General features: G+C 67.4%; 63 protein-coding genes and 4 tRNA genes (1 of these 67 only partly in view). 33 read left to right on the forward strand and 34 right to left on the reverse strand.

Annotated features, from left to right (window positions below):
• The 4 genes from ACXDF8_RS07990 to ACXDF8_RS08005 all read left to right on the forward strand — a co-directional run.
• On the forward strand, window positions 1-113 hold a 113-nt coding region (locus ACXDF8_RS07990), incomplete at its 5' end, for an ATP-binding protein (protein ID WP_457222061.1).
• 155 nt (window positions 114-268) lie between these two features.
• A complete protein-coding gene (locus tag ACXDF8_RS07995; protein WP_457222722.1) occupies window positions 269-664 on the forward strand; it encodes a hypothetical protein in 396 nt (131 codons plus the stop codon).
• Window positions 665-672: 8 nt separating this feature from the next.
• Entirely contained in the window at window positions 673-909 is a 237-nt protein-coding gene (locus ACXDF8_RS08000; protein ID WP_457222723.1) for a helix-turn-helix transcriptional regulator, read from the forward strand.
• A complete protein-coding gene (locus ACXDF8_RS08005) occupies window positions 909-2,054 on the forward strand; it encodes a tyrosine-type recombinase/integrase (protein WP_457222724.1) in 1,146 nt (381 codons plus the stop codon). Before ACXDF8_RS08000 ends, ACXDF8_RS08005 begins: the two co-directional genes overlap by 1 nt.
• A gap of 47 nt (window positions 2,055-2,101) precedes the next feature.
• On the opposite strand, the gene ACXDF8_RS08010 is transcribed toward ACXDF8_RS08005, so the two are convergent.
• The 3 genes from ACXDF8_RS08010 to ACXDF8_RS08020 form a co-directional block, all read right to left on the reverse strand.
• Window positions 2,102-2,178: transfer RNA gene (locus ACXDF8_RS08010), tRNA-Phe, on the reverse strand.
• Between the two features lie 49 nt (window positions 2,179-2,227).
• A tRNA-Asp gene (locus ACXDF8_RS08015) sits at window positions 2,228-2,301 on the reverse strand.
• Between the two features lie 30 nt (window positions 2,302-2,331).
• Window positions 2,332-2,404 (reverse strand) — tRNA-Glu (locus ACXDF8_RS08020).
• A gap of 120 nt (window positions 2,405-2,524) precedes the next feature.
• On the opposite strand from ACXDF8_RS08020, the gene ACXDF8_RS08025 reads away from it, so the two are divergent.
• The 4 genes from ACXDF8_RS08025 (at window position 2,525) to ACXDF8_RS08040 (ending at window position 5,232) form a co-directional block, all read left to right on the forward strand.
• A tRNA-Lys gene (locus ACXDF8_RS08025) sits at window positions 2,525-2,597 on the forward strand.
• Window positions 2,598-2,681: 84 nt separating this feature from the next.
• The gene (locus ACXDF8_RS08030; RefSeq protein WP_457222725.1) at window positions 2,682-3,344 is read left to right on the forward strand and encodes a GAF domain-containing protein; all 663 of its coding nucleotides are present in this window, start codon (window positions 2,682-2,684) and stop codon (window positions 3,342-3,344) included.
• 130 nt (window positions 3,345-3,474) lie between these two features.
• Complete coding sequence (locus tag ACXDF8_RS08035; RefSeq protein ID WP_457222726.1) at window positions 3,475-4,959, forward strand: sugar transferase; 1,485 nt, start codon at window positions 3,475-3,477, stop codon at window positions 4,957-4,959.
• 114 nt (window positions 4,960-5,073) lie between these two features.
• Window positions 5,074-5,232 (forward strand): hypothetical protein, encoded by a 159-nt coding sequence (locus ACXDF8_RS08040; RefSeq protein WP_457222727.1) that lies wholly within the window; start codon window positions 5,074-5,076, stop codon window positions 5,230-5,232.
• A 10-nt stretch (window positions 5,233-5,242) separates the two neighbouring features.
• On the opposite strand, the gene ACXDF8_RS08045 is transcribed toward ACXDF8_RS08040, so the two are convergent.
• Entirely contained in the window at window positions 5,243-6,277 is a 1,035-nt protein-coding gene (locus tag ACXDF8_RS08045; protein WP_457222728.1) for an oxygenase MpaB family protein, read from the reverse strand.
• A 69-nt stretch (window positions 6,278-6,346) separates the two neighbouring features.
• On the opposite strand from ACXDF8_RS08045, the gene ACXDF8_RS08050 reads away from it, so the two are divergent.
• Window positions 6,347-6,943 carry a TetR/AcrR family transcriptional regulator gene (locus ACXDF8_RS08050; RefSeq protein WP_457222729.1) on the forward strand — a complete coding sequence of 199 codons (597 nt, stop codon included), beginning with the start codon at window positions 6,347-6,349 and terminating at the stop codon, window positions 6,941-6,943.
• Here ACXDF8_RS08050 and ACXDF8_RS08055 read toward each other — a convergent pair.
• Window positions 6,925-7,395, reverse strand: coding sequence for a hypothetical protein (locus ACXDF8_RS08055; RefSeq protein ID WP_457222730.1), 471 nt, complete (start codon window positions 7,393-7,395; stop codon window positions 6,925-6,927). The genes ACXDF8_RS08050 and ACXDF8_RS08055 overlap by 19 nt on opposite strands.
• A gap of 159 nt (window positions 7,396-7,554) precedes the next feature.
• Window positions 7,555-8,049, reverse strand: a complete 495-nt coding sequence (locus ACXDF8_RS08060) for a hypothetical protein (RefSeq protein WP_457222731.1) — start codon at window positions 8,047-8,049, stop codon at window positions 7,555-7,557.
• 188 nt (window positions 8,050-8,237) lie between these two features.
• Here ACXDF8_RS08060 and ACXDF8_RS08065 point away from each other — a divergent pair, with 188 nt between their 5' ends.
• From ACXDF8_RS08065 to phoU, 4 genes are all read left to right on the forward strand, one after another.
• Window positions 8,238-9,233, forward strand: coding sequence for an acyl-ACP desaturase (locus ACXDF8_RS08065; protein WP_457222732.1), 996 nt, complete (start codon window positions 8,238-8,240; stop codon window positions 9,231-9,233).
• A gap of 26 nt (window positions 9,234-9,259) precedes the next feature.
• Complete coding sequence (gene dusB / locus ACXDF8_RS08070; RefSeq protein WP_457223042.1) at window positions 9,260-10,393, forward strand: tRNA dihydrouridine synthase DusB; 1,134 nt, start codon at window positions 9,260-9,262, stop codon at window positions 10,391-10,393.
• Between the two features lie 236 nt (window positions 10,394-10,629).
• Window positions 10,630-12,657 (forward strand): LCP family protein, encoded by a 2,028-nt coding sequence (locus ACXDF8_RS08075; protein WP_457222733.1) that lies wholly within the window; start codon window positions 10,630-10,632, stop codon window positions 12,655-12,657.
• Between the two features lie 94 nt (window positions 12,658-12,751).
• Complete coding sequence (gene phoU / locus ACXDF8_RS08080) at window positions 12,752-13,417, forward strand: phosphate signaling complex protein PhoU (protein WP_457222734.1); 666 nt, start codon at window positions 12,752-12,754, stop codon at window positions 13,415-13,417.
• Window positions 13,418-13,503: 86 nt separating this feature from the next.
• Here the strand turns inward: phoU and pstB are convergent, their stop codons facing one another.
• The 6 genes from pstB to ACXDF8_RS08110 all read right to left on the reverse strand — a co-directional run bounded on the left by pstB (window position 13,504) and on the right by ACXDF8_RS08110 (window position 19,313).
• Window positions 13,504-14,280: a phosphate ABC transporter ATP-binding protein PstB gene (gene pstB, locus ACXDF8_RS08085; RefSeq protein WP_457222735.1), complete on the reverse strand. Its 777-nt coding sequence runs from the start codon at window positions 14,278-14,280 to the stop codon at window positions 13,504-13,506.
• A 9-nt stretch (window positions 14,281-14,289) separates the two neighbouring features.
• Entirely contained in the window at window positions 14,290-15,204 is a 915-nt protein-coding gene (pstA, locus tag ACXDF8_RS08090) for a phosphate ABC transporter permease PstA (RefSeq protein WP_457222736.1), read from the reverse strand.
• Window positions 15,201-16,256: a phosphate ABC transporter permease subunit PstC gene (pstC, locus tag ACXDF8_RS08095; protein WP_457222737.1), complete on the reverse strand. Its 1,056-nt coding sequence runs from the start codon at window positions 16,254-16,256 to the stop codon at window positions 15,201-15,203. Before pstC ends, pstA begins: the two co-directional genes overlap by 4 nt.
• Before the next feature lie 33 nt (window positions 16,257-16,289).
• On the reverse strand, window positions 16,290-17,423 hold the full coding sequence (gene pstS / locus ACXDF8_RS08100) for a phosphate ABC transporter substrate-binding protein PstS (protein ID WP_457222738.1): 1,134 nt from the start codon (window positions 17,421-17,423) through the stop codon (window positions 16,290-16,292).
• Window positions 17,424-17,574: 151 nt separating this feature from the next.
• A complete protein-coding gene (mshD, locus tag ACXDF8_RS08105; protein WP_457222739.1) occupies window positions 17,575-18,510 on the reverse strand; it encodes a mycothiol synthase in 936 nt (311 codons plus the stop codon).
• Between the two features lie 5 nt (window positions 18,511-18,515).
• Complete coding sequence (locus tag ACXDF8_RS08110; protein ID WP_457223043.1) at window positions 18,516-19,313, reverse strand: winged helix-turn-helix transcriptional regulator; 798 nt, start codon at window positions 19,311-19,313, stop codon at window positions 18,516-18,518.
• Window positions 19,314-19,511: 198 nt separating this feature from the next.
• Between ACXDF8_RS08110 and lmeA the strand changes: the two genes are divergently transcribed.
• The 8 genes from lmeA to ACXDF8_RS08150 all read left to right on the forward strand — a co-directional run bounded on the left by lmeA (window position 19,512) and on the right by ACXDF8_RS08150 (window position 23,720).
• A complete protein-coding gene (gene lmeA / locus ACXDF8_RS08115) occupies window positions 19,512-20,315 on the forward strand; it encodes a mannan chain length control protein LmeA (RefSeq protein WP_457222740.1) in 804 nt (267 codons plus the stop codon).
• On the forward strand, window positions 20,312-20,734 hold the full coding sequence (locus ACXDF8_RS08120) for a TlpA family protein disulfide reductase (protein ID WP_457222741.1): 423 nt from the start codon (window positions 20,312-20,314) through the stop codon (window positions 20,732-20,734). The genes lmeA and ACXDF8_RS08120 overlap by 4 nt, the downstream gene beginning before the upstream one ends.
• A gap of 20 nt (window positions 20,735-20,754) precedes the next feature.
• Window positions 20,755-20,853: an Ms5788A family Cys-rich leader peptide gene (locus ACXDF8_RS08125; RefSeq protein WP_457222742.1), complete on the forward strand. Its 99-nt coding sequence runs from the start codon at window positions 20,755-20,757 to the stop codon at window positions 20,851-20,853.
• 91 nt (window positions 20,854-20,944) lie between these two features.
• On the forward strand, window positions 20,945-21,421 hold the full coding sequence (locus tag ACXDF8_RS08130; protein ID WP_457222743.1) for a DUF4395 domain-containing protein: 477 nt from the start codon (window positions 20,945-20,947) through the stop codon (window positions 21,419-21,421).
• Between the two features lie 34 nt (window positions 21,422-21,455).
• Window positions 21,456-22,289 carry a sulfurtransferase gene (locus ACXDF8_RS08135; RefSeq protein ID WP_457222744.1) on the forward strand — a complete coding sequence of 278 codons (834 nt, stop codon included), beginning with the start codon at window positions 21,456-21,458 and terminating at the stop codon, window positions 22,287-22,289.
• 2 nt (window positions 22,290-22,291) lie between these two features.
• Entirely contained in the window at window positions 22,292-22,594 is a 303-nt protein-coding gene (locus ACXDF8_RS08140; protein ID WP_457222745.1) for a DUF1416 domain-containing protein, read from the forward strand.
• A 197-nt stretch (window positions 22,595-22,791) separates the two neighbouring features.
• Complete coding sequence (locus ACXDF8_RS08145) at window positions 22,792-23,439, forward strand: heme-binding beta-barrel domain-containing protein (RefSeq protein WP_457222746.1); 648 nt, start codon at window positions 22,792-22,794, stop codon at window positions 23,437-23,439.
• Window positions 23,436-23,720 carry a hypothetical protein gene (locus ACXDF8_RS08150; RefSeq protein WP_457222747.1) on the forward strand — a complete coding sequence of 95 codons (285 nt, stop codon included), beginning with the start codon at window positions 23,436-23,438 and terminating at the stop codon, window positions 23,718-23,720. The genes ACXDF8_RS08145 and ACXDF8_RS08150 overlap by 4 nt, the downstream gene beginning before the upstream one ends.
• Window positions 23,721-23,732: 12 nt before the next feature.
• Here ACXDF8_RS08150 and ACXDF8_RS08155 read toward each other — a convergent pair whose 3' ends face one another.
• Genes ACXDF8_RS08155 through ACXDF8_RS08165 form a run of 3 tightly spaced genes read right to left on the reverse strand, consistent with a single transcriptional unit; the run spans window position 23,733 to window position 26,160 of the window.
• Window positions 23,733-24,494, reverse strand: coding sequence for an amino acid ABC transporter ATP-binding protein (locus ACXDF8_RS08155; protein ID WP_457222748.1), 762 nt, complete (start codon window positions 24,492-24,494; stop codon window positions 23,733-23,735).
• Window positions 24,491-25,318 (reverse strand): amino acid ABC transporter permease, encoded by an 828-nt coding sequence (locus tag ACXDF8_RS08160; RefSeq protein WP_457222749.1) that lies wholly within the window; start codon window positions 25,316-25,318, stop codon window positions 24,491-24,493. The genes ACXDF8_RS08155 and ACXDF8_RS08160 overlap by 4 nt, the downstream gene beginning before the upstream one ends.
• Window positions 25,315-26,160 carry an ABC transporter substrate-binding protein gene (locus ACXDF8_RS08165; RefSeq protein ID WP_457222750.1) on the reverse strand — a complete coding sequence of 282 codons (846 nt, stop codon included), beginning with the start codon at window positions 26,158-26,160 and terminating at the stop codon, window positions 25,315-25,317. Before ACXDF8_RS08165 ends, ACXDF8_RS08160 begins: the two co-directional genes overlap by 4 nt.
• Before the next feature lie 192 nt (window positions 26,161-26,352).
• On the opposite strand from ACXDF8_RS08165, the gene ACXDF8_RS08170 reads away from it, so the two are divergent.
• Window positions 26,353-26,730 (forward strand): hypothetical protein, encoded by a 378-nt coding sequence (locus ACXDF8_RS08170; protein WP_457222751.1) that lies wholly within the window; start codon window positions 26,353-26,355, stop codon window positions 26,728-26,730.
• Window positions 26,731-26,990: 260 nt separating this feature from the next.
• On the opposite strand, the gene ACXDF8_RS08175 is transcribed toward ACXDF8_RS08170, so the two are convergent.
• Entirely contained in the window at window positions 26,991-27,860 is an 870-nt protein-coding gene (locus tag ACXDF8_RS08175; RefSeq protein ID WP_457223044.1) for an aminodeoxychorismate lyase, read from the reverse strand.
• A gap of 65 nt (window positions 27,861-27,925) precedes the next feature.
• On the opposite strand from ACXDF8_RS08175, the gene ygfZ reads away from it, so the two are divergent.
• Window positions 27,926-29,017 carry a CAF17-like 4Fe-4S cluster assembly/insertion protein YgfZ gene (ygfZ, locus tag ACXDF8_RS08180; RefSeq protein WP_457222752.1) on the forward strand — a complete coding sequence of 364 codons (1,092 nt, stop codon included), beginning with the start codon at window positions 27,926-27,928 and terminating at the stop codon, window positions 29,015-29,017.
• Window positions 29,018-29,154: 137 nt separating this feature from the next.
• Complete coding sequence (locus ACXDF8_RS08185) at window positions 29,155-29,352, forward strand: DUF3073 domain-containing protein (protein WP_457222753.1); 198 nt, start codon at window positions 29,155-29,157, stop codon at window positions 29,350-29,352.
• A 26-nt stretch (window positions 29,353-29,378) separates the two neighbouring features.
• Here the strand turns inward: ACXDF8_RS08185 and purM are convergent, their stop codons facing one another.
• Together purM and ACXDF8_RS08195 are read right to left on the reverse strand one after the other, a co-directional pair.
• Window positions 29,379-30,449, reverse strand: a complete 1,071-nt coding sequence (purM, locus tag ACXDF8_RS08190) for a phosphoribosylformylglycinamidine cyclo-ligase (RefSeq protein WP_457222754.1) — start codon at window positions 30,447-30,449, stop codon at window positions 29,379-29,381.
• 163 nt (window positions 30,450-30,612) lie between these two features.
• A complete protein-coding gene (locus ACXDF8_RS08195; RefSeq protein WP_457222755.1) occupies window positions 30,613-30,879 on the reverse strand; it encodes a DUF2461 family protein in 267 nt (88 codons plus the stop codon).
• Window positions 30,880-30,961: 82 nt separating this feature from the next.
• Here ACXDF8_RS08195 and ACXDF8_RS08200 point away from each other — a divergent pair, with 82 nt between their 5' ends.
• Window positions 30,962-31,390 carry a cupin domain-containing protein gene (locus ACXDF8_RS08200; RefSeq protein WP_457222756.1) on the forward strand — a complete coding sequence of 143 codons (429 nt, stop codon included), beginning with the start codon at window positions 30,962-30,964 and terminating at the stop codon, window positions 31,388-31,390.
• An 82-nt stretch (window positions 31,391-31,472) separates the two neighbouring features.
• Entirely contained in the window at window positions 31,473-32,795 is a 1,323-nt protein-coding gene (locus tag ACXDF8_RS08205) for a DUF2867 domain-containing protein (RefSeq protein WP_457222757.1), read from the forward strand.
• Between the two features lie 16 nt (window positions 32,796-32,811).
• Here the strand turns inward: ACXDF8_RS08205 and purF are convergent, their stop codons facing one another.
• Both purF and ACXDF8_RS08215 read right to left on the reverse strand, forming a co-directional pair.
• Window positions 32,812-34,341, reverse strand: a complete 1,530-nt coding sequence (gene purF, locus ACXDF8_RS08210) for an amidophosphoribosyltransferase (protein WP_457222758.1) — start codon at window positions 34,339-34,341, stop codon at window positions 32,812-32,814.
• 92 nt (window positions 34,342-34,433) lie between these two features.
• Complete coding sequence (locus ACXDF8_RS08215) at window positions 34,434-34,826, reverse strand: sterol carrier family protein (RefSeq protein ID WP_457222759.1); 393 nt, start codon at window positions 34,824-34,826, stop codon at window positions 34,434-34,436.
• Between the two features lie 65 nt (window positions 34,827-34,891).
• Between ACXDF8_RS08215 and ACXDF8_RS08220 the strand changes: the two genes are divergently transcribed.
• Window positions 34,892-35,314 (forward strand): PPOX class F420-dependent oxidoreductase, encoded by a 423-nt coding sequence (locus tag ACXDF8_RS08220; RefSeq protein WP_457222760.1) that lies wholly within the window; start codon window positions 34,892-34,894, stop codon window positions 35,312-35,314.
• A 1-nt stretch (window position 35,315) separates the two neighbouring features.
• On the opposite strand, the gene ACXDF8_RS08225 is transcribed toward ACXDF8_RS08220, so the two are convergent.
• The 7 genes from ACXDF8_RS08225 to ACXDF8_RS08255 all read right to left on the reverse strand — a co-directional run bounded on the left by ACXDF8_RS08225 (window position 35,316) and on the right by ACXDF8_RS08255 (window position 43,698).
• Window positions 35,316-35,876: an Rv0804 family intramembrane glutamic endopeptidase gene (locus ACXDF8_RS08225; RefSeq protein WP_457222761.1), complete on the reverse strand. Its 561-nt coding sequence runs from the start codon at window positions 35,874-35,876 to the stop codon at window positions 35,316-35,318.
• Entirely contained in the window at window positions 35,873-37,657 is a 1,785-nt protein-coding gene (locus ACXDF8_RS08230; protein ID WP_457222762.1) for an alpha/beta hydrolase, read from the reverse strand. Before ACXDF8_RS08230 ends, ACXDF8_RS08225 begins: the two co-directional genes overlap by 4 nt.
• Entirely contained in the window at window positions 37,654-39,951 is a 2,298-nt protein-coding gene (gene purL / locus ACXDF8_RS08235; protein WP_457222763.1) for a phosphoribosylformylglycinamidine synthase subunit PurL, read from the reverse strand. The genes ACXDF8_RS08230 and purL overlap by 4 nt, the downstream gene beginning before the upstream one ends.
• Window positions 39,952-39,981: 30 nt before the next feature.
• Window positions 39,982-40,572, reverse strand: a complete 591-nt coding sequence (locus tag ACXDF8_RS08240; protein ID WP_457222764.1) for a TetR/AcrR family transcriptional regulator — start codon at window positions 40,570-40,572, stop codon at window positions 39,982-39,984.
• A 4-nt stretch (window positions 40,573-40,576) separates the two neighbouring features.
• Entirely contained in the window at window positions 40,577-40,999 is a 423-nt protein-coding gene (locus ACXDF8_RS08245) for an ester cyclase (RefSeq protein ID WP_457222765.1), read from the reverse strand.
• A 74-nt stretch (window positions 41,000-41,073) separates the two neighbouring features.
• Complete coding sequence (locus tag ACXDF8_RS08250) at window positions 41,074-42,312, reverse strand: cation:proton antiporter (protein WP_457222766.1); 1,239 nt, start codon at window positions 42,310-42,312, stop codon at window positions 41,074-41,076.
• A gap of 93 nt (window positions 42,313-42,405) precedes the next feature.
• Window positions 42,406-43,698, reverse strand: coding sequence for a M18 family aminopeptidase (locus ACXDF8_RS08255; RefSeq protein ID WP_457223045.1), 1,293 nt, complete (start codon window positions 43,696-43,698; stop codon window positions 42,406-42,408).
• Between the two features lie 42 nt (window positions 43,699-43,740).
• On the opposite strand from ACXDF8_RS08255, the gene ACXDF8_RS08260 reads away from it, so the two are divergent.
• Window positions 43,741-44,763 (forward strand): Dyp-type peroxidase, encoded by a 1,023-nt coding sequence (locus tag ACXDF8_RS08260; protein ID WP_457222767.1) that lies wholly within the window; start codon window positions 43,741-43,743, stop codon window positions 44,761-44,763.
• Window positions 44,763-45,560, forward strand: a complete 798-nt coding sequence (locus ACXDF8_RS08265; protein ID WP_457222768.1) for a family 1 encapsulin nanocompartment shell protein — start codon at window positions 44,763-44,765, stop codon at window positions 45,558-45,560. Before ACXDF8_RS08260 ends, ACXDF8_RS08265 begins: the two co-directional genes overlap by 1 nt.
• Before the next feature lie 16 nt (window positions 45,561-45,576).
• On the opposite strand, the gene purQ is transcribed toward ACXDF8_RS08265, so the two are convergent.
• From purQ to ACXDF8_RS08280, 3 genes are read right to left on the reverse strand one after another with little or no spacing between them, the layout of a single operon-like run.
• Window positions 45,577-46,248: a phosphoribosylformylglycinamidine synthase subunit PurQ gene (gene purQ / locus ACXDF8_RS08270; protein WP_457222769.1), complete on the reverse strand. Its 672-nt coding sequence runs from the start codon at window positions 46,246-46,248 to the stop codon at window positions 45,577-45,579.
• Window positions 46,245-46,484: a phosphoribosylformylglycinamidine synthase subunit PurS gene (purS, locus tag ACXDF8_RS08275; RefSeq protein ID WP_457222770.1), complete on the reverse strand. Its 240-nt coding sequence runs from the start codon at window positions 46,482-46,484 to the stop codon at window positions 46,245-46,247. Before purS ends, purQ begins: the two co-directional genes overlap by 4 nt.
• Window positions 46,485-46,535: 51 nt before the next feature.
• Window positions 46,536-47,279, reverse strand: a complete 744-nt coding sequence (locus ACXDF8_RS08280; protein WP_457222771.1) for an ATPase — start codon at window positions 47,277-47,279, stop codon at window positions 46,536-46,538.
• Here ACXDF8_RS08280 and ACXDF8_RS08285 point away from each other — a divergent pair.
• Window positions 47,256-47,894, forward strand: a complete 639-nt coding sequence (locus ACXDF8_RS08285; protein WP_457222772.1) for an MBL fold metallo-hydrolase — start codon at window positions 47,256-47,258, stop codon at window positions 47,892-47,894. The two genes, ACXDF8_RS08280 and ACXDF8_RS08285, sit on opposite strands and share 24 nt — an antisense overlap.
• Before the next feature lie 72 nt (window positions 47,895-47,966).
• The gene (locus ACXDF8_RS08290) at window positions 47,967-48,767 is read left to right on the forward strand and encodes an SDR family oxidoreductase (RefSeq protein WP_457222773.1); all 801 of its coding nucleotides are present in this window, start codon (window positions 47,967-47,969) and stop codon (window positions 48,765-48,767) included.
• A 12-nt stretch (window positions 48,768-48,779) separates the two neighbouring features.
• Here ACXDF8_RS08290 and ACXDF8_RS08295 read toward each other — a convergent pair whose 3' ends face one another.
• The 4 genes from ACXDF8_RS08295 to ACXDF8_RS08310 all read right to left on the reverse strand — a co-directional run bounded on the left by ACXDF8_RS08295 (window position 48,780) and on the right by ACXDF8_RS08310 (window position 53,164).
• Window positions 48,780-49,484 (reverse strand): DUF2334 domain-containing protein, encoded by a 705-nt coding sequence (locus ACXDF8_RS08295; protein ID WP_457222774.1) that lies wholly within the window; start codon window positions 49,482-49,484, stop codon window positions 48,780-48,782.
• Window positions 49,485-49,554: 70 nt separating this feature from the next.
• A complete protein-coding gene (locus tag ACXDF8_RS08300; protein ID WP_457222775.1) occupies window positions 49,555-50,043 on the reverse strand; it encodes a glutathione peroxidase in 489 nt (162 codons plus the stop codon).
• A gap of 83 nt (window positions 50,044-50,126) precedes the next feature.
• Window positions 50,127-52,262 (reverse strand): S9 family peptidase, encoded by a 2,136-nt coding sequence (locus tag ACXDF8_RS08305; RefSeq protein ID WP_457222776.1) that lies wholly within the window; start codon window positions 52,260-52,262, stop codon window positions 50,127-50,129.
• Window positions 52,259-53,164, reverse strand: a complete 906-nt coding sequence (locus ACXDF8_RS08310; protein ID WP_457222777.1) for a phosphoribosylaminoimidazolesuccinocarboxamide synthase — start codon at window positions 53,162-53,164, stop codon at window positions 52,259-52,261. The genes ACXDF8_RS08305 and ACXDF8_RS08310 overlap by 4 nt, the downstream gene beginning before the upstream one ends.
• A gap of 51 nt (window positions 53,165-53,215) precedes the next feature.
• Here ACXDF8_RS08310 and ACXDF8_RS08315 point away from each other — a divergent pair, with 51 nt between their 5' ends.
• Window positions 53,216-53,854 (forward strand): hypothetical protein, encoded by a 639-nt coding sequence (locus tag ACXDF8_RS08315; RefSeq protein WP_457222778.1) that lies wholly within the window; start codon window positions 53,216-53,218, stop codon window positions 53,852-53,854.
• Between the two features lie 52 nt (window positions 53,855-53,906).
• A protein-coding gene (locus tag ACXDF8_RS08320; RefSeq protein WP_457222779.1) for a mycofactocin-coupled SDR family oxidoreductase crosses the window boundary here: on the forward strand, window positions 53,907-54,678 show its 5' portion. 50 nt of this gene lie beyond the right edge of the window; only the first 772 of its 822 coding nucleotides appear in the window; it begins with the start codon at window positions 53,907-53,909; its stop codon lies beyond the right edge, outside the window.

Raw genomic sequence — 54,678 nt, forward strand, 5'->3', positions numbered from 1 at the left:
TGATCGACCGCCTCGTGCACCACGCCGAAGTCATCGCACTCAAAGGAGACAGCTACCGCATCAAAGACCGAGACCTCGGCCGCGTCCCCACCGTCACGGCCGACGAACAATGAACCCAGCTGGTCAAAATTCACTCGCCGACAACTGATCAGAATTCGGTTGCCGTTGACATCTACAGGACGTTGAGAAGATCAGCGCTGCCCGCGGCCGCCGGATGGCGGGGCGTGCCCGCTCTCACACAGCGAGCACGACAGAGCCGCTGATCGTCTTGCTGATTGACGAGCTAGGTTGCCTGACGGGGTATGTGCGCGACGCGCGGCTTAGGAAACAAATCGAAAACTCCCTGTCCGTGATCCTCAGCAAGGGCCGCGCTGTTGGTGTTGTGGTCGCCGCGTTCACACAGGACCCACGTAAAGAGATCGTGTCGATGCGTGACCTATTTACCCAAACCATCGCCCTGCGGCTGCAATCCCGCACTGAAGTTGCATTAGTGCTCGGCGACGGCCGGGCGGACGCAGCACCCGCCCACTGGATCAATCGGCATGACCCTGGAACCGGATACGTAGTCGACAAGGACGGATCAACTCTGCGCGTGCGAGCTGACTACTGGCCCGACCCGCTGATTCGCCAACTCTCCGCCCGCTATGGCGCGGCCGCGAAGTGAGCATCACGATGGAATCGAAGATGGTCGAGTGGGGCTCACCAACGCTGGCCAATTTTCCCTTACTACTCACCGCCGACCAGGTTGCCGAGCTACTCGGGGTTTCTGCCGCGACGCTCAACCGCTGGGCGGCACTCCGCGAAACGACGGGCGAGCAGATCGGACCGCCCTGCTACACCCTCTCGGAACGGGTCCGTCGCTGGGATGCTGCCGAAGTCCGGTCCTGGCTCAAGCAGGTGCGTCGGTAATGGCCGGCAACACTCCGCGCGGCATCCGTAAACGGCTGAACGCCGCCGGGGAGCCCCGCTACCAAGTCCGCTACCTGATCCGGGACCCCGACGCCCCGTCCGGCTGGGTCGAAACGTCCGCGACGTTCCCGACGCTGCGCGAGGCGAAGGCCTTCAAGTCCGAACGAGACAACGAGGCGGCGCTCGGCGCACGGCGGTTCGATCCTCGCCTGGGCCGAACACCGCTAACCCGGATCTGGACGCAGTTCTCCGACTCCAAGAAGCCGGCGGTCTCACCGAAGACCTGGAGTGGCTACACCCAGCATTGGGAATTGCGGATCAAGCCGCGGTTCGGGCATGTGCCGGTCGACGAGATCACCCGCGCCGACGTTCAGGCGTTCGTTGACCGACTGACAGTCGGCCCGTGGGCGAAGGTGTCGACGCTGCGTCTCCTGCGGTCGATTCTCGACGTCGCACACCAGGACGGCCGGATCCACCGCAATCCGGCCCTCGGCGTCTCAGCCGGCCGCATTCCCGAGCGGGAGCGTCACCGATACCTGACCGCTCAGGAGGTCCAGATGCTCGCGACGGCCTGCGGCGATCAGGGCGATGTCGTAATCATCCTGGCCTACACCGGCCTGCGCTGGTCCGAACTCGTTGGCCTCCGGGTCAAGGACATCGACCTGACCGCCCGCCGCCTTTACGTCCGACGGGCCGCACCCGAAGTCGAAGGCCGCATCGTCATCGGGCCGCCCAAGACCCGAGCCGGTATCCGCACCGTCCCGCTCCCCCAAGTCGTCGTCGACATCCTCAAAACGCGGATCGGCGGTCGGGAACCCGACGAGCCAGCCGTCACGTCACCCAATGGCGCGATGCTGCGTTCCAACAACTGGCGTCGGCACACCCACTGGAACAAGGCCCTCAAGAAGACAGAGCTGGCCCCGCTGACCATCCATGATCTGCGCCACACCTATGCCAGCCTGGCCCGCAAATCCGGCGCCGACCTCAGATATGTCCAGAAGACCATGGGTCACTCCACGCCGACCGTGACCGCGAACATCTACAGCGACCTCTACGCCGACGAGCTGGACCAGGTCGCGACGAACCTCGATCAGCTTCACGCGACCGAGATTCACATACCGAAGACCGGACAAGAACCGGACTAATCAAACTGACAACCGAGTGCAAGACCCGTGTCGATGCAGGTAAAGAATGGTGGCCAGGGCCGGGATCGAACCGGCGACCTTCCGCTTTTCAGGCGGACGCTCGTACCAACTGAGCTACCTGGCCGGAAGGCACTGTGTTCAATCCAACCGAGAGTGCCTCACCGCAAAAATTGCGACCCTGACGGGACTCGAACCCGCGACCTCCGCCGTGACAGGGCGGCGCGCTAACCAACTGCGCCACAGGGCCTTGACTTGCTCCACCTTTCGGTGTCGTGCGTACCCCCAACGGGATTCGAACCCGTGCTACCGCCGTGAAAGGGCGGCGTCCTAGGCCACTAGACGATGGGGGCCCGGCCGAATCTCTTCGGGGTACTCACAACGAGTGAACGCTGGAGCGTCGTTAGCTTAGGACACCACGGCCCCAATCCCAAAACCAGCGGTCGTCGCAGAGGCAGTATTCTGTCCGACGCGCCCCTATAGCTCAGTCGGTAGAGCTACGGACTTTTAATCCGCAGGTCCCAGGTTCGAGCCCTGGTGGGGGCACTTCGCCCGGTTCTGCCGGGTAACACCACCGGCGAACTGGTCGTTTCGCGCGTGGTCGTGGGGGCGTGCCTTATCGTTAACGACGTGAGTGAGACGACGCCGCGACCAGCGGAGAACCCTGGACAGGGTCCCTGGCGCGGGGTCGACCGCAACACCGGCCGGAATGTGATCGCCAGACTGGCCGGATCCGATCCCGACCAGACCGTGCGAGCAGTTGTCGACCAGCTCTCCGGTGAACTCAGCGCCATCGACTCGATCGTCGAAGACGCCGTCAGCGACCCCGGCCGGCTCGATGCACTCAAGCGGATCGGCAATTTCGAAGACAGCCGCAGCACAACACTGGACACGATCGCAGCCCTAACCGCCGAGGCGCTCGGCACCAAGCACGCGGCAGTCTCGGTGGTCTACCCAGACCGACAGGTCCTCGCCGGTTGCTACGCGGAGGACGGCGGCATTCCCCGAGTCCGGCCGCTGGGGATGTCGATCTGTAAGTACACGGTCGCCAGTCGGGAGGCGTTGGTCGTCGACGACACGCGCTCGCATCCGTTGCTCTCGGATCACCCTGCCGTCAAAGACGGCGGCGTGATCGCCTACGCCGGGGTCCCGCTATTGGACCCGAACGGCTTCGTCGTCGCCACCCTGTGCACGTGGGATGTACAGCCCCGGCGCTGGTCGAGCGGTCAAGTGCAGATTCTTGTCGACCTCGCCGAGGTCGCCGCCCGGCGTCTGTTCGCCGGATCTCGGTGAAACCGGCCGGACAACAGCGACGCCGATGGTAATCTTCGCCAGTTTTCGACTTTCCGAGTTTTTGACACCTCCGCACATTACGAAATCGGGTAGCGTCCTGCTCGTGTTTCTGTGGGTGACGTGAGCCGACGTGGCGATCCGGATACTTCACGTCGAGAACACGCCGCCACGACCGGTGGGCGGCGACAAACCGCCCAGTCACCGCAAGACCTTTGCCGAACTCGTCCGCACGGATCCGTTGAGCACCATCATTACGGTGTCCATCGACGTCCTGTCGGCCTCGGTCGCCACGGTCGCGGGGGCGTGGTGGGCGTTACGGACCGACCAGGTAATCCCGCCCATCTGGATGGCTGTCACCTTCGTTCCGGTGGTCATCGCCATGCTCGGCATGCGGTCGGTCTATCACCGTCGGCTCAATCGCAAGTTCCTCGACGAGATCGGGCCCCTCGAGACGACGGTCGCGCTGGCGTGCATGTTCCTGCTCAGCGCGATGCTGGCACGCGACGTGCCCTGGCAGCCCGGGGCCGTGGTGTTCAAGATCTGGATCTGCGCCGCTATCTTCATGCCGCTGGGCCGGCTGATCCGCGCGACCGTTCAACGCAGCCTGCGCCGTCGCCATCACCTGGTGTCGCCGACCATCATCGTCGGCAACGGACGCGTGGCCGGCCAGATCATCAACCGCCTCGAGGCGTTTCCCGAACACGGCCTCGTCCCGGTCGGAATCGTCGACGCCGAGCCATGGTTCGGCTATCCGGGTGACCCGCGTCCATCCCTGCCCTATCTGGGGCCGCCGGACAACATCGACGACGTGATCCGCGAGACCCGCGCCGAGGGCCTCGTCATCGCTTTCTCCCGCACCCAGGACGAGGTGCTGACCCCGGTGGTGCGGGCCGCTCACCGCAACGGCCTTCGGGTGTGGGTGGTCCCACGGATGTTCGACGTCATCGGCGAGCGAGTCCGAGTGGAGCATGTGGGCGGCCTGCCGCTACTGGCACTGCCCCACACCGATCCGCGGGGCTGGCAGTTCAGCGTCAAACACATCTTCGACCGGGTCGCCTCCAGCCTGCTGCTACTGCTGATTTCACCGGTTTTCGTGACGTTGGCACTATTGGTCAAACTGAGCTCGCCAGGACCGGTCTTCTTCCGCCAGCGCAGAGTTGGGCGCGACGGAAAAGTGTTCGACTGCCTGAAGTTCCGCACGATGCGCGCGCCACGGCCCGCCGATGCCGACTTCCAGCTCAAGATCGGTGCGGCGCCCGGCGGCGTCGAGGGGGTCGATCGCCGAACCGGTATCGGCAAGATCCTGCGCGCGACGTCACTCGACGAACTGCCCCAGTTCATCAATGTGTTGCGCGGACAGATGAGCCTGGTCGGCCCCCGCCCGGAGCGGCCGGAATTCGTCGAATTGTTCGAGGCACAGATCAAACGCTACGGCGAGCGGCACAGAGTGAAGGCCGGTGTCACGGGCTGGGCACAGGTTCATGGTTTGCGCGGTCAGACCTCGATCGCCGACCGCGCCGAGTGGGACAACTACTACATCGAAAACTGGTCACTCGCCCTTGACCTGAAAATTCTGGCCCTCACGATTCCGGCGGTGTTGCGACGTGCTGAGTAAAAGTTCCATAACGACACGGTTAGCTGGGGTATGGACGACGATGGACATGGGTAATGCTCAGTTAACGCATCGGCGAACGGCGAGACCCGAACTACGCGCGTCCCAGGAGTGCTCATGAGTCACCCACTGCTCACGTCAACCGATGTGATCCGGCACGCGATCGCCGAACAGGTGCGGGCCCTCGGCGGCACCGACGAGGACATCGACAACATTGCGTTCGCCGCCTCGTATGCCGTGATGTGTTGGGGTTGCGTGGCGAAAGAGACCAACTGACCGCTGCGGTTCAGCCGGCCGTGTCACTCCGCACCGGGCAGCTGGCGCCCAGATAGTGGATTCCATTGTCACGCTCGCTGATCGGCGGCAGATTCCGGGCGGGGGTGTGCAACAAGGGTGCGTCGGCGGGAATCCGCCCCCTCGCCCGGTCCCAGCCGGCACGGGCCCGCGGGTGCATTCGGCGCCGCGCCGGCACCAGCTTGAATGCGATGTTCACCGCCCGGCCGAACAGCCGATGTAGCCGCTCGTCACGCTTGGACCACGAGTACCCCATCAGCTCGCGAACCGGTTGGTCATAGAGGCCCACAGTCACCCAGACCGCGAACGGCCCGAGCACCTTCAGGTACATCGCCCACACAGCATCCGGAACCCACTGCAGTGACGGATGTTTGGGCATCGTCGACAGGTCGAGCACCTGGCGGGTGGCCCAGTTGTTTTCCAGGACGTTGCGACACATGCGGTCCCAGTAGATCTGGAATTCCTCCCAGGACGCCGGCACCGGGCGCATGCTCATGCCGTACATCCGGTACCAGGTGATGTGTTCGTCGAACAACTGGCGTTTCTGCACCTCGGTGAGACCGCCTCCGAAGTGCTCGGCGGTCAGGATGGTCCCCATGAAGAACGTCGCGTGTGCCCAGTAGAAGACGTCCGGGTTGAGCGCGCTGTAGCGGCGGCCTTGCGCATCCACACCTTTGATGGGGATGTGGTAGTCGCGCACCTCGGCGCCGGTCGCCGGCGCGCGGTCGCCGTCGAAGACAACGCCGCCAATTGGGTACAGCGAGCGCAGCAGGCGGGGCAGCCGTTCGACGAAGAAGATCGAGTGCTGCTCGACCGCGGCGCCCAGCTGAGGGTGCATGTTCTGCATCGAGCCGGCCCACGGGCCCTGTAGCAGTCCACGCCAATCACCGAAGTACTTCCACGTCAAAGAATCGGGACCGAGGACGGTAGGCGGGGCGTCGTAACCTCCGCCGGTCACCGGGCAACCGGACTCAGACTGCGGGCTGTCGCTGGTGGCAGGGCACGACGGCGACGTATCTTGACTCAATTGATGAACCTTCCCAAGGGTTTGGGACAATTTGACTACATGCGTTGTCACCATGAGCTTAGGAGCGATGTGACCTCCGGTCAACGACGGGGCCGCTGGTCCGGCGTGCCACTGCGGGACCGTCAGGCGCTGCGACGCGACGAATTCATCGCCGCGGGGGTCGGCCTACTCGGGGGCTCGGGCGGCCCGGCGCTGACCGTACGGGCGGCGTGCCGCGAGGCGGGCTTGACCGAACGGTACTTCTACGAGAGCTTCTCGGACCGCGACGACTTCGTCCGCGCCGTGTACGACGACGTCTGCGCCCGCGCGATGACGGCGCTCATGGCCGCGGCAACCCCGCGCGAAGCGGTCGAGAAGTTCGTCGCGTTGATGGTCGACGATCCGGTCCGCGGGCGGGTGCTGCTACTGGCCCCCGAGGGCGAGCCGGTACTGGTTCACTCCGGGGCGCAATGGATGCCGACCTTCATCGACCTCTTGCAACAAAAACTGACCACCATCAACGACCAGGCGATGCAGAAGATGGTTGCGACGGGCCTGATCGGCGCGTTGACGGCACTGTTCACCGCTTATCTCGACGGACGACTCAGCGTCTCCCGCGAGCAGTTCATCGACTACTGCGTAGACCTGCTGCTGTCCCGAGCGGCGAGCTACCCGCCGGCGACCTGACCGGCCTCACCCGGGACGTTGCCGGTCTGCAGCAGCTCGTCAGAGGAACTCTCCGCGGCCGCGGCCTGCTGCTCGGCCAACTTCTCCTGGTAATCCGAGTAGGCCTGCCGACCCTCCGGGCTGCCGACGCTGTTGCCCGGCACCCCCGCGGCCGCAAAGCTGTTGTTGCAGTTCAGGTACAGCAGCACTCGGCCGCCGGCGCTCGTCCCGCTGGAATCCAGGAAGTCGGCGGAACGCGATCCGGTCACCGTGCACTGGTCGGTCGGCAGGAAGCTGCCCACCTTGGTAGCGACAGTCGCCGATTGGCCGGAGTCACTGATCGCCTGGGCGGCGTCGGCGTAAGTCATGCCCGCGTACTCGTTGACTGCTGCCGCCACGCCCGAGCCGAACATCGCGAACGACGCCGTCGCGGCGCCGACGGCACCGATGCCGATCACAAAAGCCTTCTTCACGACTTACGACCTCCGGACATGTGGAATACCTGTGCGTTTGCGTACCAAACGCTGGTGACGCTAGTCCGCAAATCGTACTCCAGTGATGCGCGCCGCGCAGTGCGCCCGTCCACCCGGTCTCCGCCCGCTGCCAGCGGCCAGACGCGCGGACCCCTGGCGCTAACCGGCGCCGATGTATTGCTGCAACTCCACCGAGCAGCTGTCGGGATATTTGTCGCACAACGTCTGGCACCACGTCATGCTGCTGTCGCAGTGCTGCGGATCCTTGTTGTACCAGGCCAGCGACTTAAGTTCCTTCTTTACCTTGCGCCCCTGCGGGCTCGCGGCCGAGTTCCCGGGCTTGCCCGGGCCGGCCAGCGGGGCGGCGCAGTTTAGATCCAATAGGATCGCCGAGTCCTGCTTCCGGCCGCTCGCGTTGAGAAAAGTCGCCTTGTTCGACCCGGTCACGATGCAGTCGTCGATGGCGAGCTGACCGCCCATCACCGAGGAGATGACGGCCTTGGACCCCCAGCTCTGGATCCTTGCCGCCGCACTCGCATAGGTCTGCCCAGACAAGTTGGGCCCCTTGGCATTTGCGATGGCGGTGCCGAACGTGCCCGACACCACGGCGACGGCCGCGAATGCACTGACAGTTATCTGAGCGCGACGGCTCATTTTTCCCCCAACCCGACGGTTTTCCCCAACCCGACGGCCGGAACCGTCCCCACCTGACAGATCGGAAGCCTATCGGCTACGCCTGTCGTGCGCGCCCGAACGACTCGCCCACTACGTGGAACTTGAATGTCACCGGGATACACAGATATATTGACTGCTACCACTAGGAACATATAACTGGAGGGTTCATGTCGAAAGACCTGACCGACCTCGATCTGCTACGTGAGCTGGAACCGGTGGCGGAGAAGCTCATAAACCGCCACATGACGATGATGAAAGACTGGAATCCGCACGACTACATCCCGTGGTCGGACGGCAGAAACTTCTACGCTCTCGGCGGCCAGGACTGGGATCCGGAGCAGTCGAAGCTCTCCGAGGTCGCGCGCACGGCGCTGGTGCAGAACCTCCTCACCGAGGACAACTTGCCCGCCTACCACCGCGAGATCGCCATGAACTTCTCCATGGACGGGCCGTGGGGTTACTGGGTGAACCGGTGGACCGCCGAGGAGAACCGGCACGGCATCTCGATCCGCGACTACCTGGTAGTCACCCGCAACTGCGATCCCATCGAGCTCGAGGAGCTGCGGATGGAGCAGATGACGCGCGGGTTCTCCCCCGGCCAGAACCAGCAGGGCGACCTGTTCGCCGAGAGCCTGTTCGACTCGGTCATGTACGTCAGCTTTCAAGAGCTCGCCACCCGGGTGTCGCACCGCAACACCGGCAAGGCCTGCAACGACCCGGTGGCCGAGCAGCTGCTGGCCAGGATCTCCAACGACGAGAACCTGCACATGATCTTCTACCGCGACGTCAGTGAGGCTGGCTTCGCCGTCGCCCCGAACCAGGCGATGCACTCCCTGCACCGCGTGCTGCGCAACTTCAAGATGCCTGGCTACACGGTTCCCGACTTCCGCCGTAAGGCCGTCATCATCGCGATGGGCGGCGTCTACGACCCGCGCATCCACCTCGACGACGTCGTGATGCCGGTCCTGAAGAAGTGGCGGATCTTCGAGCGTGAGGACTTCACCGGTGAAGCCGCCCGCATGCGCGACGACCTCGCCCTCCTGATCAAAGAACTCGAAGAGACATGCGACAAGTTCGAGGAAGCCAAAGCACGCAAGCTGGAGCGCGACGCGAAGCTGGCCGAGAAGCGCAGCGCGAAGGCACTTGCCGGGGCGGCGACATAGTCCACACGACAACGGCTGCCACCGGGCTGCGGATCGGGCCTTTCGCCCTCCGCAGCCCGGTTGTCTTGGCACCCATGGCCGGTGTCACCAACGTCGCGTTCCGCACCCTGTGCCGCGAATTGGAGCAGGCCCGGGTCGGCACCGTGTCCGGGCTCTACGTCTGCGAGATGGTGACGGCGCGCGCCCTGGTCGAGCGCCACCCGGTCACCATGCACATGACCACCTTCGCGCCGCAGGAAACGCCGCGCTCGCTGCAGCTCTACACCGTCGACCCGGCCACCACCTACGAGGCCGCCCGGATGATCGTCACCGAGGACCTCGCCGACCACATCGACATGAACTTCGGTTGTCCAGTACCCAAGGTGACCCGTCGCGGCGGCGGTGCGGCACTGCCGTACAAGCGGCGCCTGTTCGGCCAGATCGTCGCCGCCGCCGTGCGTGCGACCGAGGGCACCTCGGTGCCGGTGACGGTCAAGTTCCGCGTCGGCATCGACGACGCCCACCACACCCACCTTGACGCTGGAAGGATCGCCGAGCAGGAGGGGGCCGCCGCGGTGGCGCTGCACGCCCGCACTGCCTCGCAGCGCTACTCCGGCACCGCAGACTGGGACCAGATCGCCCGGCTCAAGCAGACGGTCACCACCATTCCGGTGCTCGGCAACGGTGACATCTTCGAGGCCAGCGACGCCCTGGCGATGATGGCCGCGACGGAGTGTGACGGAGTCGTCATCGGGCGCGGTTGCCTGGGCCGGCCCTGGCTGTTCGCCGAGCTGTCTGCCGCATTCACCGGGACACCCGCGCCGACCCCGCCCACCCTCGGGGAGGTCGCCGATATCATCCGCCGCCACGGCCGACTGCTGGCCGACCACTTCGGCGAGGACAAGGGCATGCGTGACATCCGCAAGCACGTCGCCTGGTACCTGCACGGCTTCCCCGCCGGTGCGGACCTGCGGCGGGCGATGGCGCTGGTCAAGACCCTCGACGAGCTCGACAGACTGCTCGACCGGCTCGACGGTGACGTGCCGTTCCCGGAAGCGGCCACCGGCCCGCGCGGCCGGCAGGGCTCGGCCGCGTCGGTGACGCTTCCGGAAGGCTGGCTCGACGATCCGGACGACTGCACGGTCCCGGCAGGGGCCGACGTTATGCACTCCGGTGGCTGAACCGAGACGGTCCCGACATCAGCGCGCGCTGGCGGCCGTACGGGTCGTCTCAGTACGATAGTGATCTTGTCGTGGGCCGTCTGGAGTGGCGGACTCCCATCGACTGCTGCTAGAAGACATGTGGACGGTTAGGACGCCGGTCTTCGGCGGTCCGGCACAGGTGCCCAGAGAACCGCACCCGGAGTATCAGGCGCACCGTAGCGCGAGACCTCACCAGAGTCGGAGGCGACTGGAACATGAGCGACGGCGACAACGCCGCCCCTGGCCAGCACCGCGCCTCCGACCCGCCGGGGGATCGGATCACCCGTGCCCCGCGGTCCGCGTCACTTCCCGCTCCCTGGGAGCGCGCCTCGGCCGCCGGGCGCCCGCGGCCCCCGGCACCGGCCGGTAACCACACCGAAGGCGTGGCCGTCGCCGACCTGATCGCCAAGATCTCAGGCGCCCCGCCGCCCGCCGAAGTCACCCGCCACAACGCCGAACCGAGCGTTCTCGACGGATCTCCCGACGAACATCCCGCTGGCTCGTTCGACAACTCTTCGGACCCAACCGAACCCGTCGCCGTCATCTCGGCCGCCTATGCCGACGAAGTGCCCGACCTCGCGGCCCTGGACCGGACCCGCCGGCCACTGGTGGCCGAACATGACCCCGACCCTGCTCCCCCGACCGATCCGGAGCCGAAGAAGAAGCGATCCCGCAAGCCGGTGTTGTTGGCCGGGCGGTCCGCGGCCGCAGTGTTCGCAGTGTCCGCCCTGGTGCTCACCGGCGGCGCCTGGCATTGGCAGTCGACCAAGAACGACCTGCTGCGCAATGTCGCGGCGCTGGACCCGAACTCGCGCGACATCCTCGACCCCAACGCCCAGTTCGGCGACGAGAACTTCCTGATCGTGGGTGTCGACACCCGGACCGGGGCCAACGGTCAGATGGGTGCCGGCACCACCGCGGACGCCGAAGGCGCTCGTTCGGACACCATCATGCTGGTCAACGTCCCAGCCGACCGTAAGCGCGTCGTCGCAGTCTCCTTCCCTCGTGACCTCGCCATCACCCCGATGAAGTGTCAGGCCTGGGATTCCGACACCGGCAAGTACGGCCCGGTCTACGACAAGCAGACCGGCGAATCGAGCGACGAATACCGCTACACCGAGACCAAACTGAACTCGGCGTACGCCTTCGGCGGGCCAAAATGCCTGGTCAAGGTGATCCAGAAGATGTCGGGACTGTCTATCAACCGGTTCATGGCGGTCGACTTCGCCGGTTTCTCCAAGATGGTCGACGCGGTCGGCGGCGTCGAGGTGTGCAGCACGACGCCGCTGGAGGACTACGAGCTGGGCACGGTGCTGGCGAAGGCAGGCCGCCAGATCCTCGACGGGCACACCGCACTGAACTACGTGCGTGCCCGCCAGGTCACCACCGAGCTCAACGGCGACTACGGCCGGATCAAACGCCAGCAGCTGTTCCTGTCCTCGCTGCTGCGCTCGATCATCTCCAAGGACACGCTGTTCAGCCTCAGCAAGCTCAACAACGTCGTCAACATGTTCATCGACGACTCCTACGTCGACAACGTCCGGACCAAGGACCTGGTGGAACTCGGACAATCGCTGCAGGGCGTCAACGCCGGCCGGATCACGTTCGTCACCGTGCCGACCACCGGAATCACCGACGCCGACGGCAACGAGGAACCGCGCACCGACGACATCCGGGCCCTGTTCGACGCCATCATCAACGACGACCCGCTACCGGGCGAGAACGACACCAACGCCACCACCAGCCCGGCGACCGCCTCGAAGCAGACGCTTCAGGCCACCAAGCCCAGCCCGGTCGAGCCGCCCACCGAGACCACACAGACCGAACTGGTCAACGCGGTGACGACCGACCCGCAGGACATCAGCGTTCAGGTGTCGAACTCCACCGGGCAGGAGGGACTCGGCGCCACCGCCGCCGCGGCCCTGCGCGAACACGGGTTCAACGTGGCCGCCCCCGACGACTACCCGGGCACCGTGGCGGCGACGACGGTGATGTTCTCAGCAGGCAACGAACAGGCCGCCGCCACGGTGGCGGCCGCGTTTCCGGCCGCCCAGATGGAGCGCGTCGACGGCCTCGGCGAGACCGTACAGGTAGTGCTGGGGCCGGATTTCAACACCGTCAACGCCCCTCCACCGAGTGGATCGGCGGTCAGCGTGCACGTGAGCCACAATTCCAGCAGCACACCGACCCAGTTGCCCGAGGATCTGACAGTCACCAACGCCGCCGACATCACTTGCGAGTAGGCGCGACCGCGCGGGTGAGCGGTTTGCTTTCATTCACCGGGCGTTCACCGAGACGGCGCATACCCAGCTCGCCTGCAGAAAGTAGGCTGGGCGCATGCGGACCGCTTACCACGAGCAGCTCGACGCTCTGACTAACCAGCTCGCCGAGATGTGCCGATTGGCCGGCGTCGCGATGGAACGGGCGACTCAGGCATTGCTCCAAGCCGATTTGGTGCTCGCCGAACAGGTGATCACCGACCACGATCACATCTCGACGGCCAGTGCTCACGCCGAAGAGGCCGCCTTCGTGCTGCTGGCCCTACAGGCCCCGGTGGCCGGCGACCTGCGCGCGATCGTGAGCTCCATCCAGATCGTCGCCGACGTCGACCGGATGGGGGCGCTGGCACTGCACGTCGCCAAGATCGCCCGCCGTCGCCACCCCCAGCACGCGCTGCCCGAGGAAGTCAACGGGTACTTCGCCGAAATGGGTCGGGTCGCAGTCGAATTGGGCCACAGCGCGCGGGAGGTACTGCTCTCCCGGGATCCGGAGAAGGCTCGGCGCATCCGCGAAGAAGACGATGCGATGGACGACCTGCACCGGCACCTGTTCACGGTGCTGATGGACCGGGAATGGAAGCACGGGGTGGCCGCCGCGGTGGACGTCACGCTGCTGGGCCGGTTCTACGAGCGCTTCGCCGACCACGCGGTGGAGATCTCCCGGCGAGTGATCTTCCAGGTGACCGGGCGGCTGCCCGACGAAGAGGGAATCCCGACCTACTGACCGGATCGCTCCGGACAACGAAAAGGGCTGCCGCGCGGATCGCGCGGCAGCCCTTTTCGTGTGCCGGCTTCGGGTGCCGGCGCTTCTTACCCGAAGCGACCGGAGATGTAGTCCTCGGTGGCCTTCTGGCTGGGGTTGGAGAAGATCTTCTCGGTGTCGTCGATCTCGACGAGCTTGCCTGGCTTGCCAGTGGCCTCGAGGTTGAAGAACGCGGTCTGATCGCTGACGCGGGCGGCCTGCTGCATGTTGTGGGTGACGATGACGATGGTGAACTCCTGCTTGAGTTCGGAGATCAGATCCTCAATCGCCAGCGTGGAGATCGGGTCGAGCGCCGAGCAAGGCTCGTCCATAAGCAGCACGTCGGGCTGCACGGCGATGGCACGGGCGATACACAGCCGCTGCTGCTGCCCGCCCGAGAGACCGCCGCCGGGCTTGTCGAGGCGGTCCTTGACCTCGTTCCACAGGTTGGCGCCCTTGAGCGAACGCTCACAGGTCTCGTCGAGAACCTTGCGGTTGCGCACGCCCTGCAGCTTCAGGCCGGCCACCACATTGTCGCGAATCGACATGGTGGGGAACGGGTTCGGACGCTGGAACACCATGCCGATGGTCTTGCGCACACCCACCGGATCCACCCCGGAGCCGTAGATGTCCTCTCCGTCGAGTAGGACCGAGCCTTCGACACGCGCACCAGGAATCACCTCGTGCATGCGGTTCAGGGTGCGCAGCACGGTGGACTTGCCACAGCCGGACGGCCCGATGAAGGCGGTCACGCTGCGCGGCGGCACTGCCATCGACACGTCGGCGACGGCGTGGAATGCACCGTAGTAGATGTTGACATCTTTGAGATCCAGCCGCTTGGCCATCGAACTCTCCTAAACCTTCTTCGGGGAAAAGAACTTGGCAACGAAGCGGGCGCCGATGTTGAGCACCGCGATCAACACGATCAGGGTCAGCGCCGCACCCCAGAGTCGGTCGGTGGGAACCGGATTGGCCCCCGCGCCCGCCGAGGTCTGGTCATACATCATGCCCGGCAGCGACCCCATGAAGCCGCTGAACATGTCGAAGTTCATCGCCTGGGAGTAGCCGACCAGGATCAGCAGCGGGGCGGTCTCACCCATCACACGGGCCAGCGCCAACATGATGCCGGTAACGATGCCCGACAGGGCGGTCGGAATGACAATGCGTGCAATGGTTTTCCACTTCGGCACACCGAGGGCGTAGCTCGCCTCCCGCAGGTCCATCGGGACGATGCGCAGCATCTCCTCGGTCGAGCGCACAATGACCGGGATCATCAGCAGGACCAGGGCCAGCGAGACCGCGAAGCCGGACCGCGGAAAGCCAAGGGTGGCAACCCACAACGCATAGATGAACAATGCCGCCACGATGGAGGGAACACCGGTGAGGATATCCACCATGAACGTGGTGACCTTGCCCAGTTTGGTGCCGCCGCCATACTCCACCAGGTAGATGCCGACGAATACGCCGACCGGGATGGAGATGACCGCGCAGAACAGCCCTTGCAGCAGGGTGCCGACCAGAGCGTGGTAGACACCGCCGCCCGCCTGAAACGCCGTCATCCCGGCCTGCGAGTGCGACCACCAGCCTTCGTCGAGAATGATCTTCAGGCCTTTGGTGATCACCGAATAAAGCACCCACATCAGTGGTACGACTGCCACCAGTACCGATGCGGTCACCAGCACCGTGGCGGCGTTGTTGGTCACTTTGCGGCGCACGCTGACCGCCTGGAAGGTGGGCGCCTTGACGGGCCTGTCCAGCGTCGAGGTCATCGGGCTCCCCTTCCGGCGACCGCGGCGCGTGCCGCGGAGTTGACCACGAAGGTCAGGATGAACAGCACCAGTCCGGCGGCAATGTAGGCACCGGCCTTGTACTGGTCGTTGAATTCCGATGCAGCCGAGGCGATCTTGCTGGCGAAGGTGTAGCCCGCATCGAACAGCGACCAGCCGAACGCCTTTTGCGTGCCACGCAGGATGATCAACAGCGCGATCGTCTCGCCAAGGGCACGCCCCAGACCGAGCATCGCTCCGCTGATGTAACCGGACAACCCGAACGGCAGGACCGTGGTCCTGACCACTTCCCAGCGGGTGGCGCCCAGCGCCAGCGCGGCCTCGATCTGGCCGCGCGGTGTCTGGACGAACACCTCGCGGGTCACCGCGGTGATGATCGGAAGGATCATCACCGCCAACACGATTCCGGCGGTAAAGATAGTGCCGCCGCCGGCCACCGACGCGTTGCCGGTGGCGAACAGGAAGATCCAGCCGAGGTTGTCGTTGAGCCACAATGCCAACGGCTTGATCACCGGCGCAACGACATACAGGCCCCACACGCCGTAGATGATCGACGGCACCGCCGCCAGCAGATCGACCATGTAGCCCAGCGGCCCGGACACCCGCCGGGGCGCGTACTGCGTCAGGAAGATCGCGATACCCAGCGCGACCGGCATTGCGAGCACCAGCGCGAACAACGACACGAACACCGTCACCTGCAGCAGGTCCAGGATCCCGAACTGCATGTGGGCGGTGTCGGTGGTGACCCAGTTCCCGCCGTAGGTGAAGAAGTTCGCGTCGTTGCGCGCCAATGCGGGCACCGCACGCCAGACGAGGAACAGGCCGATCGCGGCGATGAGGGCGATGATCAGGATGCCCGAGCCCTCGGAGAGCCCACGGAAGATCCGGTCGCCGAGACGCACCTTCGCGGCTCCGGACGGCTTCGTGGGCACCGCGGGCTTCTCCGGCGTCGGCTCAGCGATGAAATCGCCCGCTCCGGCCCCCGCTGGATCAGGTGTCGTCACATCTACCCCGTCGCTCACTGATCTCCCCATCGTCACCGCAATCGACCTGCCTCGCCAGCGCTGTTAGGAAATTGCTTCGACAGAGGTGAGCAGCCGCTTCTTGAACGCGTCAGGCAGCGGCACATAACCGGCGGCCGGAAGTCCGGCCTGGCCGTCATTGGCGGCCACGGTCAGGAAGGACTTGACCGCCGCGGAGGTATCGGCGTCGTAACCCTTCGAGCACACGATCTCGTAGGTCGCCAGCATCAGCGGGTAGGCACCCGGGGCCTTGGTGGAGTACAGCGAGTTCAGGTCCAGCACCAGATCGTTGCCCTCGCCGGCGAACTTCGCGGAATCGATGGCCGCCTTGGCGGAGTCATCGGTGAGCTCGACCGGACCGCTGCCGGTGTCGATCTGAGCCATCGCCAGCTTGGCCTGGTCGGCGAAGCCCTTCTCGACGTAACCGATCGAACCCGGGGTGGCCTGCACAGCCTGGACCACGCCGGCCGTCTTCTGCGCGCCTTCGCCGGCGCCGCCCTGGAACTCCTTGCCCGCACCCTTGGTCCAGGCCTCCGGAGCAGCGGCGGACAGGTACTTCTGGAAGTTGTCCGTGGTGCCCGAGGAATCCGAGCGGTAGATCGGCGTGATCTTCTGGTCGGGCAGCGATGTGCCGCTGTTCAGGGCGGCGATGGCCGGGTCGTTCCAGTTGGTGATCGCACCGGTGAAGATCTTGGCGAGCACATCGGCATTGACCACGAGCTTGTCGACGCCGGGCACGTTGTAGCCCATGGCGACCGGGCCGAAGACCATCGGCAGGTTCCAGGCCGGGTTGCCGCCGCAGCGCTTGGCTGCCGCGTCGGGCTGGTCCTTCGACAGCGGCGAGTCCGAACCGGCGAAGTCGACCTGCCCGGCGATGAACTGAGTGACGCCCGCGCCGGAACCGGTCGGGTTGTAGGAGAGGTTCTTGCCCGGGCACTTCTGGCCCCAGACCTGGTTGAAGACCGCGATGGCGTTCTGCTGTGCGGTCGAGCCTTCGCCGGTCAGCGCGTTCTTGCCGCCGCAGTCGGCCGCTGCACTGGACGACGAGCCGGAGGCGGCGCTCGACGATGACGACGTTCCCGAGTTGTTGTCGCTGCCGCAGGCGGTGAGCGTCAGCCCGGTGATTGCCGTGGCTGACACGGTCGCGAAGAACGCCTTGCCAAACCTGTTCAGATTCACCTATCCCACTTTCTCCAGTGTTGCCCTGTTAGCCCCGGTAGGAGCGTGTGCATCACGGGGGAAGTTATGCGCTGGTAATGGACGGAAGCCACCCGGAAGATGAACGCAGGGTGAACAGGCTCATGAACGCCGCATTGCGAACAGCCGCCAATTAATGACCGGCAGGGGATGTGGCAATGTTCGCTGACGAGGGGGGACCGTACGCGGTGTCAGTGCTCGATACAGCAAAGCCGAGTCGGTCGTAGGTCCGGACCGCGGCGGTGTTGTCGGCCTCGACGTACAGCATGACCACGGGTTCCTCGGCCTCGCCGAGCCGCTGGGCCAGGTGGGAGACGCCGACCAGGGTGAGCACCCGGCCGAGCCCGCGGCCCTGTTCGGCCGGATCCACCCCGACGACGTAGACCTCGCCCAGCCCGAATTCGTCGGGGTGGATCTTCGTCCAGTGGAAGCCCAACAGACCCCCGGTGCCGGCGTCGAACGCCAGGAACAAGCCGCCGGGGTCGAACCACGCCTCATTGCGGCGCTCGTCGAGGTCGGACTCCGTCCAGCCACCTTGCTCGGGATGCCAGGAGAAGGCGGCGTTGTTCACCCGCAGCAGCGCCGGGTCGTCGACAGGGCCTGCGTAGGTGCGAATCCGGATGCCGTCGGGCACCACGACGTCGGGCAGGTCGCGCAGCGAACGCTGCATCTGGAGCAGCTCCCGCTTCACCGTCATCCCGAGCGCCTCGGCCACCGCCTGGGCAGCCGGCCGGGTGCCGTGCGCCCAGAACCGGATCCGCCCACCACTTTCCTCAGTTGCCGCGCGCAACAACGCGGTCCCGAGGCCACGACGTCGCGCGTCGGGGTGAACGACCAACTCCCCCATCGCGTCGGCGCCGTCGCGGCCCGGCGTCAGATTGAGGTACCCGCGCACACCGGATGCGTCGTCACCGGCCAGGAGGTGTCCCGTCCTGGCATGCGGTAACTCGCGCAACACCTGCTCTCCGACCGGGGCGACGCCGTCGGCGCGGGCGGCGGCGTCGATGAGGGCACGGACCTGGATCTGCTCCGACTCGGTAAGGCCGGCGCGTCGCTGCAATGACGCCACCGCCGTCACTGACTGCGCAGCGGCTGAGACAGCGGGCCGGAGCGCACACCGTCCTGCAGGACGTCCTCGGCGTCGTCGAATCCGTCTTCGTCGTCCTCGGGGTACTCGGGCTCAACCGCGGCGGGAGGCCGGCCTCTGGCCGGGCGGACAGCCTTGTAACCCACGTTGCGGACGGTGCCGATCAGCGATTCGTATTCCGGCCCGAGCTTGGCCCGCAGCCGGCGCACGTGCACGTCGACGGTGCGGGTGCCACCGAAGAAGTCGTAGCCCCAGACTTCCTGCAGCAACTGCGCGCGGGTGAAGACCCGGCCCGCGTGCTGGGCCAGGTACTTGAGGAGCTCGAACTCCTTGTAGGTCAGGTCCAGGGGCCGTCCGCGCAGCCGAGCCGTGTAGGTGCCCTCGTCGATGACCAGTTCACCGAGGCTGACTTTGCCGGCACTCTCCTGGCTTGCCATTCCGCCCCGGCGGCCGACGAGCAGCCGCAGCCGGGCATCGATCTCGGCTGGGCCGGTGCTGGGCAGCAGGATCTCGTCCAGCCCCCAGTCGACGTTGACGGCGACCAGGCCGCCCTCGTTGACCACGGCGACCACCGGAACCGAGGTACCGGTGGTGCCCAGCAGTCGACACAGACCACGGGCGGCGGCCAGATCGGTGCGTGCGTCGACGATCGCCACATCCGCGGTGCCGGCCTCTAGCAGCGACGACACCTCGGTCGGCGCTGACCGCACCGTGTGCGCGAGCAGGGCCAATGACGGCAGCACCGACTCCGGGTGCGGGTCGACGGTAAGAAGCAGCAGGTCCAACAGACTCTCCAATTCGCTGGATGCTCATCTCCGACAGCACCGTCGCGGTGACCTACCAGACTCATGGGCGACATATGGCCGTTACGACCATGGGTCAACTAACTTTAACCCGCGACCTGCTATTTAGCCGATCTGATCGCTTCAGCGCCTTAATCGGGGCGAGCGGCGGTTCGCCGCCCGGCGGCTGTAGGCCAGAATATGCAGGTGCGAAAGCTGCTGATCACTCTCGGCGCGGCGGTGCTGGCCGTCGTCGTCGGGGCGGTCGGCGCCGACTTCGGGGCGACTATCTACGCCGAGTATCGGCTGGCCCGCACCGTGCGCAGCGTCGCCGGCCTGTCGTTCGACCCCTCGGTGGCGATCCTCGGCTTTCCTTTTATCGAGCAGGCCCGACGGCATCATTTCGACGAGATCGAGATCAAGGCCAACGGCGTGAGCCACGCTGTCACCGGCAAGGCGTCGCTGGAGGCAACCCTGCATGACATCGACCTCACCGAGGCGTCGTGGCTGATCCGACCGGGGGCGAACCTGCCGGTCGGCAAGCTGGAGAGCCGCATCATCATCGACTCCGGACACCTCGGCCGGTTCATCGGCATCAAGGACCTCATGGTCGAGGCCCCGTCGAAAGAGACCAACGACGCCACCGGCGGCACCACCGAGTCGGGGATTTCCGGCAGCAAGGGTCTGGTCTTCACCGGGACACCGCGACAAGCCGACCTCACCAAGCCGGTCAGCGTGGCGGTGGATCTGTCGATGGCCGGCGACGACCAGACGACGCTGGTGTTCACCGCCACCGACGTGCAGACCGGACCGGGCACCGCCGACCAGACGGTCCCCGATGACAAGAAGAAGGCGGTGCTCGCGGCCTTCAGCGGCACCCTGCCCGGCCAGAAGCTGCCGTTCGGTGTGCGTCCCACCACCGAGGGGGCACGCGGCTCGGACATCATCATCGAAGGCATCACCGAGGGAGTAACGATCCGCCTGGACGGGTTCAGACAATCATGAGCCCCGCACTGATCACCGCTATCGTGGCCATCGCAGCGGCATTGTGCGCCGCCGCCGCCGCCGGCGTGCTGCACAGCCGCCGTTCCGGCGTACTGCGTGACGCCACCGAGGCGCCCGACCTCGACGTCAGCGATCTGGGACTGTCCCGCACCGGCCCGACCGTCGTGCACTTCAGCGCAGTGTGGTGCGGACCGTGCGCGGGGGTGCGGCGGGTCGTCAACCAGGTGTGCGCCGACTTGGGTGACGTAGCTCACGTGGAGATCGACATGGACGCCAATCCGGCTGCGGCGCGCAAGCTTTCCGTGCTGTCCCTGCCGACGACGTTCATCTTCGACGCCGGTGGCCGTCAGCGGTACCGGACCTCCGGGGTTCCCAAGGCGGCTGACCTGCGGTCGGCCCTGCAGCCACTATTGGCTTGAGAGCCCGGTCATTGGGTAGCATGACTGGCGTGTCAACCCGCCTGGAGCTTGCGCTCACCAAGCGTCGCGCAGTCGATCTGTGCCGCGTCGCGGGTTGTTGCTGTTGTTGTAGCTGCTGAGTAGCCGCGTCTTCTTTCCGCGCCGCCGCTCGCCGAGCAAGCCATTCGCGGCCTGCTTCTGCCCAGCCCAATCAGCAACAGGAGTCTCTACATGTCAACCACCATCTCTCAGACCGCCGCGGGGCCCACCCAAGTGGACGTTCGCGGACCACGGTTCGCGGCATGGGTGACCACCGCGGTCCTGATCGCCGTGCTACTCGCCTCGGCGGTGAGCACCGTTACCGCCGCGGTCCTGCTGGCATTGCAGGCGGTGGTGTTCGCGATCGGCGCCGCGCGCGGCCCGCGTCAGCACCCTTACGGAGTGATCTTCGCCCGCCTCGTCGCACCCGGACTGAGCCCGGTGACGGAACGGGAACCGGTGCCGCCGTTGAAGTTTGCCCAACTCGTCGGCCTGGTGTTCGCCGTCGTGGGAGTCGCTGGGTTTGTCTTCGGCGTGCCACTGCTCGGCACCATCGCCACCGCCTTCGCCCTATTCGCCGCCTTCCTGAATGCGGCTTTCGGGATCTGCCTGGGCTGCCAGCTGTACCCGCTCGTGGCCAGGCTGCGCCGAACCCCCTCCGCCACATAGGCCTTCAAGACAGACAACCGAAAGGAACTCCTCCATGGCACGCTCCGACGTCCTGGTCTCAACCGACTGGGCCCAGAGCAATCTCGACGCACCCAACGTTGTTTTCGTCGAGGTCGACGAGGACGCCAGCGCTTACGACATCGGCCACATCGCCGGTGCGGTGAAACTGGACTGGAAGACCGACCTGCAGGATCCGGTGAAGCGCGACTTTGTTGATGCGCAACAGTTTTCGAAGCTGCTCAGCGATCGCGGCATCTCCAACAACGACACCGTGGTGCTCTACGGCGGCAACAACAACTGGTTCGCCGCCTACGCCTACTGGTACTTCAAGCTGTACGGCCACGAGGACGTCAAGCTCCTCGACGGCGGCCGCAAGAAGTGGGAGCTCGACGGCCGCGAATGGTCGGCGGAGACCGTCTCCCGACCGGCCACCAGCTACACCGCCAAGGCGCCCGACAACAGCATCCGGGCGTTCCGCGACGAGGTGATCGCGGCGATCGGCACCAAGAATCTGGTGGACGTACGCTCGCCCGACGAGTTCTCCGGCAAGATCCTCGCCCCCGCGCACCTGCCGCAGGAGCAGAGCCAGCGCCCCGGCCACGTTCCGAGCGCCATCAACGTCCCCTGGAGCAGGGCTGCCAACGAGGACGGCACCTTCAAGTCCGACGAGGAGCTGGCCAAGCTGTACGCCGACGCCGGCCTGGACGGCGAGAAGGAGACCATCGCCTACTGCCGGATCGGCGAGCGGTCGTCGCACACCTGGTTTGTGCTCCAGGAACTGCTGGGACACAAGAACGTCAAGAACTACGACGGTAGTTGGACCGAATACGGCTCCCTGGTGGGGGCCCCGATCGAGTTGGGAAGTTGATCATGTGCTCTGCGCCTAAACAAGGACAGACCCTGCCCGCCGGCGTCGACCTGGAGAAGGAGACGGTGATCACGGGTCGCGTCGTGGACGACTCCGGGCAGACCGTGGGTGGTGCGTTCGTGCGCCTGCTGGACTCCAGCGACGAGTTCACCGCCGAGGTGGTGGCGTCGGCGACCGGCGATTTCCGGTTCTTCGCCGCCCCGGGCACCTGGACCGTGCGCGCGCTGTCCAAGGTCGGCAATGGTGACGCCACGGTGGCCCCGACGGGCGCCGGCGTGCACGAGGTCGACATCAAGGTCGCCTGAGCCGGTTGAGGAGTCAGGCCATCGGGCAGCGCCTGACAGGGCCTGACGACGAGTAGGTGGCTCGGGCGGTGATCCCGCCTGAGCCCCGGATAGACTGTCACCGTGGTTCTTTTCTACGAGATCCTGCTCGTCGCGACCGTCGTTGTGATCACCTGGTTCGCGCTGTATGCGCTCTATCGACTGATCACCGACGAGTCGTGAGTTCCGAGGACATCCACGGCAGCGGCGATCGCGCCCTGGCCGCGGCGGCTCAACGAGCCAGGGAAACCGCGGGACGCAATATCCCGGCTTTCGACGACCTGCCGCTCCCGCCGGACACCGCCAACCTGCGCCTGGGGGCCAACCTGCATGACGCGCTGCTGGCACTGCTGCCGTTGGTGGGGGTGTGGCGCGGTGAGGGCGAGGGTCGTGGACCGCAGGGTGATTATCGCTTCGGCCAGCAGATCATCGTCTCGCACGACGGCGGCGACTATCTGAACTGGGAAGCCCGCTCGTGGCGCCTGGGCGACGACGGCGAGTACCACTCCCCCGGCTTGCGGGAAACCGGCTTCTGGCGGTTCGTCGACGATCCCTCGGACCCGGGCGAGTCACAGGCCATCGAGCTGCTGCTCGCCCATTCGGCCGGCTACGTCGAGTTGTTCTATGGCAGTCCGCGCACCCAGTCCTCATGGGAACTGGTGACCGACGCGCTGGCACGCAGCAAGTCGGGCGTGCTGGTCGGGGGCGCCAAGCGACTTTACGGAATCGTCGAGGGCGGCGACCTCGCCTACGTCGAGGAACGAGTCGACGCCGACGGCGGCCTCGTCCCCCATCTATCGGCCCGGTTGACCCGGCACGTCGGGTGATCGGCCGCATCGCAGTCGGCCTCGCCGTGGCGGGTGCCGCCGTGGTCTCGGCTTGCGCCCCCGCCCCGGCCCCGAACCAACCCACCGCCATCAGTCCGGCGCCGACTACCACCAGCGCCGCCACTCCCGAGCACGGATCGCTGGCGCACTGCCTGCACGAGCACGGGGTGCCCGACTCGGCCGGCACCGCCGTGCTGGGCCCGCCGCCCGGCGTCGACCCGGGCACATGGGACGAGGCGATGAAGGCCTGCTCGACGCTGGCCCCGGGCCCCGCCGCCTAGCCTGCGACGTCGTCAGGGCGTCGCGTCGCGCCCCGCGCCGGTCACCCGGCGCAGGAACTGCTGCGTTCGTTCATGCTCGGGAGCGGTCAAAACTTGCTCGGCAGAGCCTGATTCGACGATCCGCCCACCGTCGAGGAAGCACACGGTGTCGGCGACCTGGCGGGCGAACCCCATCTCGTGGGTAGCCATGACGATGGTGCGGCCGGCCGCGGCGAGTTCACCGACCAGGTCGAGGACCTCGCCGACGAGTTCGGGGTCGAGCGCGCTGGTGATCTCGTCGAGTAACAGCAGTCGCGGGTCGTAGGCCAGGGCGCGGGCGATGGCCACCCGCTGCTGCTGGCCGCCGGACAGCTTGTCCGGATACGAGTCGGCCTTGTCCGCCAAGCCGACGCGAGCCAGCAGTTCGCGGCCCCGTTCGTCGGCCTCGGCGCGGTCGCGGCGGTGCACCACCCGCGGCGCCAGGGTGATGTTGCGCAGCACGCTCATGTGCGGGAACAGGTTGAACGACTGGAAGACCATTCCCATCGCCCGTCGCTCGGCGTCGGCATCGACGCGCGGGTCGCTGATGTCCCGGCCGTCGAGGAGGATCTGGCCGTCGTCGATGTCCTCGAGCAGGTCCACGCAGCGCAGCAGCGTCGACTTTCCCGACCCGGACGCCCCGATGAGCACGACCACCTGATGTTCGGCCACGTCGAGGTCGACGCCGTCGAGAACCGTGCGGCCGCCGTAGCTCTTGACCAGCCCGCGGACGGAGAGGACGGGCGCCCCGCTCACAGCGCACCCTGCCGGGTGGCGGCACGCCGCGTCGCCCAGTCGGCCAGCCGCGCCGACGGCACCGCCAGCACCACGAACAGCAGGCCGGCCACCACATACGGCGTGAAGTTGTAGCTGCTGGCCGCCTGGATCTGGGCCGCACGCACGGCATCCACGGCGCCGAGCACCGAGATGAGACCGCAATCCTTTTGCAGCGCAACGAAATCATTGAGCAGCGCCGGGGTGACCCGCCGCGCCGCCTGCGGCAGGATCACCAGGCGCATGGTCCGGTGATAGTTCAGTCCGAGGGATTTCGCCGCCGCCAGCTGTGAAGGATGCACCGATTCGATGCCGGCGCGGAAGACCTCCGCCACGTAGGCGGAATAGATCAGCACCAGCGCAAGGCCCCCCAGCAGCACCGGATTGTTGGGGATGCCCGACAGACGCAGGCCGGGCAGGCCGAATCCGACGAGGTACAGGCAGATGATCAGCGGCAGGCCCCGGAAGAAGTCGACGTAACCGGTGGCCAGCGCGCGCACCGGGAACCACACCGGGCCCCGCAGCGTACGCACCGCCGCCAGCGCCAACCCGACGATCAGGATCAGGATCTGACAGACGACCAGGACCCGCACGTTGAGCCACAGCCCATCGAGCACCGCGGGCAGACTCTCCCAGCCCACCCGGAGGTTGAAGAACGACTGGCGGACCCGGGGCCATCCCGGTGAGGCCGTGGTGGCCACCACGGCGACCGCTGCGAAGATCACCGTCGACACCAGCGCGAGCAGGGTGGATCGCCGCGCTCTCGATCGCCGGTACGCGAGGCGTTCGGCGGCCAGCGCCGTCACTTGAGTAAGGGTGCGTTGCCGGCCTCGGCCAGCCATTGTTGCTGCAAGGTGGCCAGGGTCCCGTCGGAGCGCAGCGCATCGACGGCTCCCGAGACGCAGGATGTCAACGGGCTGCCCTTGTCCAGGACGATGCCGAATTCTTCCGGCTTCCCGGTCCCGGACGGCAGTTGGCCGACGATGCTGCCGTCGGTCAGCTCGCTTTGCACCTCGAAAGCCGTGGGCAGATCCACCACCAGCGCGTCAATCTGCCCATTCGTCAGGGCGGCCTTGGCGTCGTCGTTGTTGTTGTAGACGGCGACGGGTGCGGTGGTGCCCAGCGCCTCGGCGGCGTCGTAGCTGGTGGTGCCGACCTGCGCCCCCAACCGCAGGCCTCGCAGGGCGGCCAACGTGGTGGCCTTGGCGGCCGGGGACGACTTGACGGTGACGACGGCCTGGGTGACGTCGTAGTACGGCGAGGAGAAGTCGACGGCGTTCTTGCGTTCGTCGGTGATCGAGAACTCGTTGAGGTTCGCGTCGAACGTCTTGGGCCCGGGTGCGATAGCAGCGTTGAACGGAACCCGCACCCATGCAACGTCTTTGGTGTCATAGCCCAGCTTGCGGGCCACCGCGTAGGCGACCGCTGACTCGAAACCCTTGCCGTTGGCCGGGTTGTCGTCGACGAACCACGGCGGGTAGGCCGGCTGGTCGGTGCCGAAGGTCAGCAGGCCCGCTTTCAACGTGGGCAAGGAGCCCTTGTCGCAGCCACCCGCGGCCGGCGCCGATTTCTCCTCGGCCGGTGAACAACCCACCAGGATTCCCAGGGCAGCCGTGCCGGCCAGGACCGTGATCACGCCTTTACGCATGCGCGGCATCATCGCGCACCGCGCGCCCTTGCGCCAGAAATCGGCTCACCGCGGTTCATCGGGCCCACAGCGATCGCACAGCTTGCTGCTATTGCGCACCTACCGCCGCTGCATACGGTCGGCGGAGTTCGGCGATGACAGGACAACTCCCGGACGACCCGACAACGAAGACAAGACAACGAGGAGACGCCCGTGTTCACTTCCCGACCTGCACTGGTGCGGCAGGCAACTGCCGCCGCTTTGGGGGCGGCCCTGCTCACCGGCGTGGTGGGCTGTTCGGCTACGAGCGTAGCCGCGCCCGGCGATCCCGGCGGACCGGGCGGACCGAATGACCCGTTCGCCACGTGCATGAGCCAAAACGGCGTACCGGCGCCGCCGCAGGGCGGGCCCGGCGGACCCGGCGGACCCGGCGGGCAGCCGCCGATGGGCGGGCCACCGCCACAGGGCGCGCCCGGTGCAGCGGGTCAGCCCGGCGGCACACCGCCGGCACCCCCCGGCGTCGACGCCGGCGTGTGGGCGAAGGGACTGCAGGCCTGCTCGTCGCTGGCACCCCAGCCACCCCAGCATTGACCGTCTTGACGTTCCGGCCCCAGATATGGGTCGGCCCCCGAGCCAGTCAGTCCTGGTTGGACGAACCAGGGGCTCGGGGGCCGGGTAGCTGCCTGGAATTCGCCAGCGCGCGCAGGGCGCAGGTGATTCCGGCACCTGGTGCTGCTAGCGGGCAGCCACCTCACATGTCCTAGACGCTATCAATGTTCCGGACCACCTCCTTCCCTGTGTACCGACGACCGTACCCGCGGAACACGGAGTGTGCCAACAGATTTTCGCGGTCAGCGATCACTGAGGATCGCCGCGTCGACCAACGCCGCGACCTCGCCGGCCAGCCGGTTGGGCGGCAACGGGCGACCGTCGAGGCTATGCACCCGGGCAGCCAGCGTAATGCTCGACACCAGCCAAACCCCTTGCGCGGTGAGCAGATCCGCGGGCCGCAGCGCCCGGAAATCGCACTCGTAGCCCTTGTCGCGAGCGACCTCGAACAGTGCCTGCTGGGTGGTGCCGCGCAGAATCGGGTACCACGGCGGCGGCGTGAGGAAGCAGGTGCCGCCGGCTCGGTCCTCGGACTCGGTGGCGATCACCACCGTCGAGCGCGGCCCCTCCAAGAGGTAGCCGTCGGTGCTGACGAAGATCACGTCGCCGGCGCCCTTGTCCGCGGCGTGCCGCAACGCGGCCATGTTCACCGCATAGGACAGGGTCTTGGCGCCGGCCACCAGCCATGGCATCGCGTCGGCACCGGCCGACGGCAGTCCCCGTTCCAGCAGCACTGCGCCGATCCCATCCCGTCGGCTGGCGGCCACCCGGTCGGCCACCGGGTTGACGGTCAGGTAGGCCGTCGGCGGCGAACCGCTCTCCCGGCCCCGGCTGTACACCAGCCGCAACGCGCCTTCGTCGGCGCCGCCCGCTGTCCACTGCCCGACCGCGACGGCGATCGCCCGCCGCCACGCCGGCAGATCCGGCTCCGGAAGCTGCATGAGCTTGGCCGACTGCGCCAGCCGCCGCAGATGGGATTCGACCAGGCAGGCCCGCCCGTCGCGCACGAGCAATGTTTCGAACACGCCGTCACCCCGCACGGCGGCCAGGTCGTCGGCGAACAGCAGCGGCTGAGCAGCATCGTGAATCTCGCCGTCGAGCGTGACTACCACCGATACGCCGGTGGGCATTCCGAGCATGAGATCACAGCGTACTGGCCGGCCCGTAGAGTTGATATGTGTCAGCTATCCCCACCCCTGCCAACTCTCCGGATGCCGGCGCGACCTGGCACTTCGGTGACCCGCTCGGCGAACAGCGCGCCGCCGAACTCGACGCGGTCGTGGTGGATCGCTCCCACCGTGCGGTCATCGCGCTGACCGGACCAGACCGGGCCAGCTGGCTGCACTCGATCTCCACTCAGCACGTCAGCGAGCTGGGCGACGGGGTGTCCACCGACAATCTCAGCCTCGACGGCCAGGGCCGTGTGGAGGATCACTGGGTGCAGACCGTTCTGGGCGACGTCACCTACCTCGACACCGAACCGTGGCGGGGCGAACCACTGCTGGACTACCTGCGCAAGATGGTGTTCTGGGCCAACGTCTCCGTCGCGCCCGCCGACCTGGCGGTGCTCACCCTGCTCGGCCCGAGGTTGGCCGACCCCGCGATCCTGTCCGCGCTGAGCCTGACCGCGCTTCCGCCCGAGTCGACGGCGGTGCCGGTGCCCGGCGGCGGCTTTGTCCGACGGATGCCGGCCCAGTCCGGCGAGGTGCTGCTCGACCTGCTGGTTCCCCGGGCCGAGGCCGCGCAGTGGCTGACCCGATTGGAAGCGGCCGGGGTCCGCCGGGCCGGCGTGTGGACCTACGAGGCCCACCGGGTGGCCGCTCAGCGGCCCCGACTTGGCGTGGACACCGACGAACGCACGATCCCGCACGAGGTGGGCTGGATCGGCCCGCCCGGTCAGGGTGCCGTCCACCTGGACAAGGGCTGCTACCGGGGGCAAGAGACCGTCGCGCGGGTCCACAACCTGGGCAAGCCGCCCCGGATGCTGGTTCTGGTCCACCTCGACGGCTCCGGTGAGCGGCCCGTCACCGGCGACCCGCTGCTGGCCGATGGGCGTGTCGTCGGGCGCCTTGGCACCGTCGTCGACCACGTGGACTTCGGCCCGATCGCGCTGGCTCTGGTCAAACGCGGCATTCCGGCCGAAACGCCCCTGACCACGGGTGGCGAGCATCAGGTGGCCGCCGAGATCGACCCCGAATCGCTGCCCGCGGCCGACGCCGTAGGCGCGGGCCGGTTGGCTGTGGACAGGCTGCGCCGCGGCGCGCAGTGACGTTCGCCCTCCGCCGAACGGGGCTGCCAGCACATCGGACCGGGGCACGGTAAGGTGTTGGCAGGACAATAACGAACACACAGATCGGAGCCGCCTGCATCCCGGGCCGCTCCGTTATTGCGCGAGGGGGTTCCCCCATGGGCCGCGGCCGGGCAAAGGCAAAGCAGACCAAGGTTGCTCGGGAGCTGAAATATAGCTCCCCGCAGACCGATTTCGAGCGGCTCCAGCAAGAGCTGTCAGGGTCGGGTTCGAGTCGACCCGACACTGTCGACAACGGATTCTCGGACGGGTTCGACGAGGACCCGTGGGTTGATGAGGACAGCTGGCGGCGCTGAGCCGCCGCTCTTTCTCCTCTCTACCTCTAAAAGCGCGGGTGCTGTCCCACGAGCTTGGCTCGGGGGCCGTCCTTCCCCTTGGTGACAGTGCCCAGCGTCCAGCAGTTCAGGTGGCGTGCGGTCAGAATCGCCAGTGCGCGGTCGGTGTCCTCCGGCGCGACGACGGCGACCATGCCGACACCCATGTTGAACGTCTTCTCCATTTCGGCACGGTCGATGCGTCCGCGCTGGCCGATCATGGCGAAGACCGGTGCGGGTGTCCACGTACCCCGGTCCAGTTCGGCGACCAACCCGTGCGGGACGACGCGTTCCAGGTTGCCGGCCAATCCTCCACCGGTGACGTGGCAGAACGTCCGCACCTGGGTCTCGGCGGCCAGCGCCAGGCAGTCCTTGGCGTAGATGCGTGTCGGTTCGAGCAGTTCCTCGCCGAGGGTGCGGCCGAATTCCTCCACGTGGCCCGCCAGGTCCATCCGGTCGATCTCCAGGAGCACCTTGCGCGCCAGCGAGTAGCCGTTGGAGTGCAGCCCGGAGGAACCCATCGCGATGATCACGTCACCGGGACGGACCCGGTCGGGGCCCAGCACGTCGTCGGCCTCGACGACGCCCACGCCAGTGGCCGAGATGTCGTAGTGGTCTGGCTCCATCAGGCCCGGATGTTCGGCGGTCTCCCCGCCCAACAGCGCGCAGCCGGCGATCACACAGCCCTCGGCGATGCCGGCGACGATCGCGGCGACACGCTCGGGAACCGTGCGCCCGACGGCAATGTAGTCCTGCAGGAACAACGGCTCGGCGCCACAGACCACCAGGTCGTCGACGACCATGGCGACCAGGTCCAGCCCCACCGTGTCGTGCTTGTCCATCGCCTGCGCCACCGCCAGCTTGGTGCCGACGCCGTCGGTCGAGGCAGCCAGCAGCGGCTCACGGTATCCACCGCGCAGCGCGAACAAGCCGGCGAACCCGCCCAGCCCGCCGCGCACCTCGGGCCTGGTGGCCCGCTTCGCCAGCGGTTTGAACAGCTCGACGGCGTGGTCACCGGCCTCGATGTCCACTCCGGCCGATGCGTAGGAAATGTGGTTGTCTTCCTCGCGATCCGTCATCGGGCATAAGGCTACCGTCCAGTGACCGGTGCCGGTACGGCCCAGGGTCAGCCGACGTGACGGGCCAGCCATTCGCGCAGCGGCGCCCCGGCCCGCAACGTCGTCACCACCCGGTCCTTGGCTTGGCGGGTGCCCAGCCAGGCCCCCACCGACCAGGTCTTCATCATCGCGATGCCCTTATGCCGAAGCAGGTCGATGCGCGGATGTTCTTGTAGGGCACGTCGTCCTTGTTGAACCGCACGTCGCGGTGGGGCCGGCACAGCGTGGGTTCACCGAATTCGTCGGCCAGCTCACCGAGCAGCTGCTCCATCGGCGCCCGCACATGCCGCTCGTAGACCGTCTTGTGCTCGGCCCGGTAGGCCTTGGAGTTGTCGGCCTCAAGGCCCTCGTAGAACTCGACCGCCTCGATCGGCCATCCCGAGAAGGCCATGGCGCCCATTCTGGGCGAGGACCGCAGCGGGCGCGGCTGATCCAGCCGGTGGTTCCGCCTACGGTGTGACACGCTGCTCACCATGCAGCGGTTGACGTGGGTCACAGTTCCGGTCGCACTTGCGATCGTGATGTCGACATCGATCCCGGCGTCGGCCACACCGAGTGGCGGCATCGAGGCGATGACGATGTCGCAGGCCACGCTCAACGGCCGTGACTTCGTCACCCGGCAGATCACCGTCGCACCGGGCGGCAGCACCGGCTGGCATTACCACCCCGGCCAGGTGTTCGGTCTGATCAGGGAAGGCACCCTGACCCACTACGACGGGGATTGCTCGATCGACGGCGTCTACCAGGCCGGCGACTCGATCAGCGAGCGCAGCGGGTCGGGCTATGTGCGCGAAGGCCGCAACGAGGGCTCCGTCCCGCTGGTCGTGTGGGTGCTCTACATCGACCCCGCTGGGGCTCCGCTCGCGGTGGATATGCCCAATCCGGGCTGCCCGTTCGAGTAGGCATGGATTAGCAAGACCGGTCGCAGGGCAATCCAGCTGGGCGTCCGCTCCGAATAACGGATACGACGATCGGAGGGGTTTCGTGTCGGCTGACTCAACTCGCTGCCTGGTGACAGGTGCAACCGGATACATCGGCGGGCGCCTGGTGCCCCGACTGCTGGACGCCGGTTTCTCGGTACGCGCGCTGGCGCGCAACCCCGACAAGCTCGCGAACGTCCCGTGGCGGTCCAAGATCGAGGTCGCCCGCGGCGACCTCGGTGACGCCGGCTCCCTGGAAAAGGCCTTCGCCGACGTCGACGTCGTCTACTACCTGGTTCACTCGATGGGCACCTCGGCCGACTTCGCCGCCGAAGAACGCCGGGCCGCCCAGAACGTCGTGACGGCGGCTCGCCGCGCCGGCGTGCGACGCATCGTCTACCTGAGCGGCCTGCATCCCGAAGGCGCCGAGCTGTCCACCCATCTGGCGTCACGCACCACCGTCGGCGAGATCCTGATCGCGTCCGGCATCGAGACCGTCGTGCTGCAGGCCGGCGTCGTCGTCGGCTCGGGGTCGGCGTCGTTCGAGATGATCCGCCACCTCACCGACCGGCTGCCGGTGATGACCACGCCGAAGTGGGTGCACAACAAGATCCAGCCGATCGCCATTCGGGATGTATTGCACTACCTAGTCGCCGCCGCCACCGTCGAGGTGCCGGCGTCGCGGTCATGGGACATCGGTGGCCCTGACGTCCTGGAGTACGGCGACATGATGCAGATCTACGCCGAGGTCGCGGGCCTGAGCCGCCGCTACATGCTGGTGCTGCCGGTGCTCACCCCGAGAATCGCGAGCCTGTGGGTCGGCTTCGTCACCCCGATCCCGTCCGGTCTGGCCCGGCCGCTGGTCGAGTCCCTGCACTGTGACGCGGTGATGGCCAATCACGACATCGACACCATCATCGCGCCACCGGACGCGGGGCTGACCCCCTACCGCAAGGCGGTGTCGTTCGCGCTGGCACGCATCGCCCGCGGCGAGATCGAGACGACGTGGAACACCGGGACCGCCGCGCAGCTGCCCAGCGACCCCGACTGGGCCGGCGAGGTGATCTACACCGACACCCGGTCGCGGCGCACGGCCGCCAGCCCCGATCGGTTGTGGAAAGCCGTGGAGAGCAGCGCGCCGCACCACTGGTCGGTCGAGGAACGCGAAGCGGGCACGTTGTTACGGCTGCGAGCGCGCAATCGCGCCCCCGGGGACCGGTGGCTGGAGATGCGGGTCACGCCCGAGGACGGCGGCAGCCGCTACGAGCAGCGGGCGATCTTCTATCCGCGCGGTCTGCTGGGCCGGCTCTACTGGTACGCCGGTCGCCCGGTGCAGGCGATCACGCTGGACGCTCGGGTACGCAAGGTGACCGCGGCGGCGGGCTGACCCGCGTGGGCGCAGGCTAGGGCCGGCGCAACGCCGAGGCGTTGTCGTTGTCGGATTGCAGCGGTTGGATCGGCAGTCCGGTGCGGGCAGCAGTGGCCAGCATGTGCTCGACGACGTTCTTGCCGAGCGCGGCCTCGCCGGGCAGCTCGATCGGATAGTTGCCGTCGAAGCACGCGCAGCACAGCCGTGTCGGCGGCTGCTCGGTCGCCGCGATCATGCCCTGCTGGGAGATGTAGCCGAGGCTGTCGGCGCCGATCGCGTGCCGCACCGCCTCGAGCATCTCGCCCTCGGACTCGACCGCATTGGCGATGAGCTCGGCCGGTGTGGCGAAGTCGATGCCGTAGAAGCACGGCCACTTCACCGGCGGCGAGGCGATGCGCACATGCACCTCGACCGCACCTGCCTCACGCAGCATCCGGATCAGAGCGCGCTGGGTGTTGCCGCGCACGATCGAGTCGTCGACGACGATCAGCCGCTTGCCCCGGATCACCTCTCTGAGCGGGTTGAGCTTGAGCCGGATCCCGAGCTGCCGGATGGTCTGCGAGGGCTGGATGAAGGTGCGGCCGACGTAGGCGTTCTTCATCAGGCCCTGACCGAACGGGATTCCGGATTCCTGCGCGTATCCAACCGCGGCAGGCGTGCCCGATTCCGGTACGCCGATGACCAGATCTGCCTCGACCGGCTTCTCGCGGGCCAGCCGCCGGCCGATGTCGACGCGGGTGGCATGCACCGAGCGACCGACGATGGTGCTGTCCGGCCGGGCCAGGTAGACGTACTCGAAAATGCAGCCCTTCGGCGTCGGGTTGGCGAACCGGGTGGAGCGCACGCCGTCGGCGTCGATGGCGAGCAATTCACCGGGCTCGATGTCGCGGACGAAGGACGCACCGACGATGTCGAGGGCCGCGGTCTCCGAGGCCACCACCCAGCCGCGGTCCAGCCGGCCCAGCGACAGCGGCCGTACCCCGAACGGATCCCGCGCGGCATAGAGGGTGTTCTCGTCCATGAACGTCAGACAGAAGGCGCCGCGCACGCCGGGCAGCAGCTTCAGGGCGGCCTGCTCGATGCTGGAGTCGGCCGCACCGTGTGCCAGCAGCGCGCCGAGGATGTCGGAGTCGGTGGTCGCCGCGCCCGGCATGTGCGGGTTGATGAGTCCGGCCTCCCGGGCGCGAGCCGTCAGCTCGGTGGTGTTGACCAGATTCCCGTTGTGCCCCAAGGCGATTCCGGTGCCTGCGGCGGTATTACGGAACACCGGTTGAGCGTTTTCCCAGGTGGTAGAGCCGGTCGTGGAGTATCGGCAGTGGCCGATGGCCACGTGGCCCTCCATAGCGGCCAGGGTCTGTTCGTCGAACACCTGACTGACCAGACCCAGGTCCTTGAAGACCAGCACCTGCGATCCGTCGGCGACCGCGATCCCGGCCGCCTCCTGGCCCCTGTGTTGCAGGGCATAGAGGCCGTAATAAGTGAGTTTGGCTACATCCTCGCCGGGAGCCCACACGCCGAAGACGCCGCACTCTTCCCGAGGTTCGTTTTCAACTACGTCGGTCACGATATGGGCTGCTCCCTGGCAGGGGGTAGTGACATAGACCAGTTTACGGGCATCAGCTGGAAACGCGGAATTGAACGGCCAGTGTCGACCGGTCAGTCACCGAGTGTCACCACGGGGAGCCAGGCCGCCACTTCACCGGCTCGCGACCCGGACAGGCGCAGGGCACCCATGTCGGTGGCCTCCTGGACCCCGAGCAGGCCCGTCGTCAACCGCAACCAGGTCCGCGGATCGGTCTCCACCACATTGGGTGGTGTGCCCCGGGTGTGCCGGGGCCCGGAAATGCATTGCACCGCAACAAAGGGCGGGACCCGCACCTCGACGCTGGCGCCGGGGGCCATCCCGGCGAGGGTGCGTGCCGTGAGCCGCACCGCGTGGGCGATCGCCGCTCGATCCGGGGTGGGCGCTTCGTCGTCACGCAGCCACGCGGCGACGAGGCGGACCGCGGCCAGAGTGGCCTCCGGGTCGGCGCTGCGGCGGGCGGGCATGGCATCGAGTATGACGACCGCGGTGGCGTTGACATCAACCAGAGTTGAGGTTCTACGGTCGGCTCATGGCTACCGCAAGTCCCTTCAAAGCCCATGAGATCGAGTTCCTGGCCTCGGCGGACCTCGGACGATTGGCCACCGCGCAGCCCGACGGCACCCTGCAGAACAGCCCCGTCGGCTTCAGCTACAACGCCGAACTCGCCACCATCGACGTCATCGGCCACAACATGGCGAAGAGTCGCAAATTCCGCAACATCGCCGCCAACAACACCGTGGCGTTCGTGGTCGACGACATCGTCTCGCACGACCCGTGGCGGGTGCGCTGCCTGGAGATCCGCGGAACCGCGCAGCAGGCGCAGGACGCTACGGGCGAGGCGCTAATCAGGATTACGCCCAAACGCGTCATCAGCTTCGGTATCGACGACACCGAGACCGAACCGCACGAATTGGTGCCCGACAGTCGCGACGTGTCGACCGCGGGCGACTGACCTACCGGAGCGCCCGGCGCCGCTGCACCAGCAGGGCGGCCACCGCCGCCGTTTCGTTGACCGCCAGGTGCGCCAGCACCGGCGCCAGCACACTGCCCGAGCGCTGCGTGAGCCAGCCGAACACCCAGCCAGCCGAGCCCGTCACGACGATGGTGCCGATCACCGAGTCGCCGACCCGCCTGGCGTCGGGGATGTGCCAGAGCCCGAACAGGACGGCCTGAAGCAGCCGGCCACCGGTCGGTCCGACCGCTCGGCGGCCGAGGCTCTCAAGCACGCCGCGAAAGAGCATCTCTTCGGTCCACGCCGTGGCGACCGGGATCTCCAGCACCATCCAGCGCCTGACGTTCGCCGGGATGCGGCGCTCCGCCATGCCGACGCGGACGCGGGTCGACGACGTCGTCGCCGCGACAATCGCCACCACCACCGCCGCTGCCGCACCGCCGAACCGCAGCCCTGACCACATCTGCGGTGGCCGCAGACCCAATGTCGCGCCGACCGCCCCCGCCAGTGCGGTGCTGACGATCGCACGCACGCCGGGGGTGCCGGAATCCTTGGTGATCATTGGAATTCGGGCCCACCGGCGGCGATTGACCTGTCCAGCGAGCGCCGGATCCGATCGGTGTCCTCGGCGCGCCAGCCCGGTGGCGCCGCGACGGCGACCCAGCCGTCGAGCTGACTGTCGCCGTAGTTGTGGCCATGGCCGACCGGCGATCCCTGCGCACTGGTGACATTGCCGGCCATGTCGGCGCTGACCTGCCAGAACGTGATGATCGGATACCAGCGCATCAGGGCACTGCGGTCGAACCCGGGCGGTTCGGTCAACCAGTCGGGTCGTTCGAAGAGCAGTTCGGGCGACCACCACACCACCGGGTCGGACGGGTGCTGAAGGAAGAGCACGCGCGGGCTCTGCCACGGCGGCGACGCCGCGACGGCGGCGATCTCCGCGGGGCCTGCCGCCTGCGCGAACCGCACGGTCCGGCCTGCGTCGTAGCGCGGTTGGTACTCCGGGCTGCCCGGATCTCGCCTGGCAGTCAACGCGTTCCACAACGCGCTGGCATTGGGCGGCCCCACCCACAGCACCGCCGAGAACCCCATGTCGACGACGTCGGGCAAGTACCCGAAGGCGCCCTGGCCGGCCATCGAACCCAGGCTTTCGCCGTAGAGCACCAACTGTGGGCGGCTCGCCTCGGGCCATTGCAGCCACCGCCGGTGGATAGCGTCGATCATCGCCCGGCCCGCCACCACCGACTTCTGCCGGTCGGCGAGGAACGAGATCCAGCTCGGCAGATAGGAATACTGCATGGCCACGAGCGCGGTGTCGCCGTTGTACATCGATTCGATGGAACGGGCCGCCACCGGATCCACCCAGCCGGTGCCCGTAGTCGGAACGATGACCAACACTTTGCGCTCGAATGCCCTGGTGCGCTGCAACTCCGAGAGCAGAACGGCGATCTGTCCATCGATGGTGTCCGCAGTCTGCAGACCGGCGTAGACCCGGATCGGTTCCTTGGCGGGCCGGGCGTTGAGCTCGGTCAGTTCGTCGGCATGCGGTCCGGTGGCCACGAAATTGCGGCCCTGGAAGCCGAGGGTGTCCCATGGCGCGAACGAGCTTGGGCTGCCAGACCTTTCGGCTTGCAATGGTTGCGAGACGCCGGGGCGGGTGGTGTTGTTCTCCGGTTGGAAGACCGCGCTGGCGGCAGCGATGAAGCCACGGTAGAGCACCCCGTTGACCAGCATGATAACGAGCACAACCACGATTGCGGTTCCGATGAACATCGCAACCTCGTCGTTGAGGTGCCAGCGCCGGATCATCAGCCGGGCCAGATACCGCACCGCGTCCCGGATCACCCGCGCCACACCGACCAACACTCCACCGGCGACCAGGGCCACGACCAGGGCACGCAGATACAGCGGCGTCGAGAACCCTTCGATGCCCATCACGGCGGAGATCTGGCGCTGCCAGGCCGCCGCGGGAATCAGCATCAGCACGCTGGCGGCGATGGACAGCACGACCGTCGCGGCCTTCAGGCCGTAGAGGACCTTCGGGCTCGGCGGCCACCAGGGGCGGTGGACGAGGAATAGGCGACGCACGACCACACCGGCCAGCACGCCGATCCCGTATCCGATCGCAGCGTTGATGCCGCCGATGAGCCCGGCCAGAAACCAGTCGCGGGGCATCAGCGACGGGGTCAGGGACAGGCAGAAGAACAGCGCGCCCGACCCCACCCCGGTGAAGTCGAGGCGCACCAGACTCCATGCCCACTCGATCAGTGATTCGCGGCGACGCTTCGACTCAGGCGGGGTCGCGACCTCGCCGGTGACGTCGTCGACCGCGCTGGTCATCCGAAGAGTCCGGGCAGCACTTTCTCGGAGGTGGTGCGCAGCTCCTCGAGCGTCACCGTGAATAGTCCCTGCACCTCGATCGAATCCGAGCCTGGGTCGGACACACCGATCCTGGTGGCCGGTAGATCACGTGCCTCGCACATCGCCGTGAAGCGACTCTCCTCGGTGCGGGGAACCGCGACCAGGACCCGGCCGGCGGACTCCGCGAACAGCATGACGAACGGGTCAGAGTCACTCGGAAGCAGGATGCGACAACCGGTTTCGCCGGCCAGCGCCGCTTCGACCACCGCTTGGGCCAGGCCGCCTTCGCTCAGGTCGTGCGCCGCCGAGGCCAATCCGTCGCGCGATGCCGCGGTCAGCACCTCGGCGAGCAGCTTCTCGCGCGCCAGATCCACCTTCGGCGGCACACCACCGAGGTGATCGGCGGTGACCTGGGCCCAGATCGACCCGTCGAACTCGTCACGGGTGTCACCGAGCAGGAACAACGTCTCACCCGGCTCGTTGCCCAGACCGGTCGGCAGCCGCCGGCTCACATCGTCGATCACGCCCAGCACGCCGACGACCGGGGTCGGCAGGATCGGCGTCGCCCCGGTCTGGTTGTAGAAGCTGACGTTGCCACCGGTCACCGGAATGCCAAGGGCCGCACACCCATCGGCCAATCCACGAACTGCCCGCGAGAACTGCCACATCACACCGGGATCCTCCGGCGAGCCGAAGTTGAGGCAGTTGGTCACCGCGATGGGTGTGGCACCGGTGACCGCGACGTTGCGATACGCCTCGGCCAGCGCCAGCTGCGCGCCGGTGTACGGATCGAGCTGGGTGTAGCGGCCCGAGGCATCGGTGGACACCGCGATGCCGCGGCCGGTCGCCTCGTCGATGCGCAGCACGCCGCCATCGGCATGCTCGGCGAGCACGGTGTTGCCACGCACGTAGCGGTCGTACTGCTCGGTGATGAAGGCACGGCTACACAGGTGCGGACTGCCCACCAGCGCAAGCAAAGTCGCGCGCAGCTCGGCACCGGTCGACGGGCGCGGCAGGGCGGCCGAGGTGTCGGCGTTGAGCGCGTCCTGCGAGTCGGGACGGGCCACCGGCCGCTGGTAGACCGGGCCCTCGTGGGCCACCGTTCGGGGCGGGACGTCGACGACGCATTCGCCGTTCCAGCTGATCTGCAGTCGGTCGCCGTCGGTGACCTCGCCGATGACCGTGGCCAGCACCTCCCACTTGCGGCAGACGGCCATGAACGCCTCGACGTTCTCTGGGGCCACCACCGCGCACATGCGTTCCTGCGACTCGCTGGACAGAATCTCGGCGGGGGTCATGTTGGCCGCCCGCTGCGGCACCTTGTCCAGCTCGATGGCCATTCCGCCGTCACCGGCGGACGCCAACTCCGAAGTGGCACAGGATAATCCGGCGCCACCGAGGTCCTGGATGCCGATCACCAGCCCGGCGGCGTACAGCTCCAGGCAGCATTCGATGAGGACCTTCTCCATGAAGGGATCGCCGACCTGCACGCTGGGTAGTTTCTTGCGGCCCGGGCCGGAGCCCTCGTCACCGCCGAAGGTGTCCGATGCCAGGACCGACACCCCACCGATACCGTCCAGGCCGGTACGCGCGCCGAACAGGATGATCTTGTTGCCGGCGCCGGAGGCGAACGCCAGATGCAGGTCTTCCTTACGCAGGACCCCGACGCACAACGCGTTGACCAACGGGTTGCCGGCATAGGAGGCGTCGAAGACGGTCTCGCCGCCGATGTTGGGCAGGCCGAGCGAGTTGCCGTAGCCGCCGATGCCGCGGACCACACCGTCGAGCACCCGGCGGGTGTCGGGGGCGTCGGCCGCGCCGAAGCGCAGCTGGTCCATGACCGCGACCGGTCGCGCCCCCATTGCCATGATGTCGCGCACGATGCCGCCGACGCCGGTCGCCGCCCCCTGGTAGGGCTCGACGTAGGACGGGTGGTTGTGCGACTCCACCTTGAAGGTCACCGCCCAGCCGTCGCCGATGTCCACCACGCCGGCGTTCTCCCCGATGCCGGCCAGCATCGCGGCCTTCATCTCGTCGGTGGTGGTCTCACCGAAGTAGCGCAGATGCACCTTGGAGGACTTGTAGGAGCAGTGTTCGCTCCACATCACCGAATACATCGCCAGCTCCGCGTCGGTGGGCCGGCGGCCGAGGATGTCGCGGATCCGCTGGTATTCGTCGTCCTTGAGGCCGAGTTCACGGTACGGCTGCGGGTGGTCGGGGGTGGTGGCCGCGTGGTCGACGGTGTCGACTGCTCCAGAGAGCCCAGATGTCACACGCACAGTCTAGTTTGCGGATCGGCCATATCAGGATTCGGCGATTCGAGCCGCTTCGACCAGCGCTCGGATCGCCCACCGCCGGACCTCCCGAGCGCGGGCGGGCGCCAGCTGCAGGACATCGGTGAAGGCCACCATCGACTCGGTGCCGATCATCACCGCCAGCGCACTCGCCAGCGCGGGCAGGGCATCGGGCCGGAATTGGTCGCGGGCCGGCGCCAGCGCGGCCTCGATGAGCGCGGCCCGCCGGTTCTGGCGCACGGGGTAGTCGCCGGTCCGCTGCAACGACTGCGCGAGCATGACCCGGAAGGCCGGCTCGTTGGCGGCGATCATGTCGGCGAGCGCCTCGTCGAGGCGCTCCAGCCGTTCGACCGGGTCATCGGAAGCCCCGGCGAACAGCTCGCCAGCGTCGGGCATCGCCCAGTCCAGCGTCGCCTCGACGATCAGCATCTCGGCGTTGGGAAAGTAGCGGTAGGCCGTCGCGCGCGACACCTGCGCGTGCACGGCGACATCTTCGACGGTGATCTTACGGCCCTGGCGAAGCAACCGGGATGCCGCCTCCAGCAAGTCTTTTCGGGTGCGGGCCCGCTGATTGTGCCGACCCGACACCGCCTCGCCCACCGACTCAGGCCTGCGACAGCTGGGCGATGATGGCCGCCAAGTCGACCCACACGTTCTCGCGCTGGATGTCACCGCCGTCGGCGAAGTCAATGACGTGCAGCAGCCGGAACTCGAGGGGCCGGTTGTTGCCCGCCAGGCCGAAGGGCCGCCCCGGTGCACGGCCGCGCCACACCGATTCGTCGACGACGAAGTTCTCGCCGTAGAGCCGCCGGACGGTGTGCATCGATCCCTCGGAGAGGTCACAGAACAGGCCTTCGTAAAAGGCTCGGGCACCGTCGCGGCCACGGGTGGGTCCGGCGGGTGAGCCCACGATGTCGTGTTCCACATCGGCTGCCAGCGTCGCCAGGACACCGTCGACATCGTCGGCGGCTTCGAAGTGGAAATGCTCGTCGAGCTTGCGATCCATCTCGGCGCGGGTCAGTGCCATGGCGTTCCTCGGGCGATCGTCGGCGGGACGATCAGACGTTAATGAGATGCCAGTCTCATGTCAATACGCATATCTCACGAGTGCTGGACCGGGTTGGCCACCGCCTCCGGGTCCGCCTCGCGGCGCACCGATGCGCGCCGCACCAGGGCCGGCCCCACCACACCGTGGATCACCACGCTGCCGAGCACGACGATGACCATCACGGTGAGCAGGGTGTCGGCAGGGTCGTCGGGCAGCACGCTGTAGGCCAACAAGCCCAGGGCGATGCTGGCAGTGCCGCTGGGCCCCAGCCCGGCCAGCAATGTTCGCTCCGGCCGCGACAGCCCCGAGCCCAGCAGCGCCAGGGTCACCGGTACCGCGCGGACGACCGTCAGTACGAGCAAGCCGTACAGCACCTGAGTGAGCTCCACCCCGTCTTCGAGGACGAACCAGGCGACCGCGCCGAAGGAGAACCACACCACCGCGGTGAGCAGAAAGTTGACGTCGTGGATGAAGTCATGCTCCCGGCTGTCGTCGATGTAGCGCCGCACGCTGTTGTAGGCGATACCGCAGACGAACGCGGCGACGAATCCGTTGCCGTGCAAGCCCACGTTCACCACGTACGTCAGCACCGGAGCCCCGACCACGAGAACCCGCCGGGACTGCTCGGTCATGAGGGAACGGTTGTCGGCCACGTTGGCCAGCCACGCCAGACCCGCCCCGACCGCCAATCCGAGCCCGATCGCGAGGACCAGGTGCGGCAGTCCCTGCCGCAGCGCGTTCACGACGCTCTCGGTTTTGGTGTGTTGGCCCGTGGCAAGCGAGAGGGCGAAGAGGTAGACCGGGGCGACGACGCCGTCTGCATATCCCTCTTCGACGTTGAACATCTGCCGCACCCGCAGCGGAATACGTTCGTCGTGGAGGAACGACACCACAGGCGCGAAGTCGATGGGGACGACCACGCATGCCATCACCAACAGCATCGGCCAGGACAACCCCGGCAGTAAGCCCATCCCGATGACGACGGCCAAGGCCAGGCTGATCGGCAAGGCGACGAACAGCATTCGCAACGCCAGCTTGGCCTGCCCGCCGAAGAAGCCGCCGCGGATTCCGGCAGCATGCTCGAAAAGCACTATCGCGAGGATGGTTTCGATGACGGGTTCGACGGCATGCGCGTCGATGGCGATGGCGAACGCGTCGTTGGTGGCGAACCCGACCAGGCCGCCGGCGAACACCAGCGTCATCACCGGCGTGATGCCCCACCGTTGTAACCGGCGGGCGACCAGCGACCAGGCGACGATCGTGGCGGCGATCCCGGCGACCGTCCACAGCACGGGAGTGATTATTGCCCGCGCAGCGGCGCGGTGCGAGACAGAGCACGCCGAACCGCGGCGCGATCGAGCAAACGCGTGAGTGGCCTGGGGTATTTACTCCGGCGCCAAAAACGCCTGCAACGCGGCGGCATACGCGGCGACGTCGGCGGCACCCATCAGTTCCCGGGCGGAGTGCATGGCCAGCTGCGCCGCCCCGACGTCGACGGTGGGGATGCCGGTGCGGGCCGAGGTCATCGGACCGATCGTCGACCCGCACGGCAGGTCGGCGCGATGCTCGTAGCGCTGCAGCGGCACGCCGGCCTGCCGGCAGGCGAGTTCGAACGCGGCGGCGGTGCGGCCGTCGGTGGCGTAGCGCAGGTTGGGCTGCACCTTGAGCACCGGCCCACCGTTGACGGCGATCTGATGGGACGGCTCGTGGCGGTCGGGGTAGTTGGGGTGCGTCGCGTGCGCCATATCGCCGGAGGCGACCATCGAGGCGGTCAGCCGGCGCAGGAAGTCCTCCCGGTCGCCGCGCTCGGCCAGCACGATCCGTTCCAGCACGGTGAGCAGCAGGTCGGATTGCGCGCCGTGGTCGGAGGTCGACCCGACCTCTTCGTGGTCGAACAGCGCCAGCACCGGCAGGTATCCGCGCGGTTCGGCGGCCAGGAACGCCTCCAGCCCGGCGTAGCAGGTGCCCTGGTTGTCCAGTCGGGGGGCGCTGACGAACTCCCCGTTCGAACCGATCAGCGCCGACGGGCTCAGATCGTGGGTCATCAGATCCGCGGACAGCAGGTCGCCGGCCGACACCCCAGCCCAATCGGCGACAAAGGCCAGGAACGAACGGGGCACGTCCCCGAGTCCCCACACCCCGTTGACGTGCCGCTGCGGGTCGAGCTTCACCGCCGACCGGTCCTCGGCGAGGTGGATCGCCAGCTGCGGTACCCGCAGGATCGGCTCGTCGATGAGTACCAGCCGGTGCGACACCCCGCCGTCGGCGTCCGGGTCGCGCACCGACAGCCGCCCGCTGATCCCGAGATCGCGATCCAGCCAGGAGTTCAGCCACGCTCCGCCGTACGGTTCCAGCGCGACCACCTGCCAGCCGGCGACCGCCCGATCCGGGTGTTGTTTGACCCGCAGATTGGGGCTGTCCGTGTGCCCACCGACGATGCGGAACGGCCGCCCGCGGTCCCCACCGCTCTGGGTGCCGTCCGCACCGTTCCAGGCGACCAGCGAGCCGGCCCGCACAGTGAAGAACCGTCCCGCGCGCTGCGGCCACCGATCGGTTTCGGCGAGCTCGGTGTAACCGGCGGCCCGCAGCCGCAGGGCCACCGTCTGGCAGACGTGGAAAGGCGAGGGAGACGCGTCGACGAACTCGCACAAGCCGTGCGCACTGGCACCTGTGGACATGTTCACCATCATCGCCGACGCCTGGTTGGATAGGGTCACACGGTGCCTTCCCCGCTACCCCAACCGGTACTGGCGCCGCTGACCCCAGCCGCGATCTTCCTGGTGGCCACCATCGACGACGGCGGCGAGGAGGCGGTGCACGATGCGCTGCCCGATCTGGCCGGCCTGGTCCGCGCGATCGGCTTCCGCGATCCGTCCAAGAATCTGTCGATGGTCACCTCGATCGGCGCCCACGCCTGGGATCGGTTGTTCGCCGGGCCGCGGCCTGCGGACCTGCATCCGTTCGTCGAACTTCGCGGCGCCCGGCACCACGCCCCGTCGACACCGGGCGATCTGTTGTTCCACATCCGCGCCGAGGTGCTCGACGTGTGCTTCGAACTGGCGGCGCGGGTGGTCAAGGCGATGGCCGGGGCGATCACCATCGTCGACGAGGTGCACGGCTTCAAGTTCTTCGACAACCGCGACTTGTTGGGTTTCGTCGACGGCACCGAGAACCCGGCCGGGCCGCTGGCGGTCGGCGCCAGCCAGATCGGCGACGAGGACCCCGATTTCGCCGGCGGCTGCTACGTGCACGTGCAGAAGTACGTCCACGACATGGGATCGTGGGAGTCGCTGTCGGTCACCGAGCAGGAACGCGTCATCGGGCGCACCAAGCTCGAGGACATCGAACTAGCCGACGACGTCAAGCCGGCCAACTCCCACGTCGCCCTCAACGTCATCTCCGACGCCGAGGGCAACGAGCTGAAGATCGTGCGGCACAACATGCCGTTCGGCGAGGTCGGCAAGGGCGAGTACGGCACCTACTACATCGCCTATTCCCGGTCTCCCGGCGTCACCGAGAAGATGCTGGAGAACATGTTCATCGGCGACCCGCCGGGCAACACCGACCGCATCCTGGACTTTTCCACGGCCCTGACCGGTGGCCTTTTCTTCACCCCGATCACCGACTTCCTCGACGACCCGCCGCCGATGCCGGGACCCGACGACCCGGCGGCAGCTCCCCCCGCCACCGCAACCCCTTCCGACGGCTCATTGGCGATCGGCAGCCTGAAAGGACAATCTTGATGAACAACCTTTACCGCGAGCTTGCCCCGATCACCGAAGCCGCTTGGAGCGAAATCGAATTGGAGGCCACCCGGACCTTCAAGCGCCACATCGCGGGCCGTCGCGTCGTCGACGTCAGCGATCCAAGCGGCCCGGTCACCGCGGCGGTGAGCACCGGACACCTGCGCGACGTGCCCGCGCCGGCCGACGGGGTGGTGGCCCACCTGCGGGAAGCCAAGCCGCTGGTGCGGCTGCGAGTCCCCTTCACGGTGTCGCGCACCGCCATCGACGATGTCGAGCGCGGCGCCCAGGACTCCGACTGGGATCCGGTCAAGGATGCCGCCAAGAAGCTGGCGTTCATCGAGGACCGGGCGATCTTCGAGGGCTACGCGGCAGCGTCCATCGACGGCATCCGCAGCTCCAGCTCGAATCCGGCGCTGGCCCTGCCCGAGGACGCCCGCGAATATCCCGACGTCTTCGCCCAGGCGCTGTCCGAGCTTCGGCTCGCCGGTGTGGACGGCCCCTATTCGGTGCTGCTGTCCGCCGACGCCTACACCAAGGTCAGCGAAACCACCGAGCACGGCTATCCGCTCCGCGAGCACCTCAACCGGCTGGTGGACGGCGAAATCATCTGGGCGCCGGCCATCGACGGCGCGTTCGTGCTCAGCACCCGGGGCGGCGACTTCGACCTACAGCTGGGCACCGACGTCGCCATCGGGTACCTCAGCCATGACGCGGACTCGGTGCAGCTGTACCTGCAGGAGACGTTGACGTTCCTGTGCTACACCGCCGAGGCCTCGGTCGCGCTGACCACCTGACGTCGGGCGGTTTCGACTAGACCAGGACGGCGTCGAGCGCGGAGTAGAACATCCCGAGCCCGTCGTCGGACGGGCCGGTGAGCGCCTCCGTCGCATGTTCGGGGTGCGGCATCAAGCCGACGACCCTGCCGTTGGCGGAGCTGATGCCGGCGATGTCGCGCATGGACCCGTTGGGGTTCTCGGCATAGCGGAACACCACCCGACCCTCGCCCTCGAGTTCGTCGAGGACGGCGTCACTGGCCACGTAGCGGCCCTCGCCGGACTTCAGCGGCACCAGCAGTTCGGCGCCCCATTCGTAGCGGGAGGTCCACGCGCTGGTCACGGAGTCCACCTTGAGCCACACGTCGCGGCAGACGAAGTGCAGGCCGGCGTTGCGGGTTAGTGCGCCGGGAAGCAGACCGGCCTCACAGAGCACCTGAAAGCCGTTGCAGATGCCGAGCACCGGCATGCCCCGGCCGGCCGCGGCGATGACCTCGCCCATGACCGGCGCGAACTTCGCGATCGCCCCGCAGCGCAGATAGTCGCCGTAGGAGAAACCGCCGGGCACGACGACGGCGTCGACACCCTTGAGATCAGCGTCACCGTGCCAGAGGCTGACGGCCTCGGCACCGGCGAGCCGCACCGCACGCGCGGCGTCGACATCGTCGAGGGTGCCCGGGAAGGTGATGACCCCGACCCGGGCGCTCATGCCGGTTCCCGGGTGACCGACCAGTCCTCGATGACGGTGTTGGCCAGCAGCGACTCGGCGATTTCGGCGAGCTCGGCGTCGCTGACCGAGTCGTCGACTTCGAGCTCGAATCGCTTGCCCTGCCGGACATCTGATATTCCGGCGTGTCCCAGACGGCCCAATGCGCCGACGATCGCCTGACCCTGGGGGTCGAGGATCTCGGCTTTGGGCATCACGTTGACCACCACTCGGGGCACGGGCGCTCCTGCTGACGTCGGCGAATATTGCGGTTCAACTCTACCGGCGGCTCATGGACACGACCCGATGTAGGCCGTGCACAGCGGCGCGCCGAGGGCGTCGAGCACCGTGTCGTCCGGCAGCGCCGGCCACGGGGTAAGTGGCGGCGCGGTGGACCACAGCGCCAATTCGGTCACCGTGCTGTTGGCCGGATTGACCACCAGGTACTGGTGCAGGATCACCGGGCCGCTGATCACCGCGGCCACCCGGTCGGGTTCGGCGGTGGACAGCGACGGCGAGGCCTGCGCGTTGGTGCGTTGGCAGGAGCGAAGCGCCGAAACCGCGGCGGTGAACACGTCCTGCGCCAATTGACCGCCGCGCCAGGTCTCACCGCGCCAGTGCAGGATCTGCGCCTGCAGCTGCCACTGGCCGTCGGGATTGACCACCGTCGCTCGCTCCCCCACGGCATACGCGCGCGGATCCTGCGCCACCGCAGGCGTCCCGCAGAGCTCCTCGAAGCGGAACCGGGGCGCCACCGCCGTCACCGCCACTCCGGCCAGCCGTGGCCAGGCGTAGCGGGCGTTGAGCGGCATCGCCCACGGCGCGACCCACGCGGCGTCGGGGATGCGGTCACAGTTGGGCGGACAGTTCTGCGGTTCGGCGACAGCCCGCGGCACTCCCGGCCCACCGGCTAGCGCCCCGGTCAACCCGTAGGCCACCAGCATCACCGCGAACACCCAGCGCATGGTTCTTATATTTCTCAGCCTCCCCCTGCGCGCACAATCGTAAGCATGGAACTGACGCATTTCGGCCATTCATGCCTTCTCGCCGATTTCGACGGCACCACCCTGCTGTTCGACCCCGGCACCTTCTCGCACGGATTCGAGGGCGTGACCGGACTGTCGGCGATCCTGATCACCCATCAGCACCCCGATCACGCCGACCGGGACCGGTTACCCGCTCTGGTCGAAGCCAACCCCGACGCGGTGTTGTACGCCGATCCCGCCACCGCGGCCGAACTCGGTGGACCGTGGCGGGCGGTGCACGTCGGTGACCAACTCGACCTCGCCGGGTTGGCCATCCGCGGCGTCGGCGGCCGGCACGCGGTCATCCATCCGGAGATCCCGGTGATCGACAACATCTCCTACCTTGTCGGGGACACCGAGCATCCGGCGCGGCTGATGCACCCCGGTGATGCGTTGTTCGTTCCCGACGAGCCGGTGCAGGTGCTGGCGACCCCGGCCGCCGCCCCGTGGATGAAGATCTCCGAGGCCGTCGACTACCTGCGGGCCGTGGCGCCTGAGCATGCGGTGCCGATCCACCAGGGCGTGGTGGCCCCGGAGGCACGCGGGATCTATTACGGACGGCTCACCGAGATGACCGACACCGATTTCCGGGTGTTACCCGAGGAGAATCCCGTCCGGTTTTGAGCGGTTCTGAGATATCAACGCAGACAACCGGATCGGCGTGGTGGTGAGGAACAGACACCGAAGGAGACATCTGTGAGCACAACCGATCTCGAGAACCTGTTCGGACTGTCGGGCAAGACCGCGTTGGTCACCGGCGGGAGCAGCGGCATCGGGGTGATGATCGCCCGAGGCCTGCTGCAGGCGGGGGCCAGCGTGGTCATCAGTTCCCGCAAGGCCGACAAGTGCGCCCAAGCCGTCGAGGAGCTCTCGGCGTTCGGCTCGGTCCGGGCGATTCCCGCCGACCTGTCACACCAGGACGAGTGCAAACGGTTGGCCGCCGAGATCCTCGCCGACACCGACGAACTGCACATCCTGGTCAACAACGCCGGCGCGACGTGGGGTGAACCGCTGGAGTCATTTCCGGCGTCGGCGTGGGACAAGGTGCTCGACCTCAACGTGAAGTCGCCGTTCTGGATGGTGCAGGAACTGGTCGGCGCCCTACGCAAGGCCGGCACCCAGGACGATCCCGCTCGCGTGATCAACATCGGCAGCATCGACGGGATCCACGTCCCGGTCATGAACACCTATTCGTATTCGGCCAGCAAGGCAGCCGTGCACCAGTTGACCAGGGTGCTGGCCAAAGAGCTTGGTCCACAACACATCACAGTGAACGCGGTCGCGCCCGGACCGTTCCAGTCGAAGATGATGGCTGCGACACTGGACGCCTTCGGCGACGCGATCGCGGCCGCATCGCCGATGCGCCGGATCGGCCGTGACGACGATATGGCGGGCATCGCCGTCTTCCTGGCCAGCCGGGCCGGCGCCTACGTGAACGGGGCGATCATCCCGGTCGACGGCGGGATGGCGACGACGGCGAGCGGCTCGGGCCGGTAGTTCCGGCAAACCTCAGGCCGCCGAGGAGGCGGGGCGGTCCTGACCCCAGCGGTACACCGTCGGGGTGCAGCCGTGCATCAACGCCAGGTCGACGGCGTCGAGCATGGCCTGGCGCGGCCCGACCTTACGCAGGTGCCGTGCGCTGACGGCCAACCGGACGATTCCGCCGCGGCGCGCCGCGCGTTCGGCGGACAGCACCAGGGTTCGGCACCACCAGGGTTCGCTCAAGAAACCTTCGCCGATTCCGAGCACCCGTGCGCGGACCGTCGCCCCGGCCACCAGATCGGTGATCCCGTGCAGATCGGCGAGCATCCGAAAGCCGTTGCGAGGCAATGCTGCCGCCGTCCCCGGCGACACCGTCCAGCCGGGAGCGGCGAAGAGCCGGGTCCGCAACCCGACATGCTCGAGCACCCGGTCGGCGCCCATCAGCCGTAGATTTGCCTCATGCGCGGGCAGCGCGGCGAATTCACCGCGGCGCTTCTTGGTGGCGGCGGCGTCGAAGCCGTGCAACACCACCGAGTCCCCGCCGCTCCGGCGGGTCCGCAACCAGTCCACGGCTCCCGGATCCGACTCCAGCCGATAGCCGCCTTTGTGCCGAGGCGCGACGAGCAGGGACAGCGGCACCGATCGGCTGTCGAGCGCCGCGCAGAAGTCGTCGACGTCGACCAGCGTCCGGTCGCTGATCCCGGACACCGACACGATCAGTTGTCCCGCCACGAAATCCAGTGTGGCAATTCCAGGTGTCCGGACGGTGACGTGTGACCAGATGTCAGGAGTCCATCGGTGTTCAGCCTGGCAGTACGGCCTCGATCGCGGCGACCACCTCGGGGGCGTCGGGCTCGGTGCGGGGACGGAAGCGATTGACCACGGTGCCGCCCGGCGCGATCACGAACTTCTCGAAGTTCCACTGGATGTCGCCGGCCTGCCCGTCGGCGTCGGCGGTCTGGGTCAACTCGGCATACAGCGGATGGCGGTCGGCGCCGTTGACATCGATCTTGGCCAGCAGCGGGAAGGTGACGCCGTACGTCGTCGAGCAGAACGTCGCGATCTCCTCCGGCGTCCCCGGCTCCTGGCCCATGAACTGGTTGCAGGGCACGCCGATCACCGTCAGCCCGCGGTCGGCGTAGTCGCGCGCGAGCTGTTCCAGCGCACCGTACTGCGGTGTGAGACCACACTTGGAGGCCACGTTGACCAGGAGCACGGCGCGGTCGCAGTAGTCGCCCAGCGATGTGGGTCGGCCGTCGAGGGTGGTGAGCGGGATGTCCGTCAGACTCATGGCGCTGACGTTACCGCGCCCGGCACCGTACGGCGGTCGGGGTGTTCACCAGACCAGCCGCGGACGAAGATCCAAGGTCGCGGTCAGGGCTTCGCACCGCCTTCGAGGTGGTCGTCCTGGCCGCGGCCGTAGTGGTCGCGGTCGGCGGTGGCCAGTAACCACGAGTACTGGAACGCCGCCTCCTTCCACCGCTCGTAGCGGCCGCTGATCCCACCGTGGCCGGCCGCCATCTGCGTCTTCAACAGCACCGGATGCCCGTCGGTCTTGGTGTGCCGCAGCGCCGCGACCCATTTGGCCGGCTCGACGTAGAGCACCCTGGTGTCGTTGAGCGATGTCATCGCCAGGATCGCCGGGTAGTCCTTGGCGTCGACGTTCTCATACGGCGAGTAGGACTTCATATAGAAGTAGACATCGGAGTTCTCCAACGGATTTCCCCACTCGTCCCACTCGGTGACCGTCAAGGGCAGCGACGGATCCAGGATCGAGGTGAGCGGATCGACGAAGGGCACCTGGGCCAGGATGCCGGCGAACAGCTGCGGAGCCAGGTTGGCGATCGCTCCCATCAACAACCCACCGGCGCTGCCGCCGAGAGCCACCAGGTTCTGCGGACGGGTCGCACCGGTGTCGACCAGATGCTGTGCCACCGCGACGAAGTCGGTGAAGGTGTTGCGTTTCTCCAGCAGCTTGCCGCCTTCGTACCACAGCCGTCCCATCTCGCCGCCACCGCGGACGTGGGCCACGGCGAACACCACTCCCCTGTCGAGTAGCGACAGTCTGGCCACCGAGAAGCGCGGGTCTTCCGACGATTCGTAGGCACCGTACCCGTAAAGCACGGTGGGGGCCGGCAGTTCGACTCCAGCCCGGTGCACGATGGAGATGGGCACCCGGGTGCCGTCGTCGGCCACCGCCCAGTCCCGACGCTCGACGTAGTCCTCGCGGCGGTAGCCGCCCAGCACCGGCTGCTCGCGCAGCAGGGCCCGCTCGCCGGTGGCGAGGTCGAGGTCGTAGATCCGCAGCGGGGTGATGAACGACGTAGTGCCGACCCGCAGCCTGGGCGTGGACCAGTTCGGGTTTCCGGCCAGGCCCGCAGACGTCAGCTCCGAGTCGAAGGTGATCTCCTCCGGCGTGCCGTAGCCGTCACCGGTGATGGGCCACAACTGGATTCGGGGCAGCGCCTCGCGGCGGTAGCTGACCACCAGATGGTCGGCGAAGGCGTCCACTCCGTCAAGGCGGACATCGTCGCGTGCGGCGACCAGGGTGCGCTGGTCGGTCGGATCGTCGACCGGTGCCTCGACGAGGGTGAAGTTGACCGCGCCGTCGTTGTGCAGGATGAGGAACTTGTCTTGGCCGCCCACCACCGCGTGCTCGACCGAGTACTCGACACCGTCGCGGCGGGGCAGGACCGTGGTGAAGCCAGTGTTCGGATCGGCGGCGTCGCCGACCCACACCTCTGAGGTGATCGCCGATCCGGCGGCGATGATGAGGTAGGAGTTGCTGCGGGTGCGGCCGACTCCGATCCAGAATCGCTCATCGGGTTCGTGCAGGACCTGCTGGTCGGGCTCGCTCGATCCGAGCCGGTGGCGCCAGACCGTGTCCGGGCGCCACGCGTCGTCGACGGTGGTGTAGTACACAGTTGCGTTATCGGCCGCCCACGTCACCCCGGAGGAGATGCCGGCGATCTCGTCTCCGATGAGCTCACCGGTCCGTAAGTCCTTGAACCGCAGGGTGTAGCGCTCGTCGCCGACGACGTCGACCGAGTAGGCCAGCAGGTTGCCGTCCAGGCTCACGCTGCTGGCACCGAGGGAGAAGAACTCGTGGCCTTCGGCTTCGGCGTTCTCGTCGAGTAGCACCTGCTCGCCGGGGACCTCGGTGTGCTCGTCGAACACCGGCGGGGTCCAGTCGCTGGCGTCGGAGACCGGGCAGCGGCAATGCGCGCCGTACTGCTTGCCCTCGAAGCTGCGCCCGTAGTACCACCACTGCCCGCGGCGGGTCGGCACAGACATGTCGGTCTCTTTAGTGCGAGCCTTGATCTCCTCGAAGATCTTCTGCCGCAACGGCTCAAGGTAGGCGGTGGCCTTGTCGGCGTAGGCGTTCTCGGCTTCCAGGTGAGCGATGACCTCCGGGTCGGCCTTGTCTCGCAGCCACTCGTAGGGGTCGACGAAGACGTCGCCGTGGTGGACCCGCTCGGTGTCGACCCGCTTGGCGATCGGCGGCTTCATGCGCTCGGCCCGATCCAGTCGGCGAACGACAGACCCGAGATACGTTCGTAGGCTTCGATGTAGCGCGCCCGGGTGGCATCGACGATCTCGTCGGGCAGTGGCGGCGGTGGAGTCGGACCGTAGCGGTCCCAGCCCGATTCGGCACTGGTGAGCCAGTTGCGCACGAACTGCTTGTCGAAACTGGGCTGCACGACGCCGGGCTGGTAGGTGTCGGCCGGCCAGTACCGCGACGAGTCGGGCGTGAACACCTCGTCGGCCAGCACGACCCGGCCGTCGGCGTCGACACCGAACTCGAATTTGGTGTCGGCGATGATGATTCCCTTCCTCAAGGCGTGGTCGGCGGCCTGGCCGTAGATCTGCAACGTGCGGTCCCGCAGCTGGTCGGCGAGCTGCGCGCCCACCATGTCGACGACGCGGTCGAAGGAGATGTTCTCGTCGTGCTCACCGAACTCGGCCTTGCTGGCCGGGGTGAACAGCGGGGTCGCGAACTTGCTGGCTTCGACCAGGCCCGGCGGCAGGGCGATCCCGCAGACCGTGCCGGTGCGCTGGTAGTCCAGCAATCCCGAGCCGCTCAGGTAGCCGCGCGCGACGCATTCCACCGGGACCATCTCCAGGCGGCGCACCACCAGGGCACGGCCCAGGACATCGTCGGGGATGCGCGGGTCGTCGGGCGGGCCGGCCAGGTGGTTGGGCGCGTCGATCTGCTCCGAGATGAGGCCGAAGAAGAACACGCTCATCGCGGTGAGGATGCGACCCTTGTCCGGGATCAGGCTGTCCAGGATGTAGTCGTAGGCCGAGATGCGGTCGGTGGCGACGAACAACAGGTGCTGGTCGTCGATGCCGTACAGCTCGCGAACCTTCCCGCTGGCCAGATGTCGATAGTCGCTCAGAGCAGGGCGCATCGCGTCAGCCTATCGGCCGCTGTGGCGCCACGATTGTGCTGGGATCGAGCGATGAGATCGCGGTTCCTGCCCTACGCCACCACACCCGGCCGGCTGCTCGCGCAGTTGGTCAGCGATCTGCTGGTCGGAGTGTGGATCACCGCCTGGGTGTTGGTCGGCCTGGGCGTCCACAGCGCGGTCGCGACCATCGCCGAGGTGGGCCGGCAGGTGAAGGACGGAGCCACCGGGATCGCCGACAACCTGGACTCGGCGGGCGAGAGCGCACACAAGATTCCCCTGGTGGGCGACACGGTGTCCAAGCCGCTGCGAGCTGCCAGCGAGGCCGCGCTGGACCTCGCCGGCGCGGGACACAACCTCGACAGCACCGCGACGTGGCTGGCCGTGCTGCTGGCGATCGCGGTGGCCGCGCCGCCGATCCTGGCGGTGGGTATGCCGTGGCTGTTCCTGCGGATCCGGTTCTTCCGCCGCAAATGGACGGTCATCGCACTGGCCAGGACCTCTGCCGGGGAACAGTTGTTGGCACTGCGGGCGCTGGCCAACCGGCCGTTGCGCAAGCTCACCGAAGTCAGCTTCGACCCGGTCGGGGCGTGGCGGCGCGAGGATCCCTACGCGATCCGCGGCCTGGCCGCACTCGAACTGCGCTCCGCGGGCGTCGCGATGCCCCGGGCGTGGCGGACGTTGGCGCGTTGAGCGGGCTTCGCACGTCCGCGCGCCGCGGCGGCACCAGGCTACAGTTCGGCTCGTGTCAGAGCTCATCGATACCGTCGCAGTAGTCACCGGCGCCGCCCGCGGCCAGGGCCGCAGTCATGCGGTGGCGCTGGCCGCCGAAGGCGCCGACGTCATCGTCGTCGACCGGTGCGCCGATATCGAGTCGATTCCCTACCCGCTGGCGACCAAGGCCGACCTCGACGAGACCGTCGAGCTGGTCCAGGCCCAGGGTCGGCGCGCTGTTGCGGTGATCGCCGATGTGCGCGACCTGGACGCGCTGACCGCCGGGGTGCGCAGTGGGATCGACGAGCTCGGTGACATCGACATCGTCGTGGCCAACGCCGGCGTGGTGGCGATCGGACGCCGGGACCCGCTGGATACGCAGGTCTACCACGACATCCTCGACACCAACCTCGACGGCGTGTGGCACACCATCGTCGCGACCGTGCCGTCGATCATCCGTAAGGGGCGCGGCGGCTCGGTCATCCTGACCAGTTCCGCTCAGGGTCTGGTCGGCCGCGGTGGCGACGGCAGCGCTGCGATGTTCGCCTACGCGGCGGCCAAACACGGGGTGGTCGGGCTGATGCGTTCGGCGGCGAACGCCTATGCCCAGCACAACATCCGGGTCAACACGGTGCATCCCACCGGGGTGGGAACGCCGATGATCCTCAACGAGCACATGGCGCGGATGATGCAGGAGAGCCCGAATGCGCCGTCGCTGTCCGCGAACCTGATGCCGGTACCGTTCGTCGAAAGCGAAGACGTCACGAATGCCGTTGTTTTCCTTGCCAGCCCGAAGGCACGCT

This window comes from Mycolicibacterium sp. CBM1, from assembly GCF_054073305.1.

What these genes read in the sequence shown, in the direction of transcription:
- ACXDF8_RS08000 (WP_457222723.1), top strand. Translation starts at nt 673, where the DNA reads ATGGAATCGAAGATGGTCGAGTGGGGCTCACCAACGCTGGCCAATTTT.
- ACXDF8_RS08005 (WP_457222724.1), top strand. Translation starts at nt 909, where the DNA reads ATGGCCGGCAACACTCCGCGCGGCATCCGTAAACGGCTGAACGCCGCC.
- ACXDF8_RS08040 (WP_457222727.1), top strand. Translation starts at nt 5,074, where the DNA reads ATGAGTCACCCACTGCTCACGTCAACCGATGTGATCCGGCACGCGATC.
- ACXDF8_RS08060 (WP_457222731.1), bottom strand. Translation starts at nt 8,049, where the DNA reads ATGAGCCGTCGCGCTCAGATAACTGTCAGTGCATTCGCGGCCGTCGCC.
- ACXDF8_RS08065 (WP_457222732.1), top strand. Translation starts at nt 8,238, where the DNA reads ATGTCGAAAGACCTGACCGACCTCGATCTGCTACGTGAGCTGGAACCG.
- ACXDF8_RS08075 (WP_457222733.1), top strand. Translation starts at nt 10,630, where the DNA reads ATGAGCGACGGCGACAACGCCGCCCCTGGCCAGCACCGCGCCTCCGAC.
- phoU (WP_457222734.1), top strand. Translation starts at nt 12,752, where the DNA reads ATGCGGACCGCTTACCACGAGCAGCTCGACGCTCTGACTAACCAGCTC.
- pstB (WP_457222735.1), bottom strand. Translation starts at nt 14,280, where the DNA reads ATGGCCAAGCGGCTGGATCTCAAAGATGTCAACATCTACTACGGTGCA.
- pstA (WP_457222736.1), bottom strand. Translation starts at nt 15,204, where the DNA reads ATGACCTCGACGCTGGACAGGCCCGTCAAGGCGCCCACCTTCCAGGCG.
- pstC (WP_457222737.1), bottom strand. Translation starts at nt 16,256, where the DNA reads ATGGGGAGATCAGTGAGCGACGGGGTAGATGTGACGACACCTGATCCA.
- lmeA (WP_457222740.1), top strand. Translation starts at nt 19,512, where the DNA reads ATGCAGGTGCGAAAGCTGCTGATCACTCTCGGCGCGGCGGTGCTGGCC.
- ACXDF8_RS08120 (WP_457222741.1), top strand. Translation starts at nt 20,312, where the DNA reads ATGAGCCCCGCACTGATCACCGCTATCGTGGCCATCGCAGCGGCATTG.
- ACXDF8_RS08125 (WP_457222742.1), top strand. Translation starts at nt 20,755, where the DNA reads ATGACTGGCGTGTCAACCCGCCTGGAGCTTGCGCTCACCAAGCGTCGC.
- ACXDF8_RS08130 (WP_457222743.1), top strand. Translation starts at nt 20,945, where the DNA reads ATGTCAACCACCATCTCTCAGACCGCCGCGGGGCCCACCCAAGTGGAC.
- ACXDF8_RS08135 (WP_457222744.1), top strand. Translation starts at nt 21,456, where the DNA reads ATGGCACGCTCCGACGTCCTGGTCTCAACCGACTGGGCCCAGAGCAAT.
- ACXDF8_RS08140 (WP_457222745.1), top strand. Translation starts at nt 22,292, where the DNA reads ATGTGCTCTGCGCCTAAACAAGGACAGACCCTGCCCGCCGGCGTCGAC.
- ACXDF8_RS08165 (WP_457222750.1), bottom strand. Translation starts at nt 26,160, where the DNA reads ATGCGTAAAGGCGTGATCACGGTCCTGGCCGGCACGGCTGCCCTGGGA.
- ACXDF8_RS08185 (WP_457222753.1), top strand. Translation starts at nt 29,155, where the DNA reads ATGGGCCGCGGCCGGGCAAAGGCAAAGCAGACCAAGGTTGCTCGGGAG.
- purM (WP_457222754.1), bottom strand. Translation starts at nt 30,449, where the DNA reads ATGACGGATCGCGAGGAAGACAACCACATTTCCTACGCATCGGCCGGA.
- ACXDF8_RS08195 (WP_457222755.1), bottom strand. Translation starts at nt 30,879, where the DNA reads ATGGCCTTCTCGGGATGGCCGATCGAGGCGGTCGAGTTCTACGAGGGC.
- ACXDF8_RS08200 (WP_457222756.1), top strand. Translation starts at nt 30,962, where the DNA reads ATGCAGCGGTTGACGTGGGTCACAGTTCCGGTCGCACTTGCGATCGTG.
- ACXDF8_RS08215 (WP_457222759.1), bottom strand. Translation starts at nt 34,826, where the DNA reads ATGCCCGCCCGCCGCAGCGCCGACCCGGAGGCCACTCTGGCCGCGGTC.
- ACXDF8_RS08220 (WP_457222760.1), top strand. Translation starts at nt 34,892, where the DNA reads ATGGCTACCGCAAGTCCCTTCAAAGCCCATGAGATCGAGTTCCTGGCC.
- ACXDF8_RS08225 (WP_457222761.1), bottom strand. Translation starts at nt 35,876, where the DNA reads ATGATCACCAAGGATTCCGGCACCCCCGGCGTGCGTGCGATCGTCAGC.
- ACXDF8_RS08230 (WP_457222762.1), bottom strand. Translation starts at nt 37,657, where the DNA reads ATGACCAGCGCGGTCGACGACGTCACCGGCGAGGTCGCGACCCCGCCT.
- ACXDF8_RS08245 (WP_457222765.1), bottom strand. Translation starts at nt 40,999, where the DNA reads ATGGCACTGACCCGCGCCGAGATGGATCGCAAGCTCGACGAGCATTTC.
- ACXDF8_RS08255 (WP_457223045.1), bottom strand. Translation starts at nt 43,698, where the DNA reads ATGTCCACAGGTGCCAGTGCGCACGGCTTGTGCGAGTTCGTCGACGCG.
- ACXDF8_RS08265 (WP_457222768.1), top strand. Translation starts at nt 44,763, where the DNA reads ATGAACAACCTTTACCGCGAGCTTGCCCCGATCACCGAAGCCGCTTGG.
- purQ (WP_457222769.1), bottom strand. Translation starts at nt 46,248, where the DNA reads ATGAGCGCCCGGGTCGGGGTCATCACCTTCCCGGGCACCCTCGACGAT.
- ACXDF8_RS08285 (WP_457222772.1), top strand. Translation starts at nt 47,256, where the DNA reads ATGGAACTGACGCATTTCGGCCATTCATGCCTTCTCGCCGATTTCGAC.
- ACXDF8_RS08280 (WP_457222771.1), bottom strand. Translation starts at nt 47,279, where the DNA reads ATGGCCGAAATGCGTCAGTTCCATGCTTACGATTGTGCGCGCAGGGGG.
- ACXDF8_RS08300 (WP_457222775.1), bottom strand. Translation starts at nt 50,043, where the DNA reads ATGAGTCTGACGGACATCCCGCTCACCACCCTCGACGGCCGACCCACA.
- ACXDF8_RS08305 (WP_457222776.1), bottom strand. Translation starts at nt 52,262, where the DNA reads ATGAAGCCGCCGATCGCCAAGCGGGTCGACACCGAGCGGGTCCACCAC.
- ACXDF8_RS08310 (WP_457222777.1), bottom strand. Translation starts at nt 53,164, where the DNA reads ATGCGCCCTGCTCTGAGCGACTATCGACATCTGGCCAGCGGGAAGGTT.
- ACXDF8_RS08315 (WP_457222778.1), top strand. Translation starts at nt 53,216, where the DNA reads ATGAGATCGCGGTTCCTGCCCTACGCCACCACACCCGGCCGGCTGCTC.